Source organism: Corynebacterium sp. UMB10321 (assembly GCF_030228725.1).
Lineage (GTDB): Bacteria > Actinomycetota > Actinomycetes > Mycobacteriales > Mycobacteriaceae > Corynebacterium > Corynebacterium pseudogenitalium.
On record NZ_JASOZC010000008.1, the window covers coordinates 57,672 to 107,139 of the forward strand.

Consider the following 49,468-nt stretch of genomic DNA (forward strand, 5'->3'; position numbering starts at 1 on the left):
CCAAGATACTGCCACACAGTTAAGGGCAAACCCCCAGGCGCTACGCTGTAGTGCATGGACACACGTGATCGGGATGCGCTGACGGCTGCCAAGTTGTATTACCGCTCGGAGCTGAGTCAGGCGGAGGTTGCTGCGGAGATGGGCTGCTCCCGTCCTACGGTGGCGAAGCTTCTGCAGCACGCGAAGGACCGTGGCTACGTCACTATTGAGGTACACGACCCGCAGGAGGCGGACGAGATCCTGATCGAGGATCTCACCTCCCGGTACACGCTGGAGGGTGTGCGGATTGTTCACCCGGCGAACCCATCTGCAGCGATCATGGAGGATCTTGGGGTGGCTGGCGCACGCTACCTGGAGTCGATGCCGTTGGATGGCCTTTCGGTGGGTGTGTCCTGGGGAAAGACGCTCCTCAACATTGCGCGGAATCTACGATCGACGAACATGCGGGCGCGCCAGATTGTGCAGTTGAAAGGTGGGTCGTCGCGTTCCAACCTGGCAACGAATGACTTTGAGACGATCACCGGTTTCTGCACCGCGTTCAACGCGCCCGCGTTAACGCTCCCATTGCCTGTCATTTTTGAGCGAGTGGAAACTAAGGAGATCGTGGAGCAGGATTCCCACATCGCCGACGTACTGCAGCAGGGGCGGGAGACCGACGTGGCGGTGTTCACGGTGGGTTCTGTGCGAAAGCAGAGCTTGCTGATGAACCTGGGGTACCTGTCTGAGGAGATGTCGCGGGAGCTGCTCGGGGTTGCGGTGGGGGATGCTTGTTCGCGGTTCTACACGCGGGAGGGGGATGTGGCGTCGAAAAGAATTGATGATCTGACGGTGGGCATTGAGCTTGACGAGCTGCGGGCGAGGCCGCGTCGAGTGCTGGTAGCTGGGGGTTTGTATAAAGCTGAGGCGATTGAGACGGCGCTGTGGATGGGGCTGGCCAGTGATTTGGTGATTGATCAGCCGACGGCGGTTCGGGTGCTGGAGATTGCGAAGACTCGCTAATTGACGCCTTTTCTCCCCCATGTGGGGTGTATCGCACCCCCAATCAGAACATTTGCAAACTTTAATATTGCCATATGTTCCTAGCGGTCTTAGAGTGGACACCGAAAGGTCAACCAGATACTGCAAAAGGAGTTGCACATGTCCACCCCGACCGTCTCCACACCGCACATCGTCCCAACCGGACCAATCGCTGAAACCGTCCTCATGCCGGGCGATCCACTGCGCGCGAAGTTCATCGCAGAGACCTACCTGGAAAACCCAGTCCAGTTCAACGCCGTGCGCAACATGCTCGGCTACACCGGCACCTACCAAGGCCACGAAGTTTCCGTGATGGGCTCCGGCATGGGCATTCCGTCCATCAGCCTCTACGCCTACGAGCTCATTCACTTCTTCGGCGTAAAGAAGCTCATCCGCGTCGGCTCCTGTGCATGCTTCCAGCCTGACATGAAGCTCTTCGACATCATCGTCGCCTCCTCCGCATCCACGGACTCGCACTTCATCGAGCAGTACGACCTGCCGGGCACCTACGCCCCGACCGCGTCCTGGAAGCTACTTGAGGCGACCTACAAGGAGTCGCAGAAGCAGGGCGTCGACATCCATGTGGGCAACATCTTGTCCTCCGACGTCTTCTACAACTTCAAGGACGACGTCAACGACCGCTGGGCGAAGATGGGCGTACTCGGCGTCGAGATGGAATCCGCCGGCCTCTACGCCGTCGCCGCCGAGGCAGGCGTTGACGCGATGGGCATCTTCACCGTGTCCGACGTCATCGGCTCCGGCGAGAAGGCTTCCGCTGAGGAGCGTCAGAGCGCGTTTACCCAGATGATGGAGCTGGCGCTTCCGCTGGCCGCCGTCTAACCCGCAACCCATCCCACACGTTTGAAGGAACTCACCATGACATCTCAAACAGTTCAAAAGGCGCTCAACCCGAAGCGGGCCGTGCCGATCATCCTGTTTACCTTCGTGTTCTCACTGATCATCGATAACGGTTTCAAGTTCATGACCGACTCGATGGGTGAGGCACTGAATCTGTCCCTCAACGAGGTCAGCTTGCAGGCCTCGCTTGCTGGCGTGATCATCGGCATCGGCGCGGTGGTGTACGCGGCGCTGGCTGACGTGGTGAGCATCCGCAAGCTGCTGATGGTCGGCATCACGCTGACACTGGTCGGTTCGGTCATCGGCTACCTCGGCCAAAACGTGTGGGGGCTGGTGCTGGTCGGCCGCGTGGTGCAGACCACCGGCCTCGCTGCGGCGGAGACGCTCTACGTCATCTACGTGACCAAGCACCTCAGCGAGAAGGATCAGAAGACCTACCTTGGCTTTTCTACCTCCGCGTTCCAGGGCGCAACGCTCTTCGGTGCACTGACGTCCGGGTACATCGCCACACATATCTCGTGGACCGCGATGTTCTTGATCCCGCTCATCCTGGTCTTCGCCGTCCCGGTCATCATGAAGACGGTCCCGGAGGAGGCCTCGCTGGAGTCGGGCCACGTCGACTGGCTCGGGCTCTTCCTCATCGCTGTGCTGGCCACGAGCGCCATCATGTTCATGCAGGCCTTCCAGTTCCTGTGGCTCATTCCGCTCGCACTCGCGCTCATCGCGTTCGTCGCGCACGTGAAGAAGGGCAAGCGCCCGCTGGTCAACCCGGAGTTCTTCCAGAACCGCGCTTACGTCACCGCCATCGTGCTGGTCGCGATTGTCTACTCGGTGCAGCTCGGCTACCTGGTGCTCTTCCCCGCAATGGCGAAGGCCGTCCACGGGCTCAGCGCTGACGACGCCTCCCTGCTGCTCATCCCGGGCTACACCGGCGCCGTCATCGTCGGCGCGCTCTCGGGCAAGATTGGCAAGTTCTTGCCGACGCGCCCCGCGATCTTCACCGCACTCGCCTCCATCACCATCGCGTTGCTGATCCTCGCAGTCGGGATGGAAGCCAGCCCGTGGGTCTTCATGCTTTCCTCCCTGCTCTTCGCCTGCGGTTTCGCCCTGCTGTACGCGCCACTGGTCGCGACGGCAATCGGCAACATCCCCGCTGCGAAGTCGGGTATCGCAATCGGTTTCTACAACCTCACAATCAACGTCGCCGTCCCGCTCGGCATCGCGTACAGCGCGAAGCTGGTGGATCTCGGCCTTGGGGTGCCAGGCTTCCTGCCACAAAACTCGGGCAGCTACCCCACCGTCATGCTCATCCTGGCAGTCATCGCAGTCGCCGGCACCGCGCTCTACGCAGCGCTCACCGCGCGCATGAAGCAACCGGCTTAACCTGCACACTTTCTACAACTCAAGGAGTTTTTCAACATGCTTACTCGCCAAAATGTCGCCCAGATGATCGACCACACGCTGCTCAAGCCGGAGGCCACCCACGAGGACGTCGCCAAGCTTATCGACGAAGCTTCGCACCTCGGCACGTTCTCCGTCTGCGTCTCCCCATCCATGCTGCCCATCGAGACCCCAGCTGATCTGAAGGTCGCAGTGGTGTGTGGCTTCCCATCCGGTGCAGTCCCAACTGAGGCAAAGGCCGCTGACGCCGCGCACAGCGTTGCCAACGGTGCGGACGAGGTTGACATGGTCATCAACCTGGGTGCCGCCAAGGAAGGCAAGTGGGACGTCGTACGCGACGACATCGCCGCAGTAAAGAAGGCGTGCGGCGACAAGCTGCTCAAGGTCATCATCGAGTCCGCCGTCCTCACCGACGACGAGATCGTCGCAGCGTGCAAGGCTTCCATGGAGGCCGGTGCCGACTTCGTGAAGACCTCGACGGGCTTCCACCCCGCTGGTGGTGCCTCCGCGCACGCGGTGAAACTGATGCGCGAGACCGTCGGCGACAAGCTCGGCGTGAAGGCCTCCGGCGGTATCCGCGACGCCGCCACCGCGAAGGAAATGATTGAGGCTGGCGCGTCCCGCCTGGGCCTGTCCAGCTCCGCTACGGTGCTGGAGGGGTGGAACTAACAATGGCTACTGATCTTCGTGCACAGGCCGAGGCGTGGATCGCGCAAGATCCCGACCCCGCCACCCGAGAGGCATTAACCGCCGTCCTCGACGACGAGGCTGAGCTCGCGAAGGCCTTCGCAGGCCCCCTGCAGTTCGGCACCGCCGGGCTGCGCGGCGAGATCGGCTTCGGCGAGTCCCGCATGAACCAGGCCGTGGTTATGCGCGCCACCGCCGGTCTCATGGATTGGCTCAAGCAGCAGGTAGACACCCCTCGTGTGGTCATCGGGTGCGACGCCCGCCACGGCTCCTCCAAGTTCGCGCAGGCCGCAGCTGAGGTCGTCGCCGGTGCTGGCGGCCACGCCATGCTGCTGCCGCTGGCCCAGCCGACCCCGCTGACCTCCTTCAGCGTGCGCGCACTCAACGCCGACGCCGGCATCATGGTCACCGCGTCCCACAACCCGAAGTGGGACAACGGCTACAAGGTCTACCTCGGCGGGCGCATCGTCGACGCAGACAACGCTGCCGGCTGCCAGATCATCTCACCTGCCGACGCCGAGATCGCCGCCTGCATCGCCGCCGCACCCGGCGCGACGGAGCTCCCCCTCGACACAAACATCGAGCAGGTGGACACCCGCGAGGGCTACGTCGCCGCCACCAGCGCGCTTAGCGACCTCGACGGCACCCCACCGATCACGATCGTGCTCACACCAATGCACGGCGTCGGTGGCGAACTCGCACGCACCACCCTGGAGGCTGCGGGCTTTGGGGACGTAGTGGGCGTCGAGAAGCAGTGGAAGCCTGATCCTGACTTCCCCACCGTTGCCTTCCCCAACCCGGAGGAGGACGGTGCCCTCGACCTCGCAGTCGAGAAGGCGAACGAGGTCAACGCGGACGTCATCATCGCCCTCGACCCCGACGCCGACCGCTGCGCAGTCGCCGTCCCGGCGCGCACCACCCCAAGCGCGGGCACCCCGCTGGGCAACGGCTGGGTGAAACTCTCCGGCGACGAGACCGGAGCACTGATCGGCGAGTACATGGCGTCGCGCGCGCAGGGCGGTTCGACGGCGTGCTCGATTGTTTCGGGCAGGCTGCTCGGCAAAATCGCGGCAGCGCACGGGCTCGAGCACGCAACGACGCTCACCGGGTTCAAGTGGATCGGACGCACCCCGCAGCTTGTGTTCGGCTACGAAGAGGCGATCGGCTACTGCGTCGACCCGGCGCACGCCCGCGACAAGGACGGCATGTCCGCTGCGGTGATTGTCGGCTCGATTGTAGCGCAGCTCAAGGCCCGCAACATGAGTGTGCTTGAGCAGTTCGACGCCCTGGCCAGCAAGTACGGCCTGTACCGTACCCAGCCGCTGACCTTCCGCGTCGAAGACCTCTCCCTCATCAGCGACGCCATGCAGCGCCTCCGCGCACACACCCCGACGGAGCTCGCTGGCTCTGAGGTTGTCGAGTACGTCGACCTCAACAACGGCTACGGCGCCACCCCAGGCACCAACGGCATCCTGATCCGCACCGCGGACAACGACCGCGTAGTCATCCGCCCGAGCGGCACCGAGCCGAAGCTGAAGTGCTACCTCGAGGTGGTCCTGCCAGTCGAAACGGGAGAGGCGCCTGACTGGGCCGCCGCCGATGCCCGCCTGGCCACCATCAGCGACGCCACCCGCGCGCTGTGCGGAATCTAACTGCGCTATACTATCGAAGGCTTGGGCGCCGATTTGTCGACGCCCAGCTCAGCCTCCATAGCTCAGTGGATTAGAGCAACCGGCTTCTACCCGGTGTGTCGCGGGTTCGAATCCTGCTGGGGGCGCTTTTCGTTTACCCCCGCTGCCTGGCGTTTTGCCTGGTGGTGGGGGTGTTTTTGTTGGTATGGTGGGTTTGAAGAAAGGACCCACAATGAGATTCACACTCCTTGGAGCCGGAACCGGCATCATCACCACCCTCGCAGGCGCCAACCCTCTTTTCGGTCTCGCCTTCCTTGCCGTCGGTTACGGCATCGACAAGAACAAAAAGAAGGCATAGCCGTGCAGCCCATCATTATCGATGAGTAGACCGGCCGCGCCTATGGCGCGTTCCGGAATGTGCCGAGCACTGTGGCGTCTCCCCTGTCACGTGGCGCGCCAGCCGCCCAGGCAGCCCCGTAAAGAACAGCCCTCAAGCAAAACAACTTCACTCGTAGCACACTCGTATGTGCTGGTAGGATAGCGGTCCATTAGGTTCGAGTACCGTTGGGTTCCTGAAGCCTCTCTAAAGTTGGTGATCACTATGTCCAATATTCTTGACGCCGGCCAGTATGTGACCGAACTCATCCCCGGCGTCGACAAGATGAAGCTTTATAAAATCTGCTTCTTTTCCCAAGGCTGGCACCTTGCCTGGACCGGAATGCCATTATTTGAAGAAGAGCTGCAAGCTTGGGCAAAAGGACCCGTCCCCTATGACCTCCGCCGCAGTACAGAAAACGTCGCGCGTGGATGGGAGGTCCCACACGTTCCTGGTGGGAATTCTTCGGCACTTTCGCCATTTGCCCGAGCAACGATTGAAAGCGTTGTGAATTTCTACGGTTCGCTGACATCCGCGGAGTTGTCAGACATGAGCCACGGTCGAGCTTGGCAGGAAGCACGCAGCAACGCGGTCGGGGGCACGCATTGTAGCAGCGCTTTGAGCATGACCACGATGCGCGAAGAGTTCACGGAGTTGCTCCAGTCAGGACATTCTGTCCCAGACTCGCCTTCCCTGCCAGACGTGGATCACCTTCCTAGCTTCGATCATCTGCTTGCCACTGCACATGAAGTCGAAGCGGAATGGCACAACACCCTTTCACTCCTCGCGGACCGGTAATCAACGCAATTGTCTGACCACAGTGAAGCTTCCAGAGAGCAGCTTTTAGCTCAAATGCTCGTGGAGTTGGCGTGCGCAGTGAATCAAGGCTGCGGGGATCGTGTAAACGCGAACGGAGAACCGGAGAGTTATCTTGGATTTACTGTGGACCGGGCTTCTTTGGAAAGTGCAGTTTACGCCCCGTTCCAGTTATTCAGTGGCCAGCCCCGGTACGCCTCGGTGTTTGATAGAGGAGCCGCGCTCACCGTCCATATAGCCAATAACCATCCGTTTGCCGATGGCAACAAGCGCACCGCACTTATCGTTGGGCTCACTTATCTGCGCTTGTTTTCGGTTCATGTCCGAGAGCCAGAGGGCAAGGGACCTGATTTAGCCGCAGGCGAAGAAGGCGCCCGACTGATGGAGTACATCGTTACACATGCCGCGGATTTGGATTCGGTCATCGCACACACCAGCCGCGCATTTCAACGCTGGGCCGATATTGATGGTCTAGCGCGGCGCTACCGACAAAAATAGCATCGCCCCCGATGTACCATGGCGCCATGTCCGTCTCTATTTCTTCCGTTCAGGCCCGCAAGTTGCTGGCCGCAGCGCATGAAACCGAGGAGCGCACCAGGGAGAAACCGGCCGTTCCTTGGGGGTGGATCTTGTGCGCGGCGGTCTGCTTCGGGGCGAGCCTACCGCTGATCTTTGTTCTCGACCAGTTTTGGCCGTTCCTCCTGTTTGTGCCATGTATCGGGTGCATCGTTGTCATCGAGCGACGCAGGTCAAACGGCGTGCGCTCAAGCATCCGACAGCCGGTCAAAGAGGACCCAAAAATGTCGTTTCTTCCCTTCGGCGTGTACTTCCTCTGCATATCGCTCTTGCAGGTCGCCCCGCTTCAGAACAAGGTGTTCTCGAGTCTGCTCGGCGCGTTCGCGACCGTCGTTTTCGTCGTTACGTACGCGAGGAGCTGGAGGAACAATGCCTGATATTTTGTTGCAACCCTCGTGCTTGAGCATCTGCGCCGCACTCTTTGCCGCCGAGGCCACCACCAGCGACGTCGGCGCCGCGGAGAACAAGGAGATGCACCCCAAGCGGCTGCGCACCCTCACCCAGCTAGATAGCGACGCCTACCTCACGGCCATCGACGCACTCAAAGAGGCCGGCTACGTGTCCCTGTTTACGGACCGCAAGGCGAACCCAGACAAAAACGTGGACTGGGTCACCCTGACCGCGACTGGAGCCCGCGCATACCAGGACTGTATCGAGGAGTTGCGCTCGATTGCGGAGTCGGGCAGTCGGGTACCCTGAGGTGCATGACGTTTCCCTCCCCAACTACTGATTCTTTCGCGCTAATTACTGGCGCTTCGCAGGGCATCGGTGAGGCGGTTGCCCGCCAACTTGCTGCTGCTGGCTATAACGTGCTGCTGGTGGCGCGTCGAGAAGCGGTGCTGATGCAGCTTGCCAAGGAGCTGGCACAAGCGCATGGCATCAACGCCGAAGTCTTCGCGGCCGACCTGTCCAAGGAGCGCGACGTGACCGCGCTGCTGGACTACATCGGGCAGAAGAAGATCACCATCTGCGTGAACTCCGCCGGTATCGCCTCCTTTGGTCCGTTTATGAAGCAGGACTGGAACTACGAGACGGACCAGTTCAACCTCAACGCGACGGCGGTGTTCCGCATCACGAAGGCGGTACTGGACCAAATGGTGCCGCGCGGCGAAGGTGCACTGTGCAACGTCGGCTCGGCAGCAGGCAACACGCCGATCCCGAACAACGCAACGTACGTGTTTACAAAGGCGGGCGTCAATACGTTTACGGAGGCCCTGCACTACGAGCTCAAGGACAGCGGCGTACACTGCACTCTGCTCGCGCCGGGCCCGGTGCGAGAGGCAGAAGTTCCTGAGGAGGAGCAGTCGATCGTGGACAAGGTCGTGCCTGACTTCCTCTGGACCACGTACGAGTCCTGCGCGAAGGACACCATCAGCGCGATGCGCAGCAACAAGCGCCGCGTGGTGCCGGGCCCGCTTTCCAAGGTGATGGATTTCGTATCGACGTACGCTCCGCGCGGCGCCCTCGCCCCGATCATGGGGCGGTTCTACGCAAAGATGGGAGAAGAATAGATGGATGTCCCTGCAAAAAACGACCGCATCGTGTGGATCGACCTGGAGATGACGGGCCTGGATACGTCCCGCCACGTCATCGTTGAGGTCGCAGCGCTCGTCACCGATGCCCAGCTTGAGATTCTCGACGAAGGCCTGGACCTGGTCGTCCACGCCACCGAGGATGAGCTCGCCGAAATGGACGACTTCGTACTGAACATGCACACCGAGAACGGGCTTCTCGACGAGATCCGCTCCTCCTCAGTGTCCATCAAGGAGGCCGAGGACGCCGTCCTCGCGCTGATTGCAAAGCACTGCGACCCGGAGCACCCGGCGCCGCTTGCGGGCAACTCCATCGCCACCGACCGTTCCTTCATCCGGGAGCAGATGCCGCGTCTCGACGCCGCCCTGCACTACCGCATGATCGACGTCTCCACCATCAAGGAGCTGTCCCGTCGCTGGTTCCCGCGCGCCTACTACAACCAGCCCGAGAAGGGTCTGGCGCACCGCGCGCTCGCCGACATCGTGGAATCCATCCAGGAGCTCGACTACTACCGCCGTTCCGTATTCACGCCGGACCCAGGCCCAGATTCCGAGCAAGCTGCTGACGCCGCAGCCGCCGCACACGCTCACTACCAGCGGTTTTTGCAATCTTAGGCTTTCGTTGTAAAGTAGTTCCCGCTGTTGAAAAACAGCGATGGTGGCTGTAGTTCAGCTGGTAGAGCACCAGGTTGTGATCCTGGGTGTCGCGGGTTCGAGCCCCGTCAGCCACCCCGAGAGTGCCCCGTGGCCTGTATAAACAGGTTGCGGGGCACATTGCTTTCGACGGCAGGTACGTTAAGCCAAGAATTGTTCCCGGAGCTTTCGATGAGCGGGGAACGTTCTTCATGGACAGGCGTCGAGACCTGGGAAAACACATGTGCTAGTCGACCGAAATGGGCCTGAAACCCAAAAAAGTTCCCGGGCTCAGTGGTGATTTTCGCCTTACTACCCATGAAGATAGTTGGAAGGAAGTTGAGTGATATTCATGACTGGTTCAAGTTATCGATCAAGAGTATTTGGATATAATTTTAGTCGGATCGTACTTATCTTCGCAGTACTCTTATTGTGTGTCTACTTCTTGACCAGAAGAGATCAAACCGCCTTTATCACATGCGGTCTTTTAGTGTCTCTGGCAATTTTCTTTAATGTCGGGGTGTTGCTGAATGATGAAATCCTTCGGATTTCAGTTCTTGGCATTCCAGTTAGCAACGTTCGTTTGGAATCTCTGAAGGGGGCGGAGATCCTTCCCTCGGGCCCCATACTCGAATCCCAAACGTTTGGGGTTCACTTCCTGGATGGCACTATTTCATTCCATGCCGGTTCTGCAAATATCCTCCTACACCGCAATATCGGAAGACCCATTCGCTTGACGGTTAAAGACCCAGAGGAATTTTTACACCTCCTAGCGGAGAACTCCGCTATTCGACCCGCTTCTCACAGTTAAGCCCCCGGTGCCGACACAACTGGCAACCAAAAGCATACCTCGAAGAGCTACTCACTCAAGCATCACCCGATCTGTCGCGTCAGATGCTCGGTGATTTCATCAACCAAATTCTATCTTCCCAAGACGATACTGTCGGCAGCGCTGACTACGGCACCACCAGCGACAACCGCGTCAACCACCGCAACGGCTACCGCCACCGACTACTGGATACACGGGTCAGCACCGTCGATGTGGCTATCCCGAAACTACGCCACGGTTCCTTCTTGTCTGACTGGCTGTTAGAACGACGAACCTGTAGCGAACGTACCATGTAGATAAGCCTCTGGGCACTAAAGTACTCAGAGGTACTATGCAGTTGGTATGGACTGCGGAAGCTGCATTGACTGTCAGTAGCGCGAATACGAGGAGTAAAACATGGTAGACAATTGGAACATAACGTCTTTTGCCTATTACATGAATTCGCTTTTAAAGCGGTATTTTGCTCAAGAAAACCTCATTTCTTCCGGAGCTGTCGAGCTACGGGCAGCTTGGAGAACGGCTCAGTACGTCTACTGCGTATTCTCAGTAATGTCCACGAAAGGACTTGCGTATGTTGGCATGGAAATGCCCCCAATACCGAGTACTGGGGGAGTCTCATCGGAAGAAGATACTGCTGTCAAGGCCTGGGCAGATCAGCTTGCCGGTGATCCATTCGCCGGGGATTTAGACTACGGTTGCGGAGATAAAATAAAATGGCTCGGAACCGTTAACGACAACACGCCTCAACGCTTTATAGAATTGAGGAGAGCGAAGGCAGACAAAAAGATGGGCACAGAGCTTTATATTCCACGAACCGGCCACGGTTAATCATTTACCCCCTGCCTCACCGCGCCTGTTTTAATCTATGTTTTTCTCAATATTGAACCACTGGGGAACCACGTCGCTGCCATCATTGGACTCACGTAGCGGGAACATTGTCTTCACCCCACGTGGCTCTAGTCCGCCAGGGACCCACACTGTAGTTTCTATTACTGCTCGAAGTTCGAACGATCTGCCAGGTCCAATCTTCTTTCCGTCATTTGTACGGAGAGCCTCATAGATAGGAGTTTCATAGATACGGTCGGTACCTTCCATCCTCGCTTCGCAGAGCCCTTTAAAGTACTTGTTTATCGTATATAGGTTCCAAATTCCGTGCTTATGCCTGATCTTGTCATAGCCCCAAGGGCCCCATTTTCCCCTTTTAGCATCCGGGGTGTACCAACCGCGTCGTAGTACCACAGGGGTCCCGCACCTGTCCCGAGTAGACAGCACCACATCATCAGTATAGTCATTACCTCCAGCGATTCCGCTACCTTGTAGGGTAGGTGCATCTTGTTCGAGTCCTGCTCGGGAACTTTTTCTAACAGACCGACTTAAGCGTTCGGGTCCTTTGAACCGCCGGAGCGCTGCTCCCAGTCCAGGTTCCAGTAGCCCAGGCCGTCGTAGCCGTTGAGCGTGCCGCCATTCGTATTCTTGATGATGACCGGATCGCCCCGCTTTACGGTCTGCTGGAACCACTGCGCGTCCGAGTACGTCGCGTTGACACAGCCGTGCGACTGGTTCGTAGAGCCCATCGCCCACACCGCCCACGGCGCGGAGTGCACGTAGATGCCCGAGTAGGACAGCTGGGTGGCGTAGTCCACGGGGGTGACGTAGCCGCCCTGCCCCAGCCCAAGCCCGAACGTACGGGAGTCCATCACGAGCGAGGTGTGCTCATCGCCAACGACGTAGGTGCCGTTCGGGGTGTCGTACTGGAAGTCGGTACCCAGCGATACCGGGAACGAACGGATCTGCTCGCCATTTTGGTAGACGCGCAGCACCTTTTCGTTGTTGTCGATGACTGTCTTCACCTCGTCCCCAATTTCGAAGGTGGTCTCGTTGTCCTGCGCGCCGTAGACGCCGCCGCCGAGGTCCTTGCCGTAGAGGTCGGCCGTCACCTTCACCGTGGTGCCTGGCTCCCAGAACTCCTTCGGGCGCCAGCGCAGCTCGTATGGGTCCAGCCAGAAGAAGCCGCCCTCGGTGTCGTTCGAGGTCTCGACGTCGATGAGCTCCTCAAGTGCCTTCGTATCCTGGATGGGGACGTCGAAACGGAACGTGATCGCCTGCGCGACACCAACAGTCGATCCCTCAAGCGGGCCCATGTACACGTTCGTAGTTGCCGCTGGGACGACCGTGGAAAAGCTCACGGTCTTCTTCTGGCCAGCCTTATCCTTCGCCATGATGGTGTAGTAGCGGCCGTACCCAAGCGGTTCGGTGACCTCCCACTCGGTGCGGTCATCATTGAAGGACGATTCGATAACCTTGCCTGCCTCGTTGGTCATCTCGACTTCTTCGAGCCCGGCTTCGGACTTCACCGTAATCGGGTCGAGGGGTTCGACGTCTGTCGCCTCGTCCTTCACCGAAAACGCCGGGGGCTCTGGTTTGACGGTCGTCTGACCAGTGGTTTCCGCCACCTGGTTGATGCCTTTGCCCGCCTCCGACGAGCACCCAACTACACCCGCCGCCAACACGGCGACAAGGCCAACACCAATGAGAGACCGCCGCATGCTTGTCACGTTTCTCGCTTCCTCACAACACCCGAAGTTTTAGCAACCAACAACACTATCGCCCCAGCACAACGAAACGCTACTTTACAACGACCCGAAACGATAACCGTTACATAACGATCGAAAATAACCACCTTGACCAGGCGATTTTACACCCTGCAAACCTTAGTGTTACTGTATTCAACGTTGACAACGAGGACAGCCTCCAAGACAACAAGCGCCATTAGCTCAATTGGCAGAGCAACTGACTCTTAATCAGTGGGTTCGGGGTTCGATTCCCTGATGGCGCACCACCTTAACCCCCCTGACCAGCGGGAACAGTACCGCAGGCCAGGGGATTTTTCGTATCTTAACCCAAATCCCCCATAAATTCCCCCATACTTTGAAACGCCCCGAGCAGGCGCGCCACCGGCTAGGCTATCGGCATGACTGTCGCTTGCATCCTTGTTGATATCCAAAATGACTTCTGCCCCGGCGGCTCCCTCGGCACCGCGAAGGGTGATCTCGTCGCCGAAGGCGTGCGCACACTGCTCGAAGAACACAGAGACGACTACGACTTCGTGCTCGCCACGCAGGACTGGCACATCGACCCGGGCACCCACTTCTCGCAGGACCCGGATTTTGTGGATACGTGGCCAGTCCACTGCGTTGCTGACACCGATGGCGCACAGCTCCGCGCACCGCTGGCGTCGATAAGTATTGACAAGTACTTCCGGAAGGGGCACTACACCGCTGCTTATTCCGGGTTTGAGGGCGTCACTGACGGCGATGTGCTGCTCGGCGACTGGCTGCGCGAGAACGGCGTCACCGCCGTCGATGTGTGCGGCATCGCGACGGACCACTGCGTGCGCGCCACGGTGCTTGACGCTCGCAAGGAGGGTTTCGACGTCCGCGTCCTCGCCGACCTGTGCTCCCCCGTCGATGAAGAGCGTGGGCAAGCCGCGCTGCGTGAGATGGAAGCGGCAGGTGCGACGATCGTCGTGAAATAACAGAAAACCCCGCTCCTCCAGCGTGGAGGGCGGGGTTTGATTGTGAACTAGCGCTGAGAGAGCAGCTCCTGCAGCTTCTTCAGCTCGCTCTTGCGCTTGCGGCTATTAAACACCTTGATGCCGACAAGTGCTGCCACGCCAACGCCGATGCCGATCAGGACCTTCTGGACGGTCTCATCCTGCAGCCAGTTGGCAGCTTCGCTCTTCGCGCTGTCTGCAAGGTTGGATGGCTGAGCGCGGTCTGCGAGCTCATCGAGGGTGCTAGCGAGCTTCGAGCGGGTCTCTGCAAGGCTGCGCTCAATGTCATGAATATCTCGTGCCACGATCTACATACTCCTAGATGTGTTAACTATTTACAGAACTTCCAACCAATCTAGTGTAAAACGGGGAATTATGACTGACAACATTCGACTCGAACAAGGCGACACCGCCCCCGCATTCACCCTGACCAGCGACAAAGGCGAAACCGTTTCGCTTGCAGACTTCGCCGGCAAGCGCGTTATTGTCTACTTCTACCCACGCGCCAACACCCCGGGCTGCACCAAGGAAGCTTGCGACTTCACCGAGCACCTCGAAGTGTTTAACGACGCCAACATCGCTGTCGTCGGCATCAGCCCCGACAAGCCGGAGAAGTTGGCGAAGTTCCGCGAAGACCACGACCTGAAGATCACCCTGCTTTCCGATCCGTCCAAGGAAACCATGACCGCCTACGGCGCATTCGGTGAGAAGAACAACTACGGCCGTATCGTGCAGGGCGTCATCCGCTCCACCATTCTCGTTGGCGCCGACGGCAAGGTTGAGCAGGCGCAGTACAATGTTCGCGCAACCGGCCACGTCGAACGCATCCTGCGTGACTGGGACCTGAATGCAACCACCGGCGCATAAGATGATATCTTTGGCGCCGTGGATAAGAATACGACGCCAAACCAAGACCCCTACCTCAAAGACGAGTACAACCCCGACCGCCCTGCCGAGCCCAAGAAGCAGCGCGCAATAATCGCGACCATCGCGATCGCGGCCTTGGTCGCTCTCGGCGGCTGGCTCATCTACGGGCCGGAGCAGGACGAAGCACCCACCCAGTCGACAGACGGCTCTGTCCAGTTCCCGATCGACGCGCCGTAGTTTTGCGGCTTCCGCTACTCAGCTTTTGGCTTAAGGGACATTTTGTGTGTATAAATCTATCTGGTTTCCCGGGATGACCTCGGCCAACAACCAGATATGGTTTTCAAAACAGTTCCATTCGCCCGTTTTGAGAAATCAACACCGAATGACGCCTGGTGTGTGATCTGGAGTCTGCGGGTAGCGCAGGGACCCGCGGCATCGAGGGCTCTAGGGGACTAGAACCAGCCGCCTGTGCGTTGGGCGGTCGCATATAGCCAGGGGGACGAGCAAAGCCCTTGACGTGCACAATTCTGGTCGCATAGAGGTATCGGGGGTTCCGGTCGACCTCATTGCGTCGACCAACCCAGGTCAGCGGTGATTTGGATGATTTTGGGGCTATTTTGCCGATTTTGCGCTGACCTGCGTTGGTAAACCGGAGTAGGTCGACGGGAAGAGGTCGACGGGCCGAAAGAATTCGATACCGGCATTGATCATCAGTGGAACCCCAGCTTAGGCGTGAGAAAAGGGTGGGCTGGACGCAGTTAGTTACACACAAAATGTCCCTTAAGCCCAGCTTTTGGCTTTTGCGGCGCGCACAAAAGAACCTCCGACACTGCGTCATTTGCAATCCCGGAGGCTCTTTCCTCTTGTGCGCCCGGTGAGACTTGAACTCACACGTCAAAGACACTGGAACCTAAATCCAGCGCGTCTGCCAATTCCGCCACGGGCGCATAAAGCGCCTTTCATCCTACACACTGCACAAGTGGGCACAAACTAGCAGGAAGGACCGGGGTTGCTGCTACCAGGTTGGGGGAGGTGTCCGCCGCGCGGACACGCGATCCACTCCACCGGTCAGCGGCAAGACATCAAATGTTTCCGCCGCGCGGATACACAACCCCATTTCATCTTCCGCCCCGCGGACTCTTCTACCTCACTGTCACTGTCCGCCGCGCGGACTCTCGATCCCCTGCATCTGTCCGCGGCGACACGCTTACCAGCACCAACCTTCCAGCATCGCATCAGGGGTGTCCGCCGCGCGGACACACACCCCCATTTCATCTTCCGCCCCGCGGACTCAGGATCCACTCCCCCGTTGTCCGCCGCGCGGACACGCGATCTGCTCCACCTGTCAGTGGCAAGACGCCAAATGTTTCCGCCTCGCGGACACACGCAACCGCAGAACAAGTATCGGGGTCGCATAAGTTGTCGGAGGGGGCGTCGATAAGTGTTGTTGCTAGACTGAAGCACTGTGAGCGAGCAAAACAGTTTCCCAGGTGAAGAGGGCGCGCCGAAGCGTCGGCACGTTCGGGTTCGCGCGTGGCACGTCGTGTTGCTCATCGCCGCGGTGATTACGTGCTGTCTGCTGGCGTACTGGCAGTGGACCCGCTACCAGTCCGGGACGGGGACGTTCCAGAACCTGGGGTATGCGTTGCAGTGGCCGTTCTTCGGTGCGTTTTTCGTCTACGCCTACAAGGCAGGGTTAAAGATGGAAAACGAAAAGATTGATGCGCTGAACGCATCGGGGTCGATGGATGAGCTCTACGAGGCGGACCTCGCACGCTACGGCGCGGACGGCAGCCGTGACCCGGTGGAGATTGATGAGGATTTCCTGCCGGAGCGTCCTACGCTCGATGTGGAAGAATACAACTCAATGCTCGCACCACGCCGTCGTGGTTCGACGGAACCAAACAGCGAGCCGAAGAGCGAACCGAACAGAAAGTAAGAGGCCTGAAAGTATGACCGAGCCGCAGCCAAACGCAGCAGCCCCCAAGATTCACCCGGAGCGCCAGCGCCGAGTAAAGCAGGCACTCACGGCGTTTTCCGTCGCCGCGTGGACAACCGGCATACTGCTGCTGCTTCTGTGCACACGCATGATCATGCAGTACCTCCTGCACATGGACGTGTCCATGCTGGAGTGGGTGGCGCGCGTGCACGGCCTGGCGTACATCCTGTTCCTGGTCACCTCGCTGAACCTGGGGCTGAAGGCCCGTTGGGCTGCGCAGACGTGGGCGGTGACCGCGATTTCGGGCGTCGTCCCCTTCTTGTCGTTCTGGGTGGAGGCGAAGCGCCGCAAGGAGGTCACGCGCACGTTCCAGCTGCGCTAGCTGCCCACGTTAGCTGCGCAGCGCCGCGATGTGCGGTGCAAGCGCCCGCAACGCCGTCCCACGGTGTGAGCGGGCGTTTTTCTCTTCCGGAGTGAGCTGCGCTGACGAGCGGCCGGGGGTGTCGGCTGGTTGGAAGATCGGGTCGTAGCCGAAGCCGTGCTCGCCCTTCGGGGCTTCGAGCAGGCTGCCTTCCCAGCGGCCTTCCGCGGTGAACTCCTCGCCTTGCGGGGTCACGAGTGCGCAGCAGGACACGAACGCCGCGTCACGCTGAGCGATGTCCGCCATCTGGGCGAGCAACAAATTGTTATTCGCGGTGTCGGTGTCCTCGGCTCCGTGCTGCCCAGCATGCCCAGACCAGCGGGCGGAGAGCACGCCCGGCATCCCGTTGAGCGCTGCAATGGCCAGGCCGGAATCGTCCGCCACGCACGGCAGCCCGGTGGCTGCTACCCCGGCGCGCGCCTTGATCAGCGCGTTCGCTTCGAACGTCAGCCCGTCTTCTTTCGGCTCCGGGTACGGCTCCACGTCGCCGAGGGCGACGAGTTCCACGCCGTCGATGCCGCAGTCGTCGAGTACCTGCTGGAGTTCTTTGAGCTTCTTTGCGTTATTGGACGCAACCAGCACCCTTACCGTCATGCCAGCGCGGCTTTCTGTGCCTGGATGAGCTCGTTCAAGCCCTTTTGTGCCACGTCGAGCATCTGGTTGAGCTCCTCGCGGCCGAACAGGCCGTGCTCGCCGGTGCCCTGGACTTCGACGAAGTTGTCGCCCTCCTGCATGACTACGTTGAGGTCAACTTCAGCGCGGGAGTCTTCCTCGTACGGCAGGTCGAGGCAAACGCGGCCGTCGATAATCCCTACGGAGACTGCGGCGACTGGCGCGAGCAGCGGCTCACCCGGTACGACGCCGCGTTCCTTGAGGACGGAGATGGCGTCCGCAAGCGCGACGTACGCGCCGGTGATGGAGGCGGTGCGGGTGCCGCCGTCGGCTTGGAGGACGTCGCAGTCGAGCTGGATTGTGTTCTCCCCCAGCTGGCGCAGGTCCACCGCAGCGCGCAGCGAACGCCCGACCAGGCGGGAGATCTCGTGGGTGCGGCCCTTCACCTTGCCGCGCATCGATTCGCGTGGCATGCGCTCGTGGGTTGCGGCCGGGAGCATGGAGTATTCGGCGGTCAGCCAGCCTTCGCCGGAATCCTTCTTGAAGCGCGGCACGCCTTCCTCGATGGAGGCGGTGCACATGACGCGGGTGTTGCCGAACTCTACAAGGACGCTACCTGCCGGGTTCGAGGTAAACGAGCGGGTGATACGCACCGGTCGCATTTCGTCGAGAGCGCGCCCGTCTGCGCGCAGAAAATCAGAAGTTGTCATGCACTCCAGGGTAACGCACTGCGCTACAGCTCGAAGCAGGCGCCGGGCTCGCCGAGCACCGTCGGCCCGCCGAACTCGCGCGCAGCGGCCTCAAGGGTGGCCTGCTGGTCCGCCCACGGCTGGATGTGCACAACCACGAGCTTTTTGACGCCCGCTTCGCGCGCAATCCGCCCCGCCTCTTCACCAGAAAGGTGCATGCCGGGCGCCATCCCCTCGGATGTCGGACCCCAGGCGGCCTCGCAGAGGAAGAGATCCGCGTCGCGGGCCGCCTCGACTAGGTTAGGCGTGACCCCGCTATCGCCCGAGTAGACCAGCGTCGCGCCGGTCTTCTTGCACGTAACCCGCAGCGCGTGCGATTCCTGCGCCGGGTGATCCACCGGGAACGGGGTGACCTGCACGCCATCTATCTCAACCGGGGTGCGAGGGCTCCACGTGTGTACGTCAAAGGTGTCACTGATGTCGTCGACCTCGTCGGCAGTGTTCGCAGCCATTCGGCCAAAGTGTGTCGCGGCGTGGCCTGGGCCGTACAGCTTATGCGCGCACTCCGCGGGCTTCTCCGGGTGGTAGCGCCGCCATACCAGCAGCGAGGGCACGTCAGAGCAGTGATCCGCGTGCAGGTGCGAAAAAATCAGGTGCGCGTTGGAAGGATCCATTTCCTCGCGCGTCTGCATCGCAGCCAATGCGCCTGGCCCAAAGTCCATCAGTATGTCCGGATTGCCCGGAGTACTGATCACATAGGACGAGCCGGGATTACCGGGGGCGCCTAAACTCCCTGAACACCCGAGAATGGTCAACTTCATGGAATTACTGTGCCATGAAAACTACGTAATTTCTAACGTTTCCACTAAAAACGCTCAGTTTTGTAGCCATGTCAGTAAAATCTGGCAGCTGTGGCCTAGCTCATGGGGTGGTTTACGGCGTGCACCATCGGCCCAAGGAAGCGCGTCGCGAGGGAGTCAAACACTGCCGGGTCGCCGGTGGATTCAAAGGTTCGCGTTGGTTCCACCTCGGGATCCGCCAGCAAGTCGCGCTCAGTGAGGATGCGGAGCACGTCCTTCGCAGTCTCCTCCGCTGAGGACACGAGCGTGACGTCGTCCCCCACGGCCAGCTGCACGATGCCAGAGAGAAGCGGATAGTGGGTGCAGCCCAGCACCAGCGTATCGACGCCCGCTTCGCGCTGCGGCGCCAAGTACTCCTTGGCAATGCTGAGGATCTCCGGGCCCGACGTCACGCCACGTTCCACGAACTCGACAAACCGCGGGCAGGCAGTGGCCGTCACCTCCAAACTTGAGTTGAGCGCGAACAGGTCCTGGTAGGCCCTGGAGGTGATGGTGCCCTGGGTGCCGATCACACCAATCTTGTTATTTCGCGTGGTCGCGATTGCGCGCCGCACTGCCGGCTGGATGACCTCGACGACGGGGATGTCGTAGCGCTCGCGGGCGTCGTGCAAGAACGCTGAGGTGGCCGTGTTGCAGGCGATGACCAGCATCTTGCAGCCGCGGGCAACGAGTTCGTCTGCGATACGCATCGCATGTTTGCGCACCTGCGCAATCGGCTGTGGACCATACGGGCTGTTCGCGGTGTCACCGATGTAGACCATCGACTCGTTGGGCAGCTGGTCGATGACGGCGCGGGCTACCGTCAGGCCGCCCACGCCAGAGTCGAAAAGACCGATAGGAGCATTGTTCTCGAGCGTTTTCACGTCACATCATCCTAGTCCATAGGGCTGATTCGGATTCTTGCGCTGTTTCTTCTGCGCTTTCTTCATCGCGAGCTCCGGCGGGTCGTCCGAGGTGATAATCATGCCCGCCGCCATGCCGCCAATCGCTCCAAAGAGGTGCGCCTGCCAGCTAACGCCCTCGACGAGCGGCAGCACGCCCCACATCAGACCCGAGTACGTAAACCCGAGGATGACACCAAGCAACACCTGGCGCGCCGACCTATTAAAGAAGCCGCGCACCAGCAGGTACGCCAGCCACCCGTAGACCAGGCCCGAGGCGCCAATGTGGTTCGTGCCGATACCGCCAAACAACCAGGTTCCGATGCCGCCAATCAGCACCACAAAGGCCGTGACCTCCCAGAACACCCGCTTACCGGAGTACCCCACCAAGAACGCGAAGAGCGCCCCCAATCCGGTGTTGCCGATCAGGTGGTCCAGGTCAGCGTGCAGCAGCGGCGAAGTGAGAATGTGCCAAATACTTGTCAGATCCAGCGGGTGCACGCCAAAGTCGTTGAGCGCCCCGCCGAACACTGCCATGTTCAGGATGTGCACGGCCCAGATAATCGCGATGTAGCCGAGGGCGAACAGCAGCCCGGTTCTGCGCTGCTGCTTGAACTTGCTCTTGCGCTGCGCGGCGGGGTCCATCGCAGGGTCGACGCCAAACGCGGCAAGCTGCTGGTCCGGGTGCGAGAACGGGCGGTCGAAGGGCTTGCCGTAACCCGGCTGCCCAGTCTGGCCGTAGCCCCAGCCTGGCCTTGGTGCGTGTGGAGGTTGCGTCATATGCTTACTCGCCCATCATCGCCTGCAGCAGCGACTCCTGGCAGAACGCCAACCACTCGATGAGCTGCGCGCGCTGCTGCTCGGCGGCTTCGCCGCCACGGTCGTCGGCCGAGACATACAGGCGCATGTCGTTGAGCGCCGCCAGGAACTGGTGTGCCTCCTCTTCTTCGATGGTCACCTCAACGCCACCGGTTGGGCCCAGCGCCTCGTTGACCACCTGCAGGTTGGTCAGCTTCGCCTTGATGATGTCGTTTTCGTGCAAGCTGCGAAGCAGGCCGTTGTCGCCCTCGAACTCCTCGTCCTGCTCCCGCTCAAAGTCCGGCAGCAGGCGGGCCAGCTTCGGGTCCGTCGGCGCCTCCGAGTGACCCACAGACAGTCCCATCATCTCCGAGAACTCGTCGCGCGGCGCGGACTGCGCCCTAGCGATCAACGCCTCGGACACCGTCGCCGTCAAGTCCCCGATGATCTCGCGCTCGAGGGGGTCAAACAGCGTCGTAAATTTGATGCCTGAGCGCAACAGGCCCTTCTTCTTCCGCCAAGCTTGCATTCGCTACTCTCTCCTTGCCCTGGCCTATCCGGCCTGCTGCATTGTTGCCCAGAGGCCAGCGGTGTGCAGCTTCTTCACGTCGCCTTCGACCTTGTCTTTTTCACCAGAGGACACCACCGCTTTCCCCTCGGTGTGCACCTGCATCATGAGCTCCTGGGCGCGCTTGCGGTCGTAGCCCAGGACTGTTTGGAAAACGTAGGTGACATAGCTCATCAGGTTGACGGGGTCGTCCCACACTATGCACATCCACGGCAGGTTTTCGCTCGTCGCAACCTCGACGTCGATGGCTTCGTCGAGCTCAGGAGACGCCATCGGCGAACTCATCGCTACAATTCCTGTCTTTTTCATGTGCACCACCTTACCTGCTTCAGAAACGCGACGCCCGCAAGCATTGTGTGCTAATGCACCCAGCAGTCCCGTCTACGCACTACACTCATCGAACATGACTGAAAACCAGGCCCACCCCAACTACTCGACGGCTTTCCTGACGGACATGTACGAGCTGACCATGCTTGATGCCGCCATTCAAGACGGCACCGCACACAGGCAGTGCGCCTTCGAGGTCTTTACCCGCCGCCTGCCGAATGACCGCCGCTACGGCGTCGTCGCAGGCACCGCCCGAGTTGTCGACGCCATCCAGAACTTCCGTTTCACCGACGCGCAAATCGAGGCGCTCGACTTCCTATCCGACGAGGCCAAGGAATACCTGCGGGGCTACTCGTTCTCCGGCCAGGTCGATGGCTACCGCGAGGGCGACATTTACTTCCCTTACTCCCCGATCATGACGGTGCGCGGCACCTTCGCCGAGTGCGTGATCCTGGAGACAGTCATCCTGTCGATCCTCAACGGCGACTCCGCGGTGGCCTCCGCCGCATCCCGTATGGTCACGGCCGCTGATGGCCGCCCGATCGTCGAGATGGGCTCGCGCCGCACCAACGAGCAGGCAGCGGTCTCTGCTGCGCGTGCCTCCTACATCGCTGGGTTCGTCGGCACCTCCAACATGGAAGCCTCCTACCGATACGGCATCCCGGCCTCCGGCACCGCCGCCCACGCGTGGACGCTGCTGCACGTCGACGAGGAAGGTCGCCCCGACGAGGTCTCCGCGTTTAAGGCACAGGTCGAAAGCCTGGGCAAGGACACCACGCTGCTCGTCGATACGTATGACATCACCAAAGGCATCGAGCACGCACTCGAGGTCGCGGGCACTGAGCTCGGCGCGATCCGCATCGACTCCGGCGACCTGGGCATCGTGTCGCGTCGCGTGCGCGCCCAACTCGACGAGGCCGGCGCGTTCAACACCAAGATCATCGTCTCCTCCGACCTCGACGAGTTCGCCATCGCGGGGCTGCGCGGCGACCCTGTCGACGGCTTCGGCGTCGGCACCTCGGTGGTCACCGGCTCCGGCGCGCCGACGGCCACACTGGTGTACAAGCTTGTAGAGGTCGACGGCCACCCCGTGGCCAAGCGTTCCTCCGGGAAGCGCACCTACGGCGGCGCGAAGCTGGCCAAGCGCGCCTACCGCGCCTCCGGCGTCGCGGTGGCGGAACTCATCTACCCGCTGCGTGCGGAAATCGATACGAAGCCAGCCCTCGAGTACCGTGACCTGGTGGTACCGCTGATTCGGGACGGAGAGGTCGTCGACAAGCATGACGAGCTCGAGGCCGCCCGCGAGCTGCACAACACCGCTCGCACCACCCTGCCGTGGGAGGGCCTGGCGCTGGCAAAGGGCGACGCGGCGATCCCGACGCGCTTCGTCGGCTTCCCTGAGCCCACCGAGTAGGTAGACTTTCCCGACGTGAGTGACCAGCCTTTCGCCCAAACGACCGAAGACCTCCTCGCGGCCGCCGTCGCCGCCCTCGGTGGCGCAGAGCGCCCTGGGCAGGTCGCGATGGCGAAGGCCGTCACCAAAGCGATCGATGCCGGACGCCACCTCGCCGTGCAGGCTGGCACTGGCACCGGCAAGTCGCTCGCCTACCTCATCCCCGCGATTCGGCACGCGCAGCAGTCGGACAGCACCGTCGTCGTATCGACGGCCACCATCGCGCTGCAACGCCAGCTCGTCGAGCGCGACCTGCCCCGGCTCGCCGACGCCCTCGAGCCGCTTTTGGAGCGCCGCCCGACGTTCGCCATCCAGAAGGGCCGCAACAACTACGTTTGCCTGCACAAAATCGGGCTAGACGAGGAGACGCCGGAGGCGCTCATCGAGGAAGACGACATTTCCTGGCTGGGCAAACACGTCAAGCGCGTCGCCGAGTGGGCACAGGACACCGAGACCGGCGACCGCGACGACCTCGAACCCGGCGTACCCGATTTGGCGTGGCGCCAGGTGTCCGTTACTTCCAACGAGTGCCTGGGAGCGAGCCGCTGCCCGCACGGCGACGAATGCTTCGCCGAGCTCGCACGCGAGAAAACCCGCTCCGTCGACGTGGTGGTAACTAACCATGCGCTGCTAGCTATCGACGCCCTCGCAGACGTTGACGTACTGCCGGAGCACGACGTCGTCATCATCGACGAGGCCCACGAGCTCGACGGGCGCATCACCTCCGTAGCAACCAACGAGCTCTCCGCCCGCGCGCTGACGCTCGCTGCCCGGCGTGCGGGCAAGCTCGGTGCGGATAAGGCGATCCTCGAAGACGTCGCCGACGACTTCAGCGCGGCGCTCGCTCTGGAGGAGCCCGGCCGCTGGGAACGCATCTCCGATCCCGCGCGCGGCGCCTTCACCGGTGTCCGCGATGCACTGTGGCGCACGCGCAACGCCATCGCGGACGCCCCCGAGGGCGAGGCCGCGAACGACCCGGAAACCGCCGCCGAGCGCGGCAACCTCAAGAACCACCTCGAGGACTTGCACGACGCCACCGTCCGCATCCTCGAAGTTTTCGACGAGGACGACCCAGCCAAGCACTACGACGTGGTGTGGCTGACACGCTCCGACAAGTACGACGACTCCGTGGCCGTCGCGCCACTCTCCGTCGCCGCCCTGCTGCGGGAGAAGCTCTTCGGCGAACACACCGTGGTGCTCACCTCCGCCACGTTGACGGTCGGCGGGAACTTCAACGCCATGGCGGCCTCCTGGGGTCTTCCGGACAAGACATGGGACAGCCTCGACGCCGGCACCCCCTTCGACCCGGCGAAGTCCGGCATCCTCTACACCGCCAAGCACCTGCCTGCACCTGGACGCGACGGCCTGTCGGACGCGACGCTCGACGAGATCGCCGAGCTCATCACCGCCGCTGGCGGCCGGACGCTCGGTTTGTTCTCTTCGCGCCGCGCCGCCCAGCAGGCCGCGGAAGCGATGCGCACACGCCTCCCCTTCGACATCATGTTGCAGGGCGAAGACTCCACCGGCGCGCTCGTGGACAAGTTCGCCCGCAACGAGAACAGCTGCCTGTTCGGCACGCTGACCCTCTGGCAGGGTGTCGACGTCCCCGGCCGTTCCCTGTCGCTTGTCATCATCGACCGCATCCCGTTCCCCCGCCCCGACGATCCGCTGTTGCAGGCACGTGCCAACGCCGCGGATGCTGCCGGGCGCTCCGGGTTCATGGAGGTCTCCGCCACCCACGCAGCACTCCTCATGGCGCAGGGCGCGGGCCGCCTGCTGCGCTCGGTCAGTGACCGCGGCGTCGTCGCCGTACTCGATAACCGCTTAGTCACGAAGCGCTACGGCTCATTCCTACGCCGCAGCCTCCCAGCCTTCTGGGAGACCACCAACCCCGATACCGTCAGAGGCGCGCTGCAACGCTTAGTGGCGGCTCGCTAAACGCCAGCGCCGTCACCGAACCTGGCGCGACCTCCGTGAACCCTGCGTCGGCGACCACCACGCCGTCGTGTTCGCGCGCGTACGCCAAGCACTCCGCAAACACGCCGCTGTCCGCCTCGCGGACACTCAGCGGGAAGCCGTCCTCGGCCCACTCCTGCACCCACTCGAGCGGGCGCTGCGCAGCAAGCAGCATTGAGGCATGCCCCACCTGTGCGGCTGCCTTCCCCGCAGACATCTCGAGCCCAGCATCCACCACAATCACAGGTGTCGACGCCCCCACCTGCCCCTCCACCGGCTCCATCGGCAGGTCCGTCCCCTTGATCTGCAGCTTCGATACCTCGTGTGGCACGTCGCACACCGCGGATGGCACAAACGCCCGCACCGACCCGACCGTCACCCCGGGCACCTCCTGCACATCCAACCACGCCTTGTTTCGCGCCCGTCGAGTCACCTTGCGGATGCGGTGGTCGTACCAGCGCTGCAGGTGCTCCCGCCACGGACCAGGATGGCACGCTTGCTCCGCGAGGCAGACGGCGACCGTGGCGCGAGCAGCGTCGACAAGCATGGCGTTGCGCCGCGGCGGGTCTTGCTTCGGCAGGTTGATCACCAGCTGCATCGCCTGCACCGTCTCGGGGTCGCGCGGGTCCTCGGTGCGCTGCCGGTAGTCAGCGCTGGTGCGCTCGTGCAGGAGCTGCCAAGCTAACTGTCTGCTCATGCTTCGCGGCTTGTCAGCGCTACGCGGCCGTCGATGCCCTGGCGCTCATTCGAGTCGTCGATCTCGTCGCGCGGGATGCCGATCATGTAGAGCACCTCATCCAGGAATGGGTGGTTCACCGACGCGTCCGCGATCTCCTTCAACGCCGGCTTCGCATTAAACGCAATGCCCAGACCAGCCACAGAGAGCATATCGATGTCGTTTGCGCCGTCACCCACCGCGATCGTCTGGTCCATGCGCAGCCCACTGTCCTCAGCAAACTCGCGCAGGAACTCCGCCTTCGCCTGGCGGTCCACCACCTTGCCGATCACCCGACCGGTCAGCTTGCCGCCTTCAATCTCGAGCGTGTTCGCACGCACGTAGTCGAGCTCCAGTTCCTCAGCCAGCCCCTCCAGCACCTGAATGAACCCGCCAGAGACCACCGCGGTGCGGTACCCCATCGAGTTCAACGTGCGGATCGTGGTCCTCGCTCCAGGCGTGAGCACAATGCCCTTCGCCACCTGCTCAATCACCGACGCGTCGAGCCCAGCCAGCGCCTTCACGCGCTCGCGCAGCGACTCCTCAAAGTCCAATTCGCCCCGCATCGCACGCTCAGTCACAGCAGCGACCTCCGCCTCACGTCCCGCGTGCGCAGCCAGCATCTCGATGACCTCGCCAGTGATCAAGGTCGAGTCACAGTCGAAGCACACCAGACGCTTCATCCTGCGGTGCAGACCCGCGTGCTCCATCGCGAGATCAATCCCCAGCTCTGCGGAGATCTCCGCGAGCTTCTTGCGGATCTCCTGCCCGTCACCCGGCGAGTAATTCGGGATCGTAATGCACAGCTCCAGGCCTGTCACCGGGTACTGCGCGATCCCGCGAATCGTGTCAATGTTTGCGCCTACCGACGCCAACTCCATACCCAGCCGTGACACCGCCTCAGCCGTAACCGGGTTGCCAAGGACCACCACCACGTGCGTGGAACGCGGGCGCTGGTCCGAGCGGGCGGAGACATCCGTCTCGATGGTGACACGCTGACCATAGTCCCACAGCGCGACGCGCAGCTCACGCTCGATATCCACCAAGTCGTTTGGGTCCATGCCCACGAAGGCTGCCAGCATCAGGCGCCCTCGGAAGTCCGTCTGCTCCACGTCGAGCAACTGGACATTGTGGCGCGACAGGGTTGTGAAAAACGAACCCGAAACGCCCGGGCGGTCTGGGCCCGACGCGGTGATAACCGCAGGCTTGAGACCTGCTTGCAGCTCTACCTCAAACGCCGTCATTGGTGGTGTACTCCTTCGTGTTACTGGCTAACTGTGATGAGAGTAGCACCTTTTGACAACACAAAACCCCTCATCGGAGAACCGATGAGGGGTGTGATCTGTCAGGATGAGAGGTTCACCATTTGGCTACTTCCCGGATTTCGTGCCCTTCCACGTTGCTGGCGTATCAGCCTTGTGGTTGCTGTGAGCCTCGCGGCGCAGCTGCTCCACCATGTGCGGGTAGTGCAACTCGAACGCAGGACGCTCGGAGCGGATACGTGGCAGCGCGGTGAAGTTGTGGCGCGGTGGCGGGCAGGAGGTTGCCCACTCGAGCGAGTTGCCGTAGCCCCATGGGTCATCCACGGTGACAATCTCGCCGTAACGCCAGGACTTGATGACGTTCCAGATGAACGGCAGCATACCGATGCCCAGGATGAAGGAACCGACCGTGGAGATCTGGTTCAGCAGCGTGAAGCCGTCGGTATCCAGGTAGTCAGCGTAGCGGCGTGGCATACCCATGTTGCCCAGCCAGTGCTGGACCAGGAAGGTCATGTTGAAACCGATGAACGTGAACCAGAAGTGGATCTTGCCCAGGCGCTCGTCCAGCATGCGGCCGGTCATCTTCGGGAACCAGAAGTAGACACCAGCGATTGCGGAGAACACCACGGTACCGAACAGGGTGTAGTGGAAGTGCGCAACCACGAAGTAGGAGTCATGCAGCTGGAAGTCCAGCGGTGGCGAAGCCAGCATAATACCGGTCAGACCACCGAAGAGGAACGTGAACAGGAAGCCCATCGCCCACAGCATCGGGGTCTCGAAGGTGATGTGTCCGTTCCACATCGTGCCCACCCAGTTGAAGAACTTCACGCCGGTTGGGACGGAAATCAGGAAGGTCATGAAGGAGAAGAACGGAAGCAGAACGGCACCGGTTGCAAACATGTGGTGCGCCCACACAGCCATCGACAGGCCAGCAATCGCGAGCGTTGCGAAGATCAGGCCGATGTAGCCGAACATTGGCTTACGGGAGAAGACCGGGATGATCTCAGAGATGATGCCGAAGAACGGCAACGCCAGGACGTACACCTCAGGGTGTCCGAAGAACCAGAACAGGTGCTGCCACAGGATTGCGCCACCGTTTGCAGTGTCGTAGATATGGCCGCCCAGCAGACGGTCGTACAGCACGCCCAGTGCAGCAGCGAGCAGCAGCGGGAAGATCATCAGCGCGATGATCGAGGTGACGAACACGGTCCAGGTGAACGCTGGCATACGGAACATCGTCATGCCTGGCGCACGCATGGTGAGCACGGTGGTCAGCATGTTGATCGCGGATGCAACGGTACCGATACCGGTTGCACCCACACCGACGATCCACAGGTTCGCGGATACGGATGGGGTGTGCGTTGCGTCAGCAAGCGGCATGTACATGGTCCAGCCGAAGTCAGCCGCACCACCCGGGGTCAAGAACCCAGCCAGCATCGCGAAAACACCGACGGACGTAATCCAGAAGCCGAACGCGTTCAGACGTGGGAACGCCACATCCGGCGCGCCGATCTGCAGCGGCAGGACATAGTTAGCGAAGCCCCACACAACTGGCGTACCGAATGCGAGCAGCATCACGGTGCCGTGCATGGTAAACAGCTGGTTGAACTGCTCGTTGGACAGGAACTGCAGGCCCGGGCTGAACAACTCAGCACGGATCAGCAGAGCCATCAAGCCACCAACGAAGAACCAGATGAAGGACATGATGATGTACATGATGCCCAGCTCTTTGTGGTCTGTCGTGGTGAGCTGCTTATAAATCTGAGAGCCAATCCGGCCATTGCCAGTTGGCTCCGGACGTGTCGACTGGACTTTAGTCTCCAGCCTTGGCGCCACAGCGGTCATTCGTTCCTCCTGACTGTAACTTTCGCACACAAAACAGGTACACGAAAGCTAATTGTGATACCGCATCATCTTAAGTGACGCGCCCATACATTTGCCAGCCTTTCCGGGCCTTTCCCCAACGTCCACCTCGCACCCCTGCCAAGGCCTGACAACAGCCACCATGAGCTACCTGCCGAAACACCAACAGTCACAGCAGCCACCAAACGCATAGCACAAGCCAGTACGCTCGCAACGTTTCGAAACTCCCCCACACACGTCCCCCGTTTAGTATCAACCCAAAGTTTGGGCATGTTTACGTCCGGAAACGAAAAACGTGCCACCGCAGTCTGCTGCGGTGGCACGAAGTGGCGTCGAAAAGCACTCAGCTGACTGGGTTAGAAGTCCCAGTCATCGTCCTCGGTCTCCTCGGCCTTGCCAATGACGTACGAGGAACCCGAGCCAGAGAAGAAGTCGTGATTCTCATCAGCGTTTGGCGATAGCGACGCCAGGATCGCCGGCGAAACGCGAGCCTCATCGACCGGGAAAAGTCCCTCGTAGCCCAGGTTATTGAGGGCCTTGTTCGCGTTGTAGCGCAGGAATCGCTTCACATCCTCGGTCCAGCCCAGCGGATCGTAGATGTCTTCCGTGTACTGGATCTCGTTCTCGTACAGGTCGTAGAGGATGTCGAAGGCGTACTCCTTGAGTTCCTCCTGACGCTCCGGCGACTCGTCGCGCAGGCCGACCTGGTACTTGTACCCGATGTAGTAGCCGTGCACCGCCTCGTCGCGAATGATGAGGCGGATAATGTCCGCGGTGTTCGTCAGCTTCGAGTGCACCGCCCAGTTCAAAGGCAGGTAGAAGCCCGAGTAGAAGAGGAAGGACTCCAGCATGACGGAGGCGACCTTCTTCTTCATTGGGTCGTCGCCACGGTAGTAGGACTCTACAATCTTAGCCTTGCGCTGCACCTCTTTGTTTTCTTCTGTCCAGCGGAACGCCTCATTAATCTGCGGGGTGGACGCCAGCGTCATGAAAATGTTCGAGTAGGACTTGGCGTGTACGGACTCCATGAACGCAATATTCGTATAGACGGCCTCTTCGTGCAGCGTCTTCGCGTCCGGCAGCAGAGATACCGCACCGACGGTGCCCTGCAGCGTATCCAGTAGCGTCAGGTTTGCGAACACGCGCATCGTGGAAAGCTGCTCATCATCAGTCAGCGTGTTCCAGCTCGGAATGTCATTCGAAACAGGAATCTTTTCTGGGAGCCAGAAGTTACCCGTGAGGCGGTCCCACACCTCGAGGTCCTTCTCATCAGGGATTTCGTTCCAGTTAATCGCCTTCATCGGCTCCTTATGAGCCTGCAGGTAGCCAAGATACTCTTCAGTCATGGCGCCCATCTTAGCGCAAGCGCCTCTACGCAGCGGCGCCGGTTGCGATTGTCCGCGCGGCGGACACTTGGCGGGGGTACATTCCGGACAGCCGACTTTGACTTTCGCCAAACGCGACCAGTTCCCTACAGCGCTTTCTCCTTGCGAGTCACCCCCTCCTACCCCCACCCATGCCCGACTCGTTGCGTTGTAGTTCACAGCCGGGGTTATGCTGATTAATAGTCTCAATTCAAACTCTCCGATACGAGAAAAAGGATGAATAGCATGCCTCTCACCCTCGATCCTGCCGAATCCGCCGAAGGACCTCTTCTGACCAAGGTGCTCGACGAGCTTGGGGGCGAGATTGTATCGGGGACAATGGCGCCGGGAGAGCGCTTTACGCTCCAGGATCTTTCCAGCCGGTTTGGGATTTCGCGCACAGTCGCGCGTGAGGCAATGCGCGCGCTGGAGCAGCTCGGGCTTGTGAGCTCCTCTCGCAGAGTCGGCATTAAGGTGCTGCCGGAAGAACACTGGGCTGTCTTTGACCAGGCGGTGATCCGTTGGCGTCTCAGCAGCGAAGCGCACCGAGCGAAGCAGATCGTGTCACTCGACCAGTTGCGCAAGGCAGTCGAGCCGGTCGCAGCAGCGCTCGCAGCGACGAACGCAACGAAGGAACAAGCACAGGAACTCAAGGCGCTCGCCGAACAGCTCATGGAGCTCTCCGAAGCTGGCGAAGGCAACACGGACGCGTTCCTCGAGGCGGATAAACGTTTTCACACCTTAATATTGGAGTGCTCCGGCAACGAGATGTTTAGCACCCTCACCCTTCCCATTCTGTACGTGCTTGAAGGGCGCACCCGCTACGGCATCATGCCGAACGACCCACACCTTGATGCAATGGCATACCACCTGAAAGTGGCAGAAGCCATCCAATCCGGCGACTCAACAGGAGCAGAAAACGCATCCTGGAGCCTTCTGCGCGGAGTGGACGGCTTCGTCGAGTTCTAAGCCAGCGCTGTTCTCAACCAGCGCTTACAGCATGCAGGATACGCAGCCCTCGATCTCGGTGCCCTCCAGGGCCATCTGGCGCAGGCGGATGTAGTACAGGGACTTAATTCCCTTGCGCCATGCGTAGATCTGCGCGCGGTTCAGGTCGCGCGTCGTCACCGTGTCCTTGAAGAACAGGGTCAGCGACAGGCCCTGGTCGACGTATTTCGTAGCGACAGCGTAGGTGTCGACGATCTTCTCGAAGCCGATCTCGTAGGCGTCGTCGAAGTACTCGGTGTTGTCGTTGTTCAGGTGAGGCGCCGGGTAGTAGACGCGACCGATCTTGCCTTCCTTACGGATCTCAATCTTCGACGCGATCGGGTGGATCGAGGAGGTTGAGTTGTTGATGTAAGAAATCGAGCCGGTCGGCGGGATTGCCTGCAGGTAGCGGTTGTAGATGCCGTCGCGAGCGACCGCTTCTTTCAGTGCTGCCCATTCTTCGGCCGTCGGCACTGCAATCGTCGACTTTTCGAACAGCGCCTTGACCTTCTCCGTCTTCGGCTGGAAATCCTCCGGGTTGTAGCGGTCGAAGAACTCGCCGGTGGCGTACTCGGAGCGCTCGAAGTCTTCGAACTTCTTGCCCGTCTCCACTGCGATCTTGTGCGATGCCTTGATGCACTCGTACATCACGGCCGCGAAGTAGGCGTTCGTGAAGTCGAGGCCTTCCTCTGAGCCGTAGTGGATGTGCTCGCGGCCAAGGAATCCGTGCAGGTTCATCTGGCCCAGGCCGATGGCGTGGGAGGCGTCGTTACCCTCACGGATCGACGGCACCGAGTCAATCGACGTCTTGTCCGCCACCGCCGTAAGACCGCGGATTGCGGTCTCGACGGTGCGGGAGAAGTCGTCGGAATCCATCGCCATCGCAATGTTCAAGGAGCCAAGGTTGCAGGAAATATCGTGGCCGACCTTCGCGTACGTCAGGTCAGCGTTGAGCTCCGACGGGGAATTGACCTGCAGGATCTCGGAGCACAAGTTGGACATGTTAATGCGGCCAGTCTTGACCGGGTTCGCTCGGTTCGCGGTGTCCTCGAACATGATGTACGGGTAGCCGGACTCGAACTGGATCTCCGCCAGCGTCTGGAAGAACTGACGCGCATTAATCTTCGACTTGTGGATGCGCGGGTCTTCCACCATCTCTTCGTACTTCTCGGTGACGGAGATGTCGGCGAACGGAACGCCGTAGACGCGCTCGACGTCGTACGGCGAGAACAGGTACATGTCGTCGTTACGCTTCGCCAGCTCAAAGGTGATGTCTGGGACGACGACGCCCAGCGAGAGCGTTTTAATACGAATCTTCTCGTCAGCGTTTTCGCGCTTGGTGTCCAGGAACTTCATGATGTCAGGGTGGTGCGCGTTGAGATACACAGCACCTGCGCCCTGGCGTGCGCCGAGCTGGTTTGCGTAGGAGAAGGAGTCCTCCAGCAGCTTCATCACTGGAATCACACCAGACGACTGGTTCTCGATGTGCTTAATGGGCGCGCCGGCCTCACGAATGTTCGACAGCAGCAACGCTACGCCGCCGCCGCGCTTCGACAGCTGCAACGAGGAGTTAATCGCACGGCCGATGGACTCCATATTGTCCTCGATGCGCAGCAGGAAGCAAGACACGAGCTCGCCACGCTGCGCCTTGCCTGCGTTGAGGAATGTCGGCGTCGCCGGCTGGAAGCGGCCCGTCATAATCTCGTCGACGAGCGCGGATGCGACCTCTTCCCTACCGTCGGCGAGGAAGAGCGCGGTCATCGCCACGCGGTCCTCGAAGCGCTCGAGGTAACGGCGACCGTCGAATGTCTTCAGCGTGTAGGAGGTGTAGTACTTGTACGCGCCCAGGAAGGACTTGAAGCGGAACTTAAAGGCATACGCACGCTTGAACGTGTCCTTCACGAACTCCCAGTCATATGCCTCAATAACCTCGGGCTCGTAGTACTTGTTGTCCACCAGGTACTTCATCTTCTCTTCGAGGTCGTGGAAGTACACCGTGTTCTGGTTCACGTGCTGCAGGAAGAACTGATTCGCAGCCTCGCGGTCCTTATCGAACTGGATCTGACCGTTTTCGTCGTACAGGTTCAGCAGTGCGTTGAGCGTGTGGTAGTCCAGCTTGTCAGCCTCGTTGACTGGCTCCGGCACATTCTTGCCATGAATAGGGTTCGTAGACACAGATATCCTCTTGATGGTTCAGCGTTGATTAACGATCGGCGTTACGGTATTTATTTGTATATTTCTCGCGCAGTTGCGCTAAGCGTTGTGCGTTTTCCTGCCCCGGCAGCTGCCCAACCGACTCTAGCGCGTCTTCCTGCTCGGGGGTCAGCGGCAGCAAACCGAGGCGGTCGGCGTGCTCGATCAGCTGATTGCGCACGCGAAGCACGTCGTCATCAGTACCCAGCAGCTCAAAGCGGAAAAGGTACGGGACGTTGCACTTCTCCGAGATTACGTCACCAGCCAGGCCGTAGTCCGTGCCAAAGTTGGAGTTGCCAGACGCGATGACGCCACGGATATAGCTGCGGTTGTGTTCGTCATTCAAAAACTTGATGACCTGCGGCGGGACAGGTTTGGTGTTCACGTGCGTCATCGATACGCCCCCGCCATAGGTCGGGCAGATGAGGACGTAGGGCTCGTCGATAATTGGTGCTGGGTCCGTGCGCCGCAACGGAATACGCTGCGCCGGAAGCCTCACCTTATCGACGAACCGCTTCGTCGTCTCTGTCAACGACGAGAAGTACACGATCAACATGTTGGATGCCCTCTACATAAAAAGAGCCGCCAATGTGTAAAACACTAGCGGCGTGAGACGTCGGAAGAGTTAAGCCGCAGCCAGGCCACGGATGCGCTCCGGGCGGAACCCAGACCAGTGCTCGCCGTTTACCTCAACGACTGGTGCCTGGAGGTAGCCGAGCGCGAGGACGTAGTCACGCGCTTCGTCGTCGACGGAAATATCTACGAGGTCGTACTCCAGCCCTGCTTTTTCGAGTGCTTTGGTAGTTGCTTTGCACTGCATGCACGCCGGCTTGGTGTAAACGGTAATAGACATAACCTGTGGGCTCTCTCTCTACATAAAATGAAGACTATTTCGGGAGTTTTCCCCGCGCCGTCTTGATCGGCGCTACAAGAGAAGACACTATACCTTGGGTGATATTTCTGCAAGTGATACTACATATAGTAGTTACACGCGTGGTATTCCCAGCACGGCTCCCACCGCGGGTCCACATGTAGCCTAGACTATGAAAAATCACTTCCGATGACCTGAAAGCCCACCAATGTTTCGCTCCCACCCCAGCCCGCAGCAACGCTACAGCCACATGGCACGGCGCGCCGCGAGCGAGGTCATTGGCAGCTATTCGACGAGCTTCGGCGCCGCCACGCGACTACTTCCCGAGCCGCAGCGAACCGACATCCGCAACCTCTACGCGGTGGTGCGCATCGCCGACGAAATTGTGGACGGCGCCACCCCCTCCCCCGAGCGCGCGGTAGCCCTCAAGGACTACGAGCAGTGCGTCCGCAGCGCCACAGCAACCACGTTCCACACCGACCCGATCCTGCACGCTTTCGCCGATACCGCGCGCCGCTGCAACTTCGATGACGCCCACCTCGCTGCGTTCTTCACCTCGATGCGCCACGACGTAACCGGCGAGGCGCACACGGAGGAGTCCGTCGAGCGATACATCTACGGCTCCGCCGAGGTCATCGGTTTGCTGTGCGTGGATGTCTTCTTCGGGGGCCGACGCCCTCCCCAGGCCGAGTACGGCAAGCTGCAGGAAGGGGCACGGGCGTTGGGGGCTGCGTTTCAGAAGGTGAACTTCCTGCGCGACTACGCCGACGACACCAACCGGCTCGCCCGTAACTACTTCCCGCAGGCTTCTTACCCGCTGACCAAGGCCGGCCGAGACGCGATCGTCGCGGACATCCGCCACGACTTCGACGCCGCGTGGTCCGCCATCCCCGCGCTGCCCAAGCGCTGCGGTGTCGCCGTCGCGGTAGCGGCGAACCTGTTCGAAGCGCTCACCGACTTGCTCGCGGACACGCCACCAGAAGCCATCCTCACCCAACGAGTCCGGGTGTCCGCGCCGCGGAAAGCAGCCATCATCGCGCGGACGGCGGCGACGGGAAGGAGGCTGCAGTGACGGAGCGCGTTGTCATCATCGGCGGGGGAATCGCAGGCCTGGCAACAGCGTGCCTGCTGGCGAAGCGAGGTGCGGCGGTGGTGGTCGTCGAGAAGAATGGGCACCTCGGCGGGCGCGCGGACGAGTTGCGCATCGACGGCTTCCGCTTCGAGACCGGCCCCTCCTGGTACCTCATGCCCGAGGCCTACGACCACTTCTTCGAGCTCATGGGCACCTCCACCGCGGCCGAACTCGACCTCCAGCTGCTCGACCCCGGCTACCGCATCTACCCCGAACACCACCCGCTTCTCGACGTCCCCTTCGGCACCGACGCCGTCGCCGACCTCTTCGAGTCCCTCGAGCCCGGCGCGGGCGACGCGCTGCGCGACTACCTCGCCAGCGCCGCCGATGTCTACAACATCGCGCTCGACCGCTTCCTCTACACCACGTTCAGTTCGCTGCGGCCGTTCCTGCACCGCGACGTCGTCTCCCGCGCATTCACCCTCGCGGTGTTGCTGCTCCAGCCGCTGCAGCGCTACGTGAACAAACGATTCCGCGACCCTCGCCTGCGCCAGATCCTGCAGTACCCGGCGGTGTTCCTGTCCTCACAGCCGCGCGACACCCCGAGCCTGTACCACCTGATGAGCCACACCGACCTGACTCTCGGCGTGCGCTACCCGCAAGGCGGATTCAGCGGCATCGTCACGGCGCTCGAGCGACTCGCCCGCGCGCACGGCGTCGAGTTTTTGCTCGAGCACGAAGCGACCCGCATCGAAGTTATCGACGGCTCCACCACCGGCATCCACATGCTCAGCGAAAGCGGGACGCGCTTCCTACCCGCCGACGTCGTCGTCGCCGCCGGAGACCTGCACCACACCGAGACTTCGTTGCTCCCCGCGTCTGCTCGCACCTATTCCGAGGCGCACTTTAAGCACCACAACCCAGGTGTGAGCTGCGTACTCGCGCTCATTGGTGTGCGCGGTGCGCTGCCGGAACTGCTTCACCACACGCTGTTCTTTTCCGAGGAGTGGGGCGAAGACTTCGACGCCGTGTTCCCTGCTGACAGCAGCGGCTCGCGCGACGCATCGCGCTCGATCTACGTGTGCAAGCCCTCCGCCACGGACCCGACTGTCGCGCCCGCCGGGTGTGAGAATCTGTTCGTGCTCATCCCGGTTGCGGCTGACCCGTCGATCGGTCACGGGGACGCGTACGGCGCTGCAGAGTCCCCGCGCGTCGCCGCCATCGTTGACGCGACACTGGACCTCATCGTCGCACGCACTGGTGTCGCTGACCTGCGGGAACGGGTCGTCGTGAAGCGCACCATCGGCCCCGCCGACTTCGCCGGACGCTACTACTCCTTCGCCGGTGGCGCCATCGGGCCTGCACATACCCTGCGGCAATCCGCGTTCTTCCGCGGTCGCAACATTTCCACCAAAGTGGACAAGCTGTACTACGCGGGGCAAACCACCGTCCCGGGCGTCGGTGTGCCCATGTGCCTCATCTCTGCCGAGAACGTGGTCAAGCGCATGCTCAGACTTCGTGACGCATCTCCTATACCAAAACTGTGAGAAGCTCGTGAAGATTCTGTACATTTAATTCATGCGAAGCTTCCGACCTGGTAAGACGCTTATCGCCCTTTTCACAGCCTTCGCGATGAGCGCCACTGTCTTCTCCCCGCCCGACGCCACAGCCCAGACGACAAGTCAGTGGGTGCCCGATCAGCATGAGGAGCTGTTCGAGCAGCGGGATGAGCTCTCATTCTCAAAGGGTGGCGCTGAGTACTTTTGCCAGGTTGCCCACATCGCGGATGGGCGTGTGTATACCGACGCGCTTTGCGGCGAAGGGCATTCCCTGTACTACCGCGACTCCGAGGGCTCCATACACTACTTCGAGGACAGGCAGACCGATTTTTCTCACAACAAAGATCTCTTCCTGAATCGCTTCGCTTCCTACGCGATCCCGGACTCGCTGCTTCCACAAGTCGGTGAGTCAGCTGAGCCAGTTCTCGGTTCGTACCTCTCGGCCGGAGATACCGTGACCGTTCACGGCCCACGGGAAGACTACGATGCAACGATTGAGAACACCACCGATGGTTTCCTGGCGATTACACTTCCGAGCCATGCGTATTTGACACATGGCGCACCAGTTTCAGTCGGCGGCCGCTACCTCGGGATGTATGAGGGGGTCTTTGACAACGACGACCACAGACAGGGACTCGTCCTCCTCGCAGACCCAGAAGTTCCTCCGACAAGCGAACCGAACAAAGTGGCGTTACTCCTCGAGCGTGAATCCATGCTGTCATATGCTCCGGGCGAAGTAAGCACGATTAACCAGGGTGACAAAATTTTCAACAACGGTCATGGTTGCACCGTCGGATACATCGATAAGCCCAACAACCGCATTTTCCTAGCTGGTCACTGCAGCGATGGCGGCCCTCTCTACTTCACCGACACACAAAACAGGAACTATTACCTAGGCACGGTGGTGACCGAGTTCGATTTCGAGGGCGATCTCACCGACAGCACCATGAGCAAAGACTGGGGCTACATCGATATCCCCGAACACCGCTCGGCGTTACTTGGAGAGAATGCCTACACCTCCGACAGCGTTCTGTTGCCGTCAATGCTCCGGGTCGGTCAGATGGTGTACGGCTTCGGTCAAACGACCGGCCACGTGATGCAGAACTACGTCATGGGCGTGATCAATAATGTCATCCACTTCACACAAGACGACCCAATGCATAAGGGAGATTCGGGCGGGCCAAACTGGGTCATTGATGAAGACGGCAAGCGTCACTTTATCGGCGTGAACTCCGGGAACGATAGAGTCGGAACAGGTCAAGCCCACAAATACGGTATTGCTGTCGGATGGGAAGAGACTCCAACTAGCGACGAGTACGTCAACTACTCGGGCCTCGCGAAAGCACAGTGGGACGCGTACCAAAAAGCGCAGGACGAGGCCGAGAACCCCGTCGCGGTCAACCAAGGCGACGCCGTGGGCCTCGACGACAACGATCGCGATCTCTTCCTCGACCAGGAGTGCACAGCGAAATACGTCGATCACGTCCATCAGCGGATCTACACAAGTCCTGCGTGCACCGGGCCGGGCGGGGCGCGCGGAGTTTCTACGACATACGGGTGGCCCAAGCACTGGGCACTGGCCGAAATCGGCACATTTTTCGACGCACATCTGCCCTACATCCAGGCCCCAGATGGCACGCGGTTGGGCGAAAACCCTGATGCACCTGGGGAGCTCCTATCGACCGGCCAGGTACACCTTAGTGACACGGCTAGCATCGACTGGCGTTCGATGACGGTGGCAGGCACAGTCGGCGACGCGATCCTTCTCCTCCCTGACGGGGATTTTGAGCCGGAGGTGAACACGCCGGTCACCATCGGCGACGACGTTGCCGGCCTGGTTTCCTGGATCTACTACAACGAGAACGGCAACGTGAAGGGCATTGAAGTTCAAAGCCTTCTCGAGACTAATCCGATTGAGCTTCCAGAGGGCTGGCAGGACAACCTTCTCTACGAATACGCGAAGGCAACTGACAAGACCGCTCCCGTGGTTGAGGACGTCGAAAAGAAAGAATTCGACTCCGATGCCGAGATTGAACCCTTCGAATTCACCATCACGGACGAGTACAACGAGCTGACCGTCGAGGTAACCGACCTGCCAGAAGGTCTGTATGCGGACATTCAGTACGACGAACCACGGCTCCGCGCCACCGTCACTGTTCGAGGGACGCCGACGAAGCCTGGTTGGCAATACGCGAATGTAACAGCGCGAGATGCCCTCGGGAACGAGACCTCACGCAACCTCGAATTCTGGATTGCCGACGCCACTGCGCCCGTCATCGATACCACTCCGTTGATCTTGGAGGCCGGCGAGTACGCCGACCTTGAGATTCCAGTAACCGACAACAGCGGCTATTCCCCCAACGTGACAGTCAGCGCTCTCCCCGATGACCTCACGTCATATGAGGAACACATTTACGGGCAGACCACCGTCGTCGGAACGCACGAGCTTCAGGTAACCGCCACGGACGCCGCTGGCAATACTGCAACGGAAACAGTTCAGCTCGAGGTGCGCGACACGAAGAAGCCAGCCATCAACATGCGGAGCAACGCTCGCTGGGAAGCCAATTCAGAATTCAATGACTCCATCAGCGTCGACGTTGACGACGTAACCCCAGTCAGTGTGCGCGTCGACGGCCTGCCCCGAGGCCTGTCTTATGACGACACCAACGGCGTCATCGATGGCGTCACCGACGCGGTCGGCTCGCACGCCGTCACCATCAGCGCTACCGACACCAGCGGCAACACGTCCGAGTCGGAGCTCGAGCTGGTTGTGGAGGACACCACTGCCCCAACAGTGCAAAACGCCGAGTTTGAGCACGAAATTGGTACACCGTTCTCGCATGTTGTTGATGCAACAGACGGCGTAGGGGTGGAACGGGTTACCGTTTCGGGTCTCCCACACGGTCTGCGTTTCGACGAAAGCTCCCGCACCATCAGCGGTACACCTTCAGCGCTGGGCAACTTCCAGACTTCCGTCGAGGCGTTTGATGCGGCTGGAAATACGGGCCAGGGCGCAATTGGATTCCGCGTGGTGGACACCGTCCGGCCTCGCATCTTGGTTGACCACAACCCGCCTGCGGCAACTAAGTTCGACCTGCCGATCCGAGTCGAGGACGCAACCAAGACCGCGTTGTCCGTGACCGGCCTGCCAGCCGGACTGCGACATAAAGGGAACCGGATTGTTGGTTCGACCAAAGATTCGGGCACACACCGTGTAGTCATCACCGCCACGGATGAAGTCGGCAATCAAGCTTCCGAGACGATCACCCTTTCAGTGCCGAAGCCTCGCCCAGCCAAGACGACAGCTCCCGCAGCTCCGTCAACGCAAACAAAGGTCCCGGCAAGACCATCTAAGACGACGGTGCCCTCGACGTCAGCTACGTCAGCCCCGCAGAAGCCGAAAGGGACGACCCCAGCTGCCGAGTCTCCGCGTCAAACTTCGGTCCCAGCCAAGCCGTCCGACGAGGCAACAACGCCTACAGCCCCGTCCGAAACAACTCCGGCGGCTAGCACGCAGTCCGAGCCCCCAACTGAAGAAGGTGGCAGCGCCTCCGGTTCCTCGAAGGGTGGAATCGCCGCACTGGTAATTCTGGGCATCATCGCGTTGGTTGGTGGTGTCGTCGCTACGAACCCTCAGCTCATGAAGCAGATTCAGTCAATGCTGCCGTAGAAAGATGCGCCGACGTGCTTAAACCTTGGGTGTGTCCCAATCCCACGTCGGTGCGGCTTCATCCGCAAACGAATCCACACCCCACCCATCCAACTCAATCTCGGCAGCATCATCGCGATACCCCACCCGACCAGGCTCACACACCCACTGCTCACCACTAGCAAACCGGAAATACAACGTCGGACCCGGCTTGACCACACGGATAAACCCATCCGTGACCAACGAATGACACCTCGAGCACAACGGCACCAAATTCTCCACATCCGTTGCACCTCCTTCGGCCCAATCCCGAATATGATGCATCTGCAAAAACCTGGTATGCCCACACCCTGGCACCGCGCACTTATGCCCCCACATCCCTAGCAGCACCTGCACCTGCTTCGGGCTTGCCAAACGGCGTTTGCGCCCAAACTTGATCACCTGCCCCTGGGCGTCATAGAGCACACCCATCAAATCTGCATGATCTACCAAGTTGGCAAGCCGTGCGGCAGGCGCCGCCATGTGATTCGGCAAAAATGCTCGCCCATCTGATGCCATATGCACCATCACCTGTGCCGCCGGCGCCATGGTTGCGTGTGTGGCGGCCCCGGTGCGCACCATGTGCACCATCCCCATCAGTGATTGCAGCATCAACCGTGCCGGTGGCAGCCCGAAGGTCGAGCGCATCATCTGCGCATCCGCCTCATCCATCGCGTTATCATCCGCATAGGCGTGTGCTCCTGCCCGCAGGGCTGCTTGAAAGGCCACACCGTCGGTAGCGTTCATGCAAAACCAGCCGCGTAGGTATTGGCCGTCTTCGCGGATGGTCAGCCCGCAGTGTTCACCAGCATCCTGGGGTTGTTTGTCGGTGGGGGTTGCGCCTGCCAGGGCGTGTACGAGGCCTTGGTAGCCAGATTCGGCGGCTATTTCTACGAGTTCGTGTTGGTTTGCCTCGGTGGCGTAGTCAAGCATGTAGCGCACACTGGTGTAGTCGATGCTTCCTTGTCGCAGCGCGTCGAGGATGGTGGGAAAGCTTGTGAGTTTGCGAGCCACAGCGGCGTATTCGTAGGCGCGGGTGCGTTTCATTTTTAACACTCTGGCAAGCCATGCCCCGGTTGAGGCACACCCGTATGCTTCGGCGAGGTTGTGGGTGTCGAATTCGGCGATCGCGGTCAGTATTTCCGCGTGTGAGTATGCGAACAGGCGTGCGCTTTCAACGATGGTGTTGATGATGGTGTCGGCGTCGATGGTGGTGGTGTGCATGGTCCCCCCTGGTGTCTTGGTTGTTTTTTAGTATACGTGTTCGAATGGTGGTGTCAAGAGGTTTATCCAAATATTTGTTGATGGGTGTCCGCGCCGCGGACAGTGCGCGGGGTGCTTTGCGACGCCACTTTCTAGCACGGGTGTGTGGGTGGGTGTCCGCGCGACGGACACCTTGATGCAATCGTTTGGGTGTTGAGCTGAACTCGCTCTGTCCGCGCCGCGGAATGCTACTGGAGTCGACTAAAGCTTCGTTGGAGTCCGCGCGGCGGACTGTGCGCGAGGTTGCTTTGCAACAACGGGTAAATTGTCCGCCCCGCGGAAACCTTACTTATGGAGAGGTGGGTTGAGCCAAGCTTCGCCAGCTGTTTGTCCGCCCCGCGGACACCCTCATCAAACGATCAGCACACCGCAACCGGCAGCTGATCCAGCTGGCTCCGGAGCCGTTCTGCAACGGCGTTGGCCATGGCTTGGCCGGTTTGGTAACTGCCGTCGGCGGGGACAACGACCAAAGCCAAAGCAACGTCCTGCTCTGCGGAATTTGACACGAGTCCCATCTGGCGCACTTCGTATCCACCAGTCTCCGAGGGCCCCCACCCGCCTTTGAACCGCGCATTGGGAAGCTGGCCGAGGCCGTAGTCCTGCCCAGGCACGATTTGCCCCATCAACTCAAGGACGGGGTCGGCGTCGCTCAGGCAGCTCAGATTGGACATGAAAGTGGATTCCTCGGCGGCGGTGAGCATGGTTTGGCCGAAGGTTGAGAACTCGGGCCGGATGCGTTCGGTGTTGATGGTTTTTGGTACGCCGCCCTCGGCCAAGACGGTATCGCCGGCACCGGGTGGCAGGGCGTTCCAGAGTTGCAGCGCGGCGTCGTTGTCTGAGGCGGTGATCGCGGCGGGTGCTGCGAGCTGCGCGGTGTCGGGCGCCACGCGGTACGCGGCGACTGCGAGTGGGACTTTGATGGTGGACCAGGCTGGCATCGCTGGGTCGTCGCTGCTTCCTACGCCGCCCGCGGCGACGGCGACGGTGCCTCCGAACTGGTTGGCAACTTCGTCGGCGATAGTGGAGAGCAGCTTATCGACGCCCACTTCGCCCACCGGCTCGTCAACTGGTACAGGCGGCTGAGCGTTCGGGTGCGTTGTCGTTGAGGTGACGGTGATGGTCGGCGGGGCGTCGTTAGTGGGTGTCCCGCAGGCCCCGAGGGCGGTCACGGCGAGGAGGGCGCAGCATGCTCGTTTCACCTCCACCACCCTAGTGCCCTGGGCACGAAAAAACCCGCACACGAGGTGCGGGTTTTCACGAGTGCTGAATTAGCCCTGACGAGCCTTGAAGCGTGGCTCCTTCTTGTTCAGGACGTAAACCTTGCCACGGCGGCGCACAACCTGGGCGCCCGGCTTGTTCTTCAGCGACCGAAGCGACTTGCGGACCTTCATCGGGCGCTCCTTTCTAATCGAGGATCTTCATCTTCGTGCGACCACTGGAAACAGTCTGGTCGCGACACGTCGCGTTATATTACCCCATCACGTGGGGAAACCAAAACGCCGGTGCTACTTGGTGTAGCGTTGCTCCATTTCCGACGCCACTTCGTCCAGACTCCGGTTCATTGTTTCGGGGACGAAGTAGCGGACGAATCCTGCTGCAAGGATGCCACAGATGATGAAGATGGAGAAGGTGGCGGTGGCGGAGAGGGCGTCGACAAGTGGGAGGAAGAACTGGGCGACGATCCAGTTCATGACCCACAGTGCGAGTCCTGCGAGGCCCATGCCGGCGCCGCGGATTTGTGGCGGGACCAGCTCGGAGATAAGCAGCCAGGTCGTGGGCGAGACTGCTGCTTGCTGCGACGCGATGAACAGCGCCATGCAGGCGAGTGAGACCCACGCGAGTGCGGCGTTGTTTTCCGCGGCGCGGTACGTGAGCGTGAGCGCGAAAAGGAAGATGACGTTGCCGCTCAGGCCGATGAGCAGTAGTCGTTTGCGGCCGATCCTGTCGATGACCTGCAGTCCGACCCAGCACGCGACGACGGAGACGAGCCCAATCACCATAGAGGTGTAGACGGCGTTTTCGGTGGAGAGGCCGACTTTGTTCATCATCGTTGGCGCGAAGTAGACGATGGCGTTCACGCCCGTGACCTGCTGCGTGATGCCGAGCAGCGCGGCGATCAGCACGGTCATGCGTAGCCATCGAACGTTACGCAGGCGGGCCCACTCGCCGCCGCGCTGGGCGCGAAGCTCGGCGTCTTCGGTGGTTTCGAGGGTGAGTTCTTCACGCGTCATGCCGACTCGGTCGCCGATGGTGAGGGCTGCGTCGATACGCTGGTGGCGGGCGAGCCACAGGGGCGTTTCAGGCAGGAATGCCATGCCGACGGCCAGGGCGGCTCCGGGGACTGCGGCGAGTCCGAGCATCAGCTGCCAGCTGCCGGTCGAGGCGAGTGCGGAGTTCACGGAGTACGCGAGCAGCTGCCCCACCACAATCATCAGCGTGTTCAGTGACACCATCTTGCCGCGCACCCGGGCGGGCACCATCTCCGAGATGTACATCGGCGCCACGATAGACACTCCGCCGACACCGACCCCTAAGAACGTTCGGGCCGCCGCGAGTGCTTCCACCGACCCCGCAAGCGCGCACCACAGCGAGCCCGCGATGAACACGAGGCCGCCCATTATTAAGGTGCGTTTGCGGCCGAGCCTGTCCGCGATCGCTCCGCCGCTGAGCGCGCCGACCGCGGCACCGACGAGCAACATCGAGGTCACAAGCCCTTCTTGCCCTGGGGTGAGCTGGAATTCGGGGGTGATGTAGAGCAGCGCGCCGCTCATCACGCCGGTGTCGTAGCCGAAGAGCAGCCCGCCCAGCGCGGCGACGCCCGCAACTTTCCGGACGTAGCTTCGTTGGGCAGTGGTGAGTTGTTGCATGCATACCAATATGCACCGTGGGTACGCTGGTTCCTATGTCTCGGCCAGATTCACCGCAAGTTAGCAGCAAACAGCAAGAGATCATCGACACGCTCGGGGTCCAACCTTCGATTGATCCCGCGCGAGAAATCGAGCGTCGCGTCGCATTCCTCTGCGACTATGCCCGCGCAGCCTCCTCAGCCGGTTTCGTACTCGGCATTTCCGGGGGCCAGGACTCGACGCTCGCAGGTCGCCTCGCACAGATCGCTGTCGAGCGGCTGCGGGACTCGGGTGTCGACGCCCACTTCCTCGCCGTCCGCCTCCCCCACGGTGTCCAAGTCGACGAGGACGACGCCCAGTTGGCGCTCCGCTTCATCGAACCGGATGAGACGGTGACCGTTGACATTGCTCCTGCCACGAAGGCGCTCAGCGATGAGGTCGCCGGTGCGTTGGGGGCGCCCCTCAGCGACTTCAACAAGGGCAACGTGAAAGCCCGCCTTCGAATGGTGGCGCAGTACGCGCTTGCCGGCGAGCGCAACCTCCTGGTCATCGGCACTGACCACGCGGCGGAAAACGTCACCGGTTTCTTCACCAAGTTTGGCGACGGCGCCGCAGACCTCACCCCCCTCGCCGGCCTCAACAAACGCCAAGGCGCAGCTCTCCTCCGCGAGCTCGGCGCCGACCCTCGCCTCTGGGAGAAAGTCCCCACCGCCGACCTGGAAGAGGACCGCCCGGCCTTGCCCGATGAAGAAGCGCTCGGCGTGACCTACCAGCACATCGACGATTACCTCGAAGGCAAAACCGTTCCGTCCGCGGCGGCGGAACGCATCGAGCACCTGTGGCGCATCGGCCAGCACAAACGACACCTGCCGCCAGGGCCAGATTCCTCCTGGTGGAAGGCTTAGCCCGTCACGTCTAACGTCGCTTGCGCGGCGTTGGCAAGCTCCCCCGCGTACGCCGGGCCGTGCGTCAACGCGTGCACGGCCAACGGGTGAAGCTGGTGAATCGGGATGCGCCGACGCCAGTCCTCCCCCAGGCTTGCCCGCGACTCGTAGCCCGCAAGGATATCTTCCAAAAACGGCGCGCCGAACAACGCCAGCATGGCGATGTCCGTCAACGGGTGCCCACCGTGCGCCGCCGGGTCGATGAACCTCAGGCCGGACTCGTCGAAAAGCAGGTTGCCCGCCCAAAGATCCCCATGGATACGCGCCAGCGGGGCGTCCTCGTCCCCCTCAACAAGCGCAGCGCAGGCGCGTTCCACGAGCTCTAGCTGCTGCTTCGAAATATTTCCCGCCACATGTGCGCTCCTAGCGAACGGCAGCACGCGCTGCTCGGTATAAAACTTCGCCCACCGCTGCTCCGGCACGCAGTCCTGCTCTACCCTGCCGATGAAGTTCGGGCCATCCCACCCGGTCGGCGGTGCACCGAAGGCTTCCGCGCCCATCGCGTGAATCTTCGCCAGCTCCTCCCCCGCCCGGCGCGCCGCGTCGCGAGTGGGTCGCACGGTTTCGACGCGTTCTATTCGCAACGTCCGCTGCTCCTCGTCCACGCCGCAGACCTCCACGACTGCCTCGCTGCCCTCGCGCAGCCAGCGCAGGCCGGCGGCCTCGCTGCTCGCCTGGCCCGGCGCGGTACAACGCTTACTGAAATCACTCAAGGTGGCCCTCCAATGCAAGCAAGAATCGCTTCATGTCTTCCCCACCACGGTAGCGCCCGAGGTGGCCATCGCTACGCACGACCCGGTGACACGGAATGAGCAGCGGCAGCGGATTTTTCGCGCAGGCAGTGCCGACGGCACGCACCGCCCCCGGATTATCGACGTCCACCGCTAGCCCCTTATACGTCGTCACCTCGCCGAACGGCACGTGTTGGAGCGCGTCCAGCACCTTCGTCCGAAACGGCGGGAGGCCTTCAAGGTCGAGCGGGACATCGAAAGACGTTCGTGTCCCGGCAAAGTACTCCTCGAGCTGCCCGCGGACGGCACCAATCGGTCCGGGACGCGCGCCTGTGGCGTGGATTACCTCAGCTGGGTCGTCAGCCGGCAACGCGATCCGGCGTACGCCGCGCGGCGAAACGACGACTGTTAAGGGGCCTACTTGCGTCTCGACGGCACCGAATAATGTCTCACACATGTCACCAGTACTAGCACCTTGCTATGGTGCCAGCCATGACCACCTACATTCCCCCACCCGGATACTCGGCGATCACGGTCCCGGAGGACCACGACGGGCGGCGGATACACAAGTTCCTCGCCAGCTACACCACGTGCCCGGCGACCATGCTGTTCAAGCTCGCACGCAAGGGGGCGCTGCGTGTCAACCAGAAACGTATCAAGCAGGATTACCGCGTCCGGGCTGGGGACGTGATCACGTTGCCGGGTGAGTTCTGTAAGGAAGCGAAGAGGGCGTCGAAAAGTAAGAGCCACGGGTTTGAGGTGCTGTGGGAGGGGCCGACGGCACTGGTAGTAAATAAGCCGGCGGGGGTGCCGGTGCATGCGGGGACAGGGACGCGGCGCGGTGTCATCGAGCGGATTCGTGACGTGTACCCCGATGCTGAGCTCGCGCACCGCATCGATAAGGAGACGTCGGGGGCGCTGCTGATCGCGCTGAACCACCCGGAGCTGCGCTACCTGCAACGAGCCTTCCGCGGGCAGGACGTGATCCGCATCTACCGCGCGGTCGTGGAGGGACGCTGGGCGGGTGCGCGCGACGTAAAGGTCCCGATCGCGCGAACACCGAAAACCATGGTCGTACGTGCCGACGGCGACGTCGCCCACACTCGATTCCGCCGCGTGGACAACCGCGGTCCGAACACGCTCGTCGAAGCCGAGCTCATTACTGGACGACGCCACCAGATCCGCGTACACGCCGCCCACAAGGGTCACCCCATCGTCGGCGACCGCGCGTACGGCTCGCGCACGAGCACACAGCGGATGTTCCTGCACGCCTACCGGCTGGAGTTCACTCTGAGCAACGGCGAGCGCGTCGCGGTAACGGCGCCGGTCCGTAAAAGGTGAAAGCATTTCTCACTACACTGAAGCCATGAGACAACACCAAAAGTACAAAGATCAGATTCGCATCCAACGAGTTCCTATAGATGCCGTCCACTCACAGTCTCGTAAAACACCAGGTTACGACAGTGATCTACTCCGTGATTCTGATAACAATATCTTAGGCCCTGCAGAATCTAGGCCAGTTACACAAGATGATCTAGATCTCCTTGAAGACGTGCTTCCGTCTGAAGATGTACGCTCAGCGCACACTACAATGCTGCAAGACATAGCAGTAAACGTTGCCGTTGATGTGATAGTGAAGTACCTTTTCCCCAGGGTAGTTCAAACGGGTAAATCTTTTGTCGCCAAGCAGTGGCACGCCGCAAAAACAAAGCGCTTAGCGAAGAAAACCAGGCAGCAGCCTCCTCCAAAGAACACCGAAGTTGAAGCATTACATGCCAAAGCCCCAATGAACGCAGCAGAGTACGCCGAGCGACTCAACCTAGCAAAACAGGCGGAAGAGTTTGCCCAAAAACAATTCATCCTACTTGCGCAGCATGAACCAGTTGTTCAGAGCAATATCAAAATAGAATCACCTGCCGAGGAACTTCCTACTGCTCAAGAACGGCGTGCAATAGAACCGTCAACGTTACAAGAGAGTATGATCTTTCAACGCTCGAATGTGCAGCATCGCACAGACACCGGAGATAAGCTTTCTCTCGAATAGTGATATCTGCCAAGTCCCATTTGGAACTATCCATACTTGCTAAAATCAAAGACCGCAGGTCCTAGGCAACCTGCGGTCTTTTCTGTGGAGCTAACGGGATTCGAACCCGTGACCCCCACACTGCCAGTGTGGTGCGCTACCAACTGCGCCATAGCCCCGCGCACGTACAAACCCGCGTAGGCGTCAGCTTATACCGTGCGTTTAATGTGAGGCAAATGCATACAGAGGACCTTCCCACTCTCCTGAGGAAATAGCCTCTCCTTCAAGCGAGCGGGAACAAATCACTCAAATTGGTACAGCGTGAAAACTACCTAGGTTGCCATCTCTAGGCAGTTCAATGCATCACAAACTACGCAACCACCGATCGATTTGGTCCTTCAGTGGGGGCACTGTGGCAAGGATGCCCAGTGCGATCAGCAGGAGCCCGGTAAAGACCACTCCACACACGGCTGCACCAGTGCTGCTCCCATTGTCTCCCTTACTACTTTGGCTGGAAGAATTGCTGGAGCACATTCCACGTGACTCGGAACTTGAATTACTGCTCGAGTCAGGCTTAGCGCTCGTGGTTGGCGTCGGCTTGGCAGACGTGGTTGGCTTGACAAACGTGCTCGGTGACGGCACTGCCTTTGTAGAACTCTTCACCGTCGTCGTAGGCTCCGGCTTCACCGTCGTCGGCTCCGGTTTCACGGTCGCGCTCGGCTTCACGCTTGGCTCCGGCTTCGCAGTCGTGCTCGGCTCCGACTTTGTAGACGTGGTTGGCTTGACAAACGTGCTCGGTGACGGCAC

49 protein-coding genes, 5 tRNA genes and 2 pseudogenes are annotated in these 49,468 nt (G+C 60.8%); 32 read left to right on the plus strand and 24 right to left on the minus strand.

Annotation, left to right across the window (positions count from 1 at the left end):
* Window positions 1-54: 54 nt before the first annotated feature.
* The 16 genes and pseudogenes from QP752_RS08495 to QP752_RS08570 all read left to right on the plus strand — a co-directional run bounded on the left by QP752_RS08495 (window position 55) and on the right by QP752_RS08570 (window position 11,184).
* Window positions 55-999, plus strand: a complete 945-nt coding sequence (locus QP752_RS08495) for a sugar-binding transcriptional regulator (protein ID WP_256000891.1) — start codon at window positions 55-57, stop codon at window positions 997-999.
* A 138-nt stretch (window positions 1,000-1,137) separates the two neighbouring features.
* Complete coding sequence (gene deoD / locus QP752_RS08500) at window positions 1,138-1,857, plus strand: purine-nucleoside phosphorylase (protein WP_070478436.1); 720 nt, start codon at window positions 1,138-1,140, stop codon at window positions 1,855-1,857.
* A 36-nt stretch (window positions 1,858-1,893) separates the two neighbouring features.
* Entirely contained in the window at window positions 1,894-3,258 is a 1,365-nt protein-coding gene (locus tag QP752_RS08505) for an MFS transporter (RefSeq protein ID WP_284805265.1), read from the plus strand.
* A gap of 36 nt (window positions 3,259-3,294) precedes the next feature.
* On the plus strand, window positions 3,295-3,945 hold the full coding sequence (gene deoC, locus QP752_RS08510; RefSeq protein ID WP_284805266.1) for a deoxyribose-phosphate aldolase: 651 nt from the start codon (window positions 3,295-3,297) through the stop codon (window positions 3,943-3,945).
* 2 nt (window positions 3,946-3,947) lie between these two features.
* Window positions 3,948-5,615, plus strand: coding sequence for a phospho-sugar mutase (locus QP752_RS08515; RefSeq protein WP_070478442.1), 1,668 nt, complete (start codon window positions 3,948-3,950; stop codon window positions 5,613-5,615).
* A 51-nt stretch (window positions 5,616-5,666) separates the two neighbouring features.
* A tRNA-Arg gene (locus QP752_RS08520) sits at window positions 5,667-5,740 on the plus strand.
* 86 nt (window positions 5,741-5,826) lie between these two features.
* The gene (locus QP752_RS08525; protein WP_255365827.1) at window positions 5,827-5,952 is read left to right on the plus strand and encodes a hypothetical protein; all 126 of its coding nucleotides are present in this window, start codon (window positions 5,827-5,829) and stop codon (window positions 5,950-5,952) included.
* A gap of 243 nt (window positions 5,953-6,195) precedes the next feature.
* Window positions 6,196-6,768: a Panacea domain-containing protein gene (locus tag QP752_RS08530; protein ID WP_070362005.1), complete on the plus strand. Its 573-nt coding sequence runs from the start codon at window positions 6,196-6,198 to the stop codon at window positions 6,766-6,768.
* 9 nt (window positions 6,769-6,777) lie between these two features.
* The gene (locus QP752_RS08535; protein ID WP_218117848.1) at window positions 6,778-7,284 is read left to right on the plus strand and encodes a type II toxin-antitoxin system death-on-curing family toxin; all 507 of its coding nucleotides are present in this window, start codon (window positions 6,778-6,780) and stop codon (window positions 7,282-7,284) included.
* 26 nt (window positions 7,285-7,310) lie between these two features.
* Window positions 7,311-7,739 (plus strand): hypothetical protein, encoded by a 429-nt coding sequence (locus QP752_RS08540; protein WP_256005409.1) that lies wholly within the window; start codon window positions 7,311-7,313, stop codon window positions 7,737-7,739.
* Window positions 7,732-8,061, plus strand: coding sequence for a transcriptional regulator (locus tag QP752_RS08545; RefSeq protein WP_256005411.1), 330 nt, complete (start codon window positions 7,732-7,734; stop codon window positions 8,059-8,061). The genes QP752_RS08540 and QP752_RS08545 overlap by 8 nt, the downstream gene beginning before the upstream one ends.
* Before the next feature lie 5 nt (window positions 8,062-8,066).
* The gene (cmrA, locus tag QP752_RS08550) at window positions 8,067-8,873 is read left to right on the plus strand and encodes a mycolate reductase (protein WP_070975247.1); all 807 of its coding nucleotides are present in this window, start codon (window positions 8,067-8,069) and stop codon (window positions 8,871-8,873) included.
* Entirely contained in the window at window positions 8,874-9,509 is a 636-nt protein-coding gene (orn, locus tag QP752_RS08555) for an oligoribonuclease (protein WP_284805267.1), read from the plus strand. It abuts the gene before it with no gap.
* Between the two features lie 43 nt (window positions 9,510-9,552).
* Window positions 9,553-9,625, plus strand: a tRNA-His gene (locus QP752_RS08560).
* Window positions 9,626-10,373: 748 nt separating this feature from the next.
* Window positions 10,374-10,649 (plus strand): annotated as a pseudogene (locus QP752_RS08565) (transposase); the annotation flags it as partial.
* A gap of 103 nt (window positions 10,650-10,752) precedes the next feature.
* Entirely contained in the window at window positions 10,753-11,184 is a 432-nt protein-coding gene (locus QP752_RS08570; RefSeq protein ID WP_083329376.1) for a hypothetical protein, read from the plus strand.
* 545 nt (window positions 11,185-11,729) lie between these two features.
* Here QP752_RS08570 and QP752_RS08575 read toward each other — a convergent pair.
* On the minus strand, window positions 11,730-12,902 hold the full coding sequence (locus QP752_RS08575) for an Ig-like domain-containing protein (protein WP_284805268.1): 1,173 nt from the start codon (window positions 12,900-12,902) through the stop codon (window positions 11,730-11,732).
* A gap of 217 nt (window positions 12,903-13,119) precedes the next feature.
* Between QP752_RS08575 and QP752_RS08580 the strand changes: the two genes are divergently transcribed.
* Both QP752_RS08580 and QP752_RS08585 read left to right on the plus strand, forming a co-directional pair.
* Window positions 13,120-13,195 (plus strand) — tRNA-Lys (locus tag QP752_RS08580).
* Window positions 13,196-13,327: 132 nt separating this feature from the next.
* Entirely contained in the window at window positions 13,328-13,891 is a 564-nt protein-coding gene (locus QP752_RS08585) for an isochorismatase family protein (RefSeq protein WP_070478456.1), read from the plus strand.
* A gap of 47 nt (window positions 13,892-13,938) precedes the next feature.
* Here the strand turns inward: QP752_RS08585 and QP752_RS08590 are convergent, their stop codons facing one another.
* Entirely contained in the window at window positions 13,939-14,214 is a 276-nt protein-coding gene (locus QP752_RS08590; RefSeq protein WP_070361996.1) for a DUF3618 domain-containing protein, read from the minus strand.
* Between the two features lie 70 nt (window positions 14,215-14,284).
* On the opposite strand from QP752_RS08590, the gene bcp reads away from it, so the two are divergent.
* Window positions 14,285-14,776: a thioredoxin-dependent thiol peroxidase gene (bcp, locus tag QP752_RS08595; protein ID WP_070975250.1), complete on the plus strand. Its 492-nt coding sequence runs from the start codon at window positions 14,285-14,287 to the stop codon at window positions 14,774-14,776.
* Between the two features lie 18 nt (window positions 14,777-14,794).
* On the plus strand, window positions 14,795-15,013 hold the full coding sequence (locus tag QP752_RS08600; RefSeq protein ID WP_070975251.1) for a hypothetical protein: 219 nt from the start codon (window positions 14,795-14,797) through the stop codon (window positions 15,011-15,013).
* 629 nt (window positions 15,014-15,642) lie between these two features.
* On the opposite strand, the gene QP752_RS08605 is transcribed toward QP752_RS08600, so the two are convergent.
* Window positions 15,643-15,723: transfer RNA gene (locus tag QP752_RS08605), tRNA-Leu, on the minus strand.
* A gap of 518 nt (window positions 15,724-16,241) precedes the next feature.
* Between QP752_RS08605 and QP752_RS08610 the strand changes: the two genes are divergently transcribed.
* Both QP752_RS08610 and QP752_RS08615 read left to right on the plus strand, forming a co-directional pair.
* Window positions 16,242-16,715 (plus strand): hypothetical protein, encoded by a 474-nt coding sequence (locus tag QP752_RS08610; protein WP_071573755.1) that lies wholly within the window; start codon window positions 16,242-16,244, stop codon window positions 16,713-16,715.
* Between the two features lie 13 nt (window positions 16,716-16,728).
* The gene (locus QP752_RS08615; protein ID WP_284805269.1) at window positions 16,729-17,097 is read left to right on the plus strand and encodes a DUF3817 domain-containing protein; all 369 of its coding nucleotides are present in this window, start codon (window positions 16,729-16,731) and stop codon (window positions 17,095-17,097) included.
* A 9-nt stretch (window positions 17,098-17,106) separates the two neighbouring features.
* Here QP752_RS08615 and rdgB read toward each other — a convergent pair whose 3' ends face one another.
* The 7 genes from rdgB to clpS form a co-directional block, all read right to left on the minus strand.
* Complete coding sequence (rdgB, locus tag QP752_RS08620) at window positions 17,107-17,730, minus strand: RdgB/HAM1 family non-canonical purine NTP pyrophosphatase (RefSeq protein ID WP_252932034.1); 624 nt, start codon at window positions 17,728-17,730, stop codon at window positions 17,107-17,109.
* Complete coding sequence (gene rph, locus QP752_RS08625) at window positions 17,727-18,458, minus strand: ribonuclease PH (protein ID WP_070361990.1); 732 nt, start codon at window positions 18,456-18,458, stop codon at window positions 17,727-17,729. Before rph ends, rdgB begins: the two co-directional genes overlap by 4 nt.
* Window positions 18,459-18,481: 23 nt before the next feature.
* Window positions 18,482-19,258, minus strand: a complete 777-nt coding sequence (locus tag QP752_RS08630; protein WP_070361989.1) for an MBL fold metallo-hydrolase — start codon at window positions 19,256-19,258, stop codon at window positions 18,482-18,484.
* Between the two features lie 95 nt (window positions 19,259-19,353).
* Window positions 19,354-20,160 carry a glutamate racemase gene (gene murI, locus QP752_RS08635; protein ID WP_252932033.1) on the minus strand — a complete coding sequence of 269 codons (807 nt, stop codon included), beginning with the start codon at window positions 20,158-20,160 and terminating at the stop codon, window positions 19,354-19,356.
* 6 nt (window positions 20,161-20,166) lie between these two features.
* Window positions 20,167-20,823, minus strand: a complete 657-nt coding sequence (locus QP752_RS08640) for a rhomboid family intramembrane serine protease (RefSeq protein ID WP_256006645.1) — start codon at window positions 20,821-20,823, stop codon at window positions 20,167-20,169.
* A 139-nt stretch (window positions 20,824-20,962) separates the two neighbouring features.
* Window positions 20,963-21,505, minus strand: a complete 543-nt coding sequence (locus QP752_RS08645) for a DUF2017 domain-containing protein (protein WP_070361986.1) — start codon at window positions 21,503-21,505, stop codon at window positions 20,963-20,965.
* A 24-nt stretch (window positions 21,506-21,529) separates the two neighbouring features.
* Window positions 21,530-21,829: an ATP-dependent Clp protease adapter ClpS gene (gene clpS, locus QP752_RS08650; RefSeq protein WP_071565662.1), complete on the minus strand. Its 300-nt coding sequence runs from the start codon at window positions 21,827-21,829 to the stop codon at window positions 21,530-21,532.
* 118 nt (window positions 21,830-21,947) lie between these two features.
* On the opposite strand from clpS, the gene QP752_RS08655 reads away from it, so the two are divergent.
* Together QP752_RS08655 and QP752_RS08660 are read left to right on the plus strand one after the other, a co-directional pair.
* Entirely contained in the window at window positions 21,948-23,285 is a 1,338-nt protein-coding gene (locus QP752_RS08655; RefSeq protein WP_070361984.1) for a nicotinate phosphoribosyltransferase, read from the plus strand.
* Window positions 23,286-23,300: 15 nt separating this feature from the next.
* Window positions 23,301-25,262, plus strand: coding sequence for an ATP-dependent DNA helicase (locus tag QP752_RS08660; RefSeq protein WP_256005421.1), 1,962 nt, complete (start codon window positions 23,301-23,303; stop codon window positions 25,260-25,262).
* On the opposite strand, the gene QP752_RS08665 is transcribed toward QP752_RS08660, so the two are convergent.
* The 4 genes from QP752_RS08665 to nrdF all read right to left on the minus strand — a co-directional run bounded on the left by QP752_RS08665 (window position 25,225) and on the right by nrdF (window position 30,466).
* Entirely contained in the window at window positions 25,225-25,977 is a 753-nt protein-coding gene (locus tag QP752_RS08665; protein ID WP_284805270.1) for an aminoacyl-tRNA hydrolase, read from the minus strand. The two genes, QP752_RS08660 and QP752_RS08665, sit on opposite strands and share 38 nt — an antisense overlap.
* Window positions 25,974-27,239, minus strand: coding sequence for a phosphoserine phosphatase SerB (gene serB / locus QP752_RS08670; protein WP_284805271.1), 1,266 nt, complete (start codon window positions 27,237-27,239; stop codon window positions 25,974-25,976). Before serB ends, QP752_RS08665 begins: the two co-directional genes overlap by 4 nt.
* Window positions 27,240-27,365: 126 nt before the next feature.
* Window positions 27,366-29,102 carry a cytochrome c oxidase subunit I gene (ctaD, locus tag QP752_RS08675; RefSeq protein ID WP_071573746.1) on the minus strand — a complete coding sequence of 579 codons (1,737 nt, stop codon included), beginning with the start codon at window positions 29,100-29,102 and terminating at the stop codon, window positions 27,366-27,368.
* A gap of 374 nt (window positions 29,103-29,476) precedes the next feature.
* Window positions 29,477-30,466 (minus strand): class 1b ribonucleoside-diphosphate reductase subunit beta, encoded by a 990-nt coding sequence (gene nrdF / locus QP752_RS08680; protein WP_070363445.1) that lies wholly within the window; start codon window positions 30,464-30,466, stop codon window positions 29,477-29,479.
* 264 nt (window positions 30,467-30,730) lie between these two features.
* On the opposite strand from nrdF, the gene QP752_RS08685 reads away from it, so the two are divergent.
* Window positions 30,731-31,453 carry a FadR/GntR family transcriptional regulator gene (locus QP752_RS08685; RefSeq protein WP_284805272.1) on the plus strand — a complete coding sequence of 241 codons (723 nt, stop codon included), beginning with the start codon at window positions 30,731-30,733 and terminating at the stop codon, window positions 31,451-31,453.
* Between the two features lie 24 nt (window positions 31,454-31,477).
* Here QP752_RS08685 and nrdE read toward each other — a convergent pair whose 3' ends face one another.
* The 3 genes and pseudogenes from nrdE to nrdH form a co-directional block, all read right to left on the minus strand.
* The gene (gene nrdE / locus QP752_RS08690) at window positions 31,478-33,646 is read right to left on the minus strand and encodes a class 1b ribonucleoside-diphosphate reductase subunit alpha (protein ID WP_070361978.1); all 2,169 of its coding nucleotides are present in this window, start codon (window positions 33,644-33,646) and stop codon (window positions 31,478-31,480) included.
* A 151-nt stretch (window positions 33,647-33,797) separates the two neighbouring features.
* A pseudogene (gene nrdI, locus QP752_RS08695) lies at window positions 33,798-34,220 on the minus strand (class Ib ribonucleoside-diphosphate reductase assembly flavoprotein NrdI); the annotation flags it as partial.
* A gap of 69 nt (window positions 34,221-34,289) precedes the next feature.
* Entirely contained in the window at window positions 34,290-34,517 is a 228-nt protein-coding gene (gene nrdH, locus QP752_RS08700) for a glutaredoxin-like protein NrdH (protein WP_070361976.1), read from the minus strand.
* Between the two features lie 268 nt (window positions 34,518-34,785).
* On the opposite strand from nrdH, the gene QP752_RS08705 reads away from it, so the two are divergent.
* Genes QP752_RS08705 through QP752_RS08715 form a run of 3 tightly spaced genes read left to right on the plus strand, consistent with a single transcriptional unit; the run spans window position 34,786 to window position 40,836 of the window.
* Window positions 34,786-35,607, plus strand: coding sequence for a phytoene/squalene synthase family protein (locus QP752_RS08705; RefSeq protein ID WP_284805273.1), 822 nt, complete (start codon window positions 34,786-34,788; stop codon window positions 35,605-35,607).
* Window positions 35,604-37,154 carry a phytoene desaturase family protein gene (gene crtI, locus QP752_RS08710; protein WP_284805274.1) on the plus strand — a complete coding sequence of 517 codons (1,551 nt, stop codon included), beginning with the start codon at window positions 35,604-35,606 and terminating at the stop codon, window positions 37,152-37,154. Before QP752_RS08705 ends, crtI begins: the two co-directional genes overlap by 4 nt.
* Window positions 37,155-37,185: 31 nt before the next feature.
* Window positions 37,186-40,836, plus strand: a complete 3,651-nt coding sequence (locus tag QP752_RS08715; RefSeq protein ID WP_284805275.1) for a putative Ig domain-containing protein — start codon at window positions 37,186-37,188, stop codon at window positions 40,834-40,836.
* Window positions 40,837-40,854: 18 nt separating this feature from the next.
* Here the strand turns inward: QP752_RS08715 and QP752_RS08720 are convergent, their stop codons facing one another.
* From QP752_RS08720 to QP752_RS08735, 4 genes are all read right to left on the minus strand, one after another.
* Complete coding sequence (locus QP752_RS08720) at window positions 40,855-42,078, minus strand: HNH endonuclease signature motif containing protein (protein ID WP_284805276.1); 1,224 nt, start codon at window positions 42,076-42,078, stop codon at window positions 40,855-40,857.
* A gap of 398 nt (window positions 42,079-42,476) precedes the next feature.
* Window positions 42,477-43,316, minus strand: coding sequence for a hypothetical protein (locus tag QP752_RS08725; protein ID WP_284805277.1), 840 nt, complete (start codon window positions 43,314-43,316; stop codon window positions 42,477-42,479).
* A gap of 69 nt (window positions 43,317-43,385) precedes the next feature.
* The gene (ykgO, locus tag QP752_RS08730) at window positions 43,386-43,508 is read right to left on the minus strand and encodes a type B 50S ribosomal protein L36 (RefSeq protein WP_018020497.1); all 123 of its coding nucleotides are present in this window, start codon (window positions 43,506-43,508) and stop codon (window positions 43,386-43,388) included.
* A 114-nt stretch (window positions 43,509-43,622) separates the two neighbouring features.
* Window positions 43,623-44,984 (minus strand): sugar porter family MFS transporter, encoded by a 1,362-nt coding sequence (locus QP752_RS08735; RefSeq protein ID WP_070361971.1) that lies wholly within the window; start codon window positions 44,982-44,984, stop codon window positions 43,623-43,625.
* Between the two features lie 35 nt (window positions 44,985-45,019).
* Between QP752_RS08735 and nadE the strand changes: the two genes are divergently transcribed.
* On the plus strand, window positions 45,020-45,868 hold the full coding sequence (nadE, locus tag QP752_RS08740) for an ammonia-dependent NAD(+) synthetase (RefSeq protein ID WP_070975268.1): 849 nt from the start codon (window positions 45,020-45,022) through the stop codon (window positions 45,866-45,868).
* Here the strand turns inward: nadE and QP752_RS08745 are convergent.
* A complete protein-coding gene (locus QP752_RS08745) occupies window positions 45,865-46,620 on the minus strand; it encodes a fructosamine kinase family protein (RefSeq protein WP_284805278.1) in 756 nt (251 codons plus the stop codon). The genes nadE and QP752_RS08745 overlap by 4 nt on opposite strands.
* On the minus strand, window positions 46,613-47,095 hold the full coding sequence (locus QP752_RS08750; RefSeq protein WP_284805279.1) for a methylated-DNA--[protein]-cysteine S-methyltransferase: 483 nt from the start codon (window positions 47,093-47,095) through the stop codon (window positions 46,613-46,615). Before QP752_RS08750 ends, QP752_RS08745 begins: the two co-directional genes overlap by 8 nt.
* 35 nt (window positions 47,096-47,130) lie before the next feature.
* Between QP752_RS08750 and QP752_RS08755 the strand changes: the two genes are divergently transcribed.
* Both QP752_RS08755 and QP752_RS08760 read left to right on the plus strand, forming a co-directional pair.
* Window positions 47,131-47,979 (plus strand): RluA family pseudouridine synthase, encoded by an 849-nt coding sequence (locus tag QP752_RS08755; protein ID WP_284805280.1) that lies wholly within the window; start codon window positions 47,131-47,133, stop codon window positions 47,977-47,979.
* A gap of 25 nt (window positions 47,980-48,004) precedes the next feature.
* Complete coding sequence (locus QP752_RS08760) at window positions 48,005-48,682, plus strand: hypothetical protein (protein WP_284805281.1); 678 nt, start codon at window positions 48,005-48,007, stop codon at window positions 48,680-48,682.
* 85 nt (window positions 48,683-48,767) lie between these two features.
* Here QP752_RS08760 and QP752_RS08765 read toward each other — a convergent pair.
* Window positions 48,768-48,840: transfer RNA gene (locus QP752_RS08765), tRNA-Ala, on the minus strand.
* A gap of 341 nt (window positions 48,841-49,181) precedes the next feature.
* On the opposite strand from QP752_RS08765, the gene QP752_RS08770 reads away from it, so the two are divergent.
* On the plus strand, window positions 49,182-49,468 hold a 287-nt coding region (locus tag QP752_RS08770), incomplete at its 3' end, for a hypothetical protein (protein WP_284805282.1).

Bases quoted from the DNA above. Each gene is read 5' to 3' on its own strand.
- QP752_RS08495 (WP_256000891.1), top strand. From the start codon at position 55: ATGGACACACGTGATCGGGATGCGCTGACGGCTGCCAAGTTGTATTAC.
- deoD (WP_070478436.1), top strand. From the start codon at position 1,138: ATGTCCACCCCGACCGTCTCCACACCGCACATCGTCCCAACCGGACCA.
- QP752_RS08505 (WP_284805265.1), top strand. From the start codon at position 1,894: ATGACATCTCAAACAGTTCAAAAGGCGCTCAACCCGAAGCGGGCCGTG.
- deoC (WP_284805266.1), top strand. From the start codon at position 3,295: ATGCTTACTCGCCAAAATGTCGCCCAGATGATCGACCACACGCTGCTC.
- QP752_RS08515 (WP_070478442.1), top strand. From the start codon at position 3,948: ATGGCTACTGATCTTCGTGCACAGGCCGAGGCGTGGATCGCGCAAGAT.
- QP752_RS08525 (WP_255365827.1), top strand. From the start codon at position 5,827: ATGAGATTCACACTCCTTGGAGCCGGAACCGGCATCATCACCACCCTC.
- QP752_RS08530 (WP_070362005.1), top strand. From the start codon at position 6,196: ATGTCCAATATTCTTGACGCCGGCCAGTATGTGACCGAACTCATCCCC.
- QP752_RS08540 (WP_256005409.1), top strand. From the start codon at position 7,311: ATGTCCGTCTCTATTTCTTCCGTTCAGGCCCGCAAGTTGCTGGCCGCA.
- QP752_RS08545 (WP_256005411.1), top strand. From the start codon at position 7,732: ATGCCTGATATTTTGTTGCAACCCTCGTGCTTGAGCATCTGCGCCGCA.
- cmrA (WP_070975247.1), top strand. From the start codon at position 8,067: ATGACGTTTCCCTCCCCAACTACTGATTCTTTCGCGCTAATTACTGGC.
- orn (WP_284805267.1), top strand. From the start codon at position 8,874: ATGGATGTCCCTGCAAAAAACGACCGCATCGTGTGGATCGACCTGGAG.
- QP752_RS08570 (WP_083329376.1), top strand. From the start codon at position 10,753: ATGGTAGACAATTGGAACATAACGTCTTTTGCCTATTACATGAATTCG.
- QP752_RS08575 (WP_284805268.1), bottom strand. From the start codon at position 12,902: ATGCGGCGGTCTCTCATTGGTGTTGGCCTTGTCGCCGTGTTGGCGGCG.
- QP752_RS08585 (WP_070478456.1), top strand. From the start codon at position 13,328: ATGACTGTCGCTTGCATCCTTGTTGATATCCAAAATGACTTCTGCCCC.
- bcp (WP_070975250.1), top strand. From the start codon at position 14,285: ATGACTGACAACATTCGACTCGAACAAGGCGACACCGCCCCCGCATTC.
- QP752_RS08615 (WP_284805269.1), top strand. From the start codon at position 16,729: ATGACCGAGCCGCAGCCAAACGCAGCAGCCCCCAAGATTCACCCGGAG.
- rdgB (WP_252932034.1), bottom strand. From the start codon at position 17,730: ATGACGGTAAGGGTGCTGGTTGCGTCCAATAACGCAAAGAAGCTCAAA.
- rph (WP_070361990.1), bottom strand. From the start codon at position 18,458: ATGACAACTTCTGATTTTCTGCGCGCAGACGGGCGCGCTCTCGACGAA.
- QP752_RS08630 (WP_070361989.1), bottom strand. From the start codon at position 19,258: ATGAAGTTGACCATTCTCGGGTGTTCAGGGAGTTTAGGCGCCCCCGGT.
- QP752_RS08640 (WP_256006645.1), bottom strand. From the start codon at position 20,823: ATGGACCCCGCCGCGCAGCGCAAGAGCAAGTTCAAGCAGCAGCGCAGA.
- QP752_RS08645 (WP_070361986.1), bottom strand. From the start codon at position 21,505: ATGCAAGCTTGGCGGAAGAAGAAGGGCCTGTTGCGCTCAGGCATCAAA.
- clpS (WP_071565662.1), bottom strand. From the start codon at position 21,829: ATGAGTTCGCCGATGGCGTCTCCTGAGCTCGACGAAGCCATCGACGTC.
- QP752_RS08655 (WP_070361984.1), top strand. From the start codon at position 21,948: ATGACTGAAAACCAGGCCCACCCCAACTACTCGACGGCTTTCCTGACG.
- QP752_RS08665 (WP_284805270.1), bottom strand. From the start codon at position 25,977: ATGAGCAGACAGTTAGCTTGGCAGCTCCTGCACGAGCGCACCAGCGCT.
- serB (WP_284805271.1), bottom strand. From the start codon at position 27,239: ATGACGGCGTTTGAGGTAGAGCTGCAAGCAGGTCTCAAGCCTGCGGTT.
- ctaD (WP_071573746.1), bottom strand. From the start codon at position 29,102: ATGACCGCTGTGGCGCCAAGGCTGGAGACTAAAGTCCAGTCGACACGT.
- nrdF (WP_070363445.1), bottom strand. From the start codon at position 30,466: ATGACTGAAGAGTATCTTGGCTACCTGCAGGCTCATAAGGAGCCGATG.
- QP752_RS08685 (WP_284805272.1), top strand. From the start codon at position 30,731: ATGCCTCTCACCCTCGATCCTGCCGAATCCGCCGAAGGACCTCTTCTG.
- nrdH (WP_070361976.1), bottom strand. From the start codon at position 34,517: ATGTCTATTACCGTTTACACCAAGCCGGCGTGCATGCAGTGCAAAGCA.
- QP752_RS08705 (WP_284805273.1), top strand. From the start codon at position 34,786: ATGGCACGGCGCGCCGCGAGCGAGGTCATTGGCAGCTATTCGACGAGC.
- QP752_RS08715 (WP_284805275.1), top strand. From the start codon at position 37,186: ATGCGAAGCTTCCGACCTGGTAAGACGCTTATCGCCCTTTTCACAGCC.
- QP752_RS08720 (WP_284805276.1), bottom strand. From the start codon at position 42,078: ATGCACACCACCACCATCGACGCCGACACCATCATCAACACCATCGTT.
- ykgO (WP_018020497.1), bottom strand. From the start codon at position 43,508: ATGAAGGTCCGCAAGTCGCTTCGGTCGCTGAAGAACAAGCCGGGCGCC.
- QP752_RS08735 (WP_070361971.1), bottom strand. From the start codon at position 44,984: ATGCAACAACTCACCACTGCCCAACGAAGCTACGTCCGGAAAGTTGCG.
- nadE (WP_070975268.1), top strand. From the start codon at position 45,020: ATGTCTCGGCCAGATTCACCGCAAGTTAGCAGCAAACAGCAAGAGATC.
- QP752_RS08750 (WP_284805279.1), bottom strand. From the start codon at position 47,095: ATGTGTGAGACATTATTCGGTGCCGTCGAGACGCAAGTAGGCCCCTTA.
- QP752_RS08755 (WP_284805280.1), top strand. From the start codon at position 47,131: ATGACCACCTACATTCCCCCACCCGGATACTCGGCGATCACGGTCCCG.
- QP752_RS08760 (WP_284805281.1), top strand. From the start codon at position 48,005: ATGAGACAACACCAAAAGTACAAAGATCAGATTCGCATCCAACGAGTT.